Raw genomic sequence first — 56,719 nt, 5'->3', positions numbered from 1 at the left:
ATCGTGTCCAATTGGCCTGCGAGCTGGTCCAATTCCTCTTCGCTCACGGCAATACGCGCCAGTCGTGCAATGCCTGCGACCTCCTCACGGGAGATTCCTGAGGCTTCAGCCACGGTGCCCACCTTCTTAAAATCATTGGTATTAGTCTCGGTCGCCCTTATACTACGGCAGCACCCCAATTGAATTTCAACGAGACGAGATGTCATGTCCTACCTGATCCGTGTTGTCCTTCCAGACACCCCCGGCAGTCTTGGTGAGCTCGCCGAGGCTTTCGGAATGGTCGACGCCAATATCAAGTCCGTAGACATCGTGGAATCAGTTTTTGCCGGCGATGCCGCAATGGTGACCGACGACATTGTGGTGGAACTTCCCACCGGCGTCATGGTTGATTCCCTCATCACCGCCGCCGCATCCGTCAAGGGTGTTGAGGTGGATTCCATCCGCCCCTTCACTGGACGCGTTGATCGCCGCGAGCAGGTGCAAATGCTCGCTCGCGTGGCCCACCAGGTCCACGATCTGCCCGCCGCGATGGAGGAGCTCGTCTCCGTCATGCCCATGGCGTTGACGTCGTCCTGGGCTGTGGTCCTCCGCGAAACCGCCACCGGCAGCGAGCGTGTCGCCGCATCCCAGGCCGCGCCCGGTGATGATGGTTCCGCACCCCAGCTTATCGACGTCTCCCATGCCCGCATCCTCCGCGATGACACCGACACGTGGGTCCCCGATGCCTGGTGGCTCCTCGACTCCACCCTGACCATCACGCCCCTGGGTACCGCTGGCCTCTACATGGTGGTCGGCCGTACAGGCGGTCCGGACTTCCTCGCTTCCGAGGTCAGCCACATCGGCGACCTCGGCGCCATCGTGGGAGCCTTGGTCCGCTAAACAGCACCCTCCACCCCCTTTGACTCGTGCGCGCTTCGGCGCGCTTTTTCTCTTTCACGCTTGACAGATTGCCAGTGATTCCGTATTTCTAGAGTCATGCAACAGGAAATTTCCATTTCCCATGAAACCAATACAACGATCCTGGAGCGCCTGAAAGCTCTCGAGTCCCGCGTCGCTGCCCTCGAATCCTCCCCCACTTCATCGTCTTCGGGAGATTTCTGGGTCGTGGACCAGATCCAGTGCTCGAACTCTTCCGATCACGACCATCATGGATCCGTCGTCTTCGGAGGTGCCGTCACACTTGACGGCCGGGAGTACGCGTACCAATGGGAACGCAGCGCCGACTACCTCACCGGCCGCGAGTGGAACGAGTACATTCACCGCATCGCCGCGATCGCACATCCAGTCCGAGGCGCTATCCTCCGCCGACTCTTGGTGGCGCCCGCAACAGTCGCCGAGCTTGTCGACGAAGCCCTTGTTTCCTCCACCGGCACCGCCTATCACCACATTGGCGCCCTTCAGAGCGCCGGCTGGATTGCCAAACTCGACGGCCGCTACGAAGTCAGGTCTTCCCGTGTCATTCCCCTATTGACCATCATTGCCGCCGGAGAGGACCACTAATGCGCCAGCAATATATCCGCCGCATCGCCGTAGGCGTCCCCGCTGCTCTGGCCACTCTTTCATTACTGCTCTATTTCGGCCCTCGCCCCATCGATTCCGCTACAGACCACACTGGCGACGACACAATTACATCGGTGCTCGTCGCCCACGCCCCCAAGGGGTACCACCAACTCGCCGGATTCATCTACGACGGTGGCGAGGTCCGCTTCGGCGGCCTGGGAGCCGACCAACACACCGAGTTCGAGATCGGTTCCCTGACCAAGACTTTCAACGGCGAGCTGGCCCGCCAACAAATTGAAAATGGCTCCCTTCGCCTGGATACCCAAGTCCAAGACATTATCGATGCTGCAGGAACCCCAATTGCTGATGTCACCATCGAAGAACTACTCAATCACACCTCCGGCCTATCCCGGCTGGAAGGCGTGGGCTTTGCCAACCTAGTGCTGTCCCTGCTCCGCAATGGCGGCAATCCGTACAAGGATGCCACCCCGAACGACATTCTGGAAGCTGCCAAGCAAGCAGAACTCAAAAATCGTGGCGAAGAAAACTACTCCAATTACGGTCACGCCCTTCTCGGACAGCTCCTCGCTGTCAACGCTGACACTCCCTATGAAGAGCTGTTGCGCACCCGGATCTTCGAGCCAGCCGGAATGGCCTCGACTTTCCTCGCCATGCCGGGCACCGTCGACGGCCACCCACAGGGTCTCACTTTCAACGGCCGTAAAGCCGAGCGTTGGGATATGAACGGATGGGCTCCCGCAGGCGCCATCCGTTCCACTGCACACGACATTGCCAAGTATGTCGACTGGGTTGTCGCACACGGTGGCCCGGAGCTCGGCTGGGCGGATTTTGAGGAAGACGACACAACATATATCTTCCACAACGGCGGAACCGGCGGATACAGCACAATGCTCGTCTGGGACCCAGAATCACCACATCCTCGCGCCGCATTCGTCGCTAATTCGAGTGAAGCCGACGTCGACGACCTTGGAATTGAACTGGTAAAAGGTACGCGCCCATGATCAGCCTAATTGTCATTCTTGTCTTGCTCGGGTTATCGACGTTCAGCTTGATGCGCAAGAAGAAGCGATTCATTGGTTTCTTGGATGCAGTTGTCACATCCCTAGTAGTGGTTCTCATCGCCCGAGGGATGAGCTGGAATGAATCCATCCCCATCCTTGTCTGGTGGCTCTTCGCGGCTTGGGCAGCCATCCTCGTGGGCCTCCAATCAGCCCGACTGACAGCCCCTTCGAAACTTGCGAACTAAACCTCGCCGGTTTCCAGGAGCTGCTCAAACTGGGCTTCGTCCAAGATGGTGATGCCCAGGTCGCGTGCTTTCTGCTCCTTGGAACCGGCGTTCTCCCCCACCACCACGTAGTCAGTCTTCTTCGACACCGAACCCGATGCCTTGCCACCGCGGGACAGGATTGCCTCCTTGGCGCTGTCGCGGGAGAAGTTCTCCAACGTGCCGGTGACCACAATGGTCAACCCCTCAAGGGTTTGGGGTGCTGCGTCCTCGACGGAATCTTCCATGGTCACGCCGGCTGCCGCCCACCTATCGACGATCTCCACATGCCAGTCCACCTCAAACCACGCTTTGAAGGATTCGGCGATGATCGTGCCGACACCATCGGTCTCCGCGAGGTCTTCTACCGAGGCTTCCCGCAGAGCGTCCATGGACTTATAGCGCGTCGCAAAAGACCGCGCCGCCGTCGGACCAACATGGCGGATCGACAAGGCCACCAGCACGCGCCACAGGTCAGTGGTCTTTTTCTCCTGCAGGTTGCTCAGGAGCTTCGTGCCAGAGGCGTTAATCTGTCCGTCTTTCCTCGTGTACGTCGACGACTTCTTTAAGTCGTCGGGGGTTAAGGAGAAAAGAGTGGATTCGTCGATAAGCACACCCGATGCGATGAGATCATGCGCTCCCTTCTCTCCGAGGGCTTCGATGTCGAAGGCCCCGCGGGAACCGATGTATTCCAGGCGCGCGCCGAGCTGCGCCGGGCACGAGCGGGTGTTCGGGCAACGCCAATCCGCATCGCCTTCCTTCGCGGGCGCGAGCTCCGTGCCACACGCCGGGCAATCCTTGGGGAACACGAACTCGCGCTCAGTGCCGTCACGCAGACCGGCGACCGGGCCGAGGACCTCCGGAATAATCTCGCCGGCCTTACGTACCACCACCGTGTCACCGATGAGCACGCCCTTGCGTTTGACCTCCGTCTGGTTGTGCAACGTGGCCATCGCAACCGTGGACCCGGAGACGAACACCGGCTCCATCACGGCATACGGCGTAGCGCGACCCGTACGACCAATGGACACCTCAATATCCAGCAGCTTCGTGGTCACTTCCTCCGGCGGGTACTTGTACGCGATCGCCCACCGTGGCGCGCGCGATGTGAAACCGAGCTGCCGTTGTGTGGCTAGGTCATCGACCTTGATCACCACACCGTCCATCTCGTGGATGGCATCATGGCGGTGATCAGCCCAGTAAGTGACCGCGTCCTGGACCTCCTGCGCGGTCGAAGCCTTCTTGGTGTATTCGCTAACGGGCAGACCCCAGGACGCAAGCTTCTCGTACGCCTCATGCTGGGAGGTGAGCTCCACACCCTCGCGCGCGCCAATGCCGTGGCAGATCATGCGCAACTTACGCTTGCGCACCGCCTCCGGGTCCTTCTGGCGCAGGCCACCAGCTGCGGTGTTTCGCGGGTTGGCAAACGGCTTGCCGCCCTCCTTCTGGCGCAGTTCATTGAGCTCCGGGAAGTCCTCCGGGCGGATGAACACCTCACCACGGACTTCCACCAGTGCCGGTGCGTCGCCTTTAAGCTCGTGCGGGATGTCCTCAATAACCCGGGCGTTGGCGGTGATGTCCTCGCCCACGCGACCGTCCCCACGCGTGGCAGCGCGGACAAGCTTGCCGTTCTCGTAGACCAGGTCGATGGACACGCCGTCGATCTTCAGCTCCGTCAGGTAGGGTCCGGGGGTTTTGGCCAGCCATTCCGCGAGCTCCTCGGCTGAGAACACGTTGTCCAAACTGGTCATCGGCTCAAGGTGCTCAACATCCGCGAAGGCCGAGTCCGTCACCGCCGCACCGACTTCCTTCGTCGGCGAATCCGGCACCGCCAGCTCTGGGTGTTCTGCCTCCAGTTTCTGGAGGGCCCGGAACATCTCATCGAACTCCGCGTCCGTAATCACCGGGTCGCCGTTGTAGTACAGGTCTCGGTGGTGGCGGACCTCCTTGGCCAGTTCATCCCACTCGCGGAGGAGATCCTTATCGATGCTGCCGTTATTCTCAGTCACGCTGCCCCAGTGTAGATACGCAGAAACGGGAACCACCCAAGGACTCCCCTACTCACCACTCCGGATTGTTCACATCCACGCCCTCAGTCGCAGCATGCTTTTCGACGAGTTCCAACAGGTATTCCTGCGCCCCCTTGTACGCCTCGTGGAAGCGCTCATCACCGACATACATGCGCGCCAGGATGAGCTGACGGGACGGGGTGACCTCGTACCACTGCCCGATCATGTCCCGGTGGCGAGCGACGAGCGTGGCGGCTTCCTCCGAGCCCGCCGTCACGCCTGCATCGCGGGCAGCAACCAGGTCTGCTGCGAAGGCCTCCTGGTCGCGTTGTAGCTGGGCAAAGTCGTCTTCACCCATCTGCGCCAGTTTCTCTTGGGACTGCGCCCATTCGGCAGTATCACCCCAGCGTTCCTCGGCTTCCGCCTGGTATTCCAGCATTTTCTCCCCGAGGTATTTCTTCATTGCGTCCATGTTGATCTGTCCTTTCACAGTTTCATTAATAAGTTCATCCACCGCCTTGATCTGCTCGTTCACAGCAGCAAGCCGTTGAGCCAACTCGGCGCGGTGGTGGTTCAGGGCGGATCGGAGGGTGTGCGAGGGGGCGTCGATAAGCTCGGCGATGCTTTCCAGCGACATGCCCACGCCGCGGTAGAGCGCGATGGCTGCGCAGCGTTCCACGTCAGCATCTGAATACATCCGGTACCCGCTGTAGGTACGGGCTGGCTCCAACAAACCGCGCACCTCCCAATGCCTTAGCGCTTTAGTGCTCAGGCCGAGCATGTCGGCCATTTCTCCGATCGTGTAATCACCCATGGCACTAGTGTGAACGTTGACCTTGGGGCAAGGTCAAGATGTGGGTGTCGCGCCGCTCATTAGAATGAGCACCATGCCTACATTCGACGCGTCGCGGATGCTCTCCTTCGACCTTGAAACCACCTCGGCGAATCCGCTGGAGGCACGCATTGTTACCTCTGCACTCGTGCGTATCGACGGTCGCGAGGTCACCGCCACCGAACACCTCGCCGACCCTGGCGTGGAGATCCCTGAACAGGCCGCTGCGATCCATGGCATCTCTACGGAAAAGGCCCGCGCGGAAGGTCGCCCGCATAGTGAGGTATTGAAGGAGACCGTGGACACCATCAAGCAGGCCTGGGACGACGGTTTCACCCTGATCGTGTTCAATGCACCGTACGACCTGACGGTGCTGCGCGCGTTGACCGGCGATTTCACCGTGACTGGCCCGGTGTTTGATCCGCTGCTCATTGACCGCGCGATGGACCGCTACCGCAAGGGCGGCAAGCGCAATCTCGGCGCACTATCGGAGCACTATGGTGTGCAGCTAGAAAATGCTCACGAAGCCACCTCTGACGCGATGGCTGCTGCGCGCATCGCCTGGAAGCAGGTCAATTCTGTCTGGCCGGAGCTGGCCCAGAAGGACCTGGATGAGCTCATGGAATTCCAAGCTGTCAAGCATTTTGAAATTCAGACGGACTTCCGCAAATACATGGAATCCCGCGGCCGTGATACCTCCGGCATCAACACCGCGTGGCCCATGATCAGCTAGTCCCTTACTTCGGCGTGGCAGCAATCGCGTCTGCCATTTCCGCTGCGGCGCTATAGTTCGCCGCGGTAGCCAGCAGCGTCGGACCAGGTTCCGCGTAAACGTCGATTTTGGTTAATGCCGGATCGATCTGTAGCTGGTCGAAGATGTTGAACACATCGCGCGGTTTCATCACCGGTACCGCGATCCGCGCACCACGGTCGAACGCGCCGGCAAGAGCATCCCAGTCGAACTCCCCTGCTAGGTTCACGGTGAACCAGTCGGCCCCGTACAAAGGTTCCGGCGCGTTGAGGAGGTGCTCGCCGAAGGGCTCGTAGGCCTCCAAGAGACGCTCGTCGGGAACGGCAGGGATCTCCTCGTAGTCCGTCGTTCCTTTGACCGTTCCACCTCGCACGTTCTCGAGCGCCGGCTCGTCGAGCTGCAGGATGGTTGGCACGCCGAATCGCTTCTCCACATCTCTCCTATGCTCCGCCGCCGCATACACCAAGGCCTCTGCAATATCCCGTGTCGCCCCACGGTCCGTGATCATGCGGTGGCCATTGGCCATTTCGAGCTGTGCGGCGAGAGTCCACGGGCCTACGAGCTGGACTTTGAGTTCGGTGACCTTGCCAGCCCAGAGTTCCTCGAGCAGATCAAGGCCACATTCGAATTGATCGCGGGCACGCATGGTGGCGATCTGTGGGCGGCGTGTGACCCGCCAGGAGCGCGGGCCGATATCGAGGTTCAGTGGCAAAAGCGCGACCGTGCGACCAATGAGATCAGAGCCCACTCCACGGGCAGGTAGCTGCGGAAGGTGCGGTGTGGGTAATTCAGAGAGAACCACGTCCGCAGCCTGCGCAAGGTCGATACCGGGCAGTGGACCAAGCCCGAAAGCCGTCACGCGGACTCCGTTCCGCAGATCGTACCAGACCCCAGCACGATATCGCCCTGCCCGTCCGGGTCCGGCAGGTACAGTACAGCTGCCTGGCCGCGGGCAACGCCGGAAAGCGGCTCGGCGAGATCCAGTGTCATGGTGTCCGCGTCAAGGTCAACGTGCGCACGACACTTAACGACGCCACCGTGAGCACGGATCTGCACGAGGGCGGAGAGCGGATCTCCGCCCTCGGAAGTTTCGGACATCACGGGGTGAAGAACCTTGAGACGGTCAGCGTGGATCGTGGTCACCTCGAGAGCCGCACGCGGACCGACAGTGACGGTGCCGGTTTCAGTATCAATATCGGTAACGTAGCGTGGCTTGCCATCGGCAGCTGGCACGCGGATATTCAGGCCCTTGCGCTGACCAATCGTGTACTGGAAAGCACCGTCGTGCTCTTTGAGCTCCGCGCCATCCTGGTCCACGATCATGCCGGGACGCATGCCGATGGACTTGCCCAAAAACGCCTGGGTATTGCCATCTGGGATGAAGCAGATGTCATAAGAATCTGGCTTTGACGCGGTGGAAAAACCATAGGCAGCGGCTTCCTCGCGGATCTGTGGCTTCTCAGTGTCGCCAACTGGGAAGATGCAGCGGTCCAGCTCATCGCGCGTCATCACACCGAGGACGTAGGACTGATCTTTCAGGGCATCGGTGGAGCGGCGGAGGTTGCCAGAGGCGTCGATAATCGCGTAGTGGCCTGTTGCGATGGCGTCGAAGCCGAGAGCCATCGCGCGCTCGAGGAGTGCTGCGAACTTAATCTTCTCGTTGCAGCGCAGGCACGGGTTGGGGGTCTCCCCGCGGGCGTAGCTGTCCACGAAGTCATCGATGACTTCTTCTTTGAAGCGGTCGGAGAAATCCCACACGTAGAACGGAATGCCCAGCTTGTCGCACACGCGGCGCGCGTCGGCGGAGTCCTCGATCGAGCAGCAGCCACGCGCGGATTCGCGGGTTTGCTGCGCGTCCTTGCTCAGGGCGAGGTGAACGCCGACGACATCGTGTCCGGCATCGACGAGTCGCGCCGCCGCCACGGAGGAATCGACGCCGCCACTCATTGCTGCCAGAACTCGCACGTGGCGTGAGTGTAGTCGCGTCACCGCGGGACAGAAAATGCTCGACCCGCAAAGTGGTACCACGGTACGACGACAGTGATGCGCCCGGAAATTACGCTGGCAAAGCATGACCAATCATGTGGAGGTTGAGCTTATTCGACCCCGGGACGTACTTCTAGCGCTCGTGCTCGTGGCGTTTTGCCTCATCAGCCCGTTCGCGACAGGTTTCGGCTTGCTCGACGCAGCCCTTGTCGTATGCGCGGGTGCCGCGCCGTTCACGCGCCGTCGCTGGCCGTGGGTGACCATTGCGTCGTGCGTCGTGGTGCTCGCAGCCTGCTCTTGCACTGAAAACCTACCAACCGGGGTGATCGGTGTTGCGATGATCACCGCCTACATCATCGCGCGCCACCTTCCCGCACCCGTACGGTATGTCGTGGCCACCATGCTCCTTGCCGGCGACATCGCCGCGACGACGCTTATCGCCCCAGCTTTGGTGACGTTGCCATTGCCTGTGCGCGCCCCGTACATCGCATGGAGCGTCACGTTGCTCGTCATTGCCTTCCTTCTCGGTGAACTGCGGCACCGTGCGGAGGAAGCGGCAGCGAAGGAACTACAGATCCAGCTCGAGCGCCAGCGCGATGTATTCGAGCGTGTGGCAGCTGAACAGCGCGCGCATCTCGCCCGCGAAATCCACGACATTGTGACGCATTCTCTCACCGTCATCGTGGCGCAGGCCGACGGCGCACGCTACGGAGCCTCGTCCGACGACGCGCTGCGCACGATCAGCACGGTCGGCCGGGAATCGTTGCGCCAAATGCGCGGTGTCCTCAGCCTACTGCGTGGCGGGGAGCAGCGCCCTGTCGAGCCGCTCGTTCCCGCACTCGATATCGATGGTCTTGTCGCCACTACCCGCGCGGGCGGACTCGACATCGACTACAGCGTCGAAGGCACGCTGCCCCCACTCGACCCGGGCACGACGCTGACAATCCACCGCATCGTCCAAGAGGCACTTACCAATGCGATGAAGCACGGTGACGGCACTGCGCGGCTCACCGTTGCCTGGCATCCAACCGAGGCTGCAATCTGCCTCGAAAATGGGTTCACGCCCGGCGCCAAACACCAGCAGGGTCACGGTCTCCGCGGGATGCGCGAGCGAGCATCGCTTATCGACGGCTCCCTTACCTCCTCCCCCTCCCACAACAACACCTGGCTCACCGAAGCGCGCCTGCCTTTACAGCATGCAGATAGGGTCGAGCCATGACCCATTCCATCGGTCTCGTCGACGACCAGCTGCTCTTCCTCCACGGCATCCGCGCTGTGGTGGACTCCCAGCCGGACCTATCGGTGGGCTGGCTCGCCGGCAACGGTGAAGATGCCCTGGAGGCGATGGCCGCTAACCCGGTCGACATCGTGCTCATGGACATCCAGATGCCGGTCCTCGACGGCATCGCAGCCACACGCCAGTTCTCGCAGCGCTTCCCGGACGCGAAGGTGATCATTCTGACCACATTCGACGACGAAGGTTACGTGATGGGGGCATTGTCCGCGGGCGCGAGCGGATTCCTGCTCAAAGACGCGGAGCCAGACACGCTGTTGAGCGGTATCCGCACCACTGCGGCCGGGGATGCGGTGATCTCGCCGAGGGCGACGAAGCGGGTCGTCGATAAGCTCAGCTCTTCTTCTACTGAGGCCGATATGCCACTTGCTCCCGCCGATCGTCTTGCCTTGGACGAGTTGACTGCGCGCGAAACTGAGATCCTGGTCGCAGTCGGGCGTGGTTGGTCGAATGCGGAGATCGCCGAGCGGATGTTCATCTCCATGCCGACGGTGAAGACACATGTCGGACGTGTCCTGGCGAAAACAGGCTCACGCGACCGCGTCCACGCCGCGCTGTTCGCGTACCGGACCGGACTCGTTGCGCGCAAAGACTTGCTGGATTCCTAGAGCGCGTCATACCCGAGTAGGACAGCGAAGATCATGCCCCGCGCCGACGCGGAACCTGCTGGTGGTGCGGGAACCTTGAGTGCATGGAGACATCATCGATCATCAGGACAGAAAGTCTGACAAAGACGTACGGTGGCACAACCGTGGTCAACAACCTTGGCTTGGATGTTAAGTCCGGTACCGTGCACGGGCTGCTCGGTCCGAACGGGTCGGGCAAATCGACCACCATGAAAATGCTGCTCGGTTTGGTCTCACCCACCAGTGGCGAGATTGAGATGCTCGGGCGGCCCATGAACCGCGCGACCCGCCCCGAGGTGCTCGCCGGCGTGGGCGCGCTTATCGAGGCACCATCCGCATACCCGCATCTAACCGGCGGCGAGAACATGAAAATCGCATCGCGACTCTTCGGTGCCTCGGAAGCTAATGCGCAACGCGCGATCGACCTCGTGCGGCTGAGCAACCAGATGGACAAGCTGGTCAAGAACTACTCGCTGGGCATGAAACAACGCCTCGGCATCGCGATGGCTCTCACGCGCAACCCGCAGCTACTCATCCTCGACGAGCCCACCAATGGCCTCGACCCGGCGGGCATCGAGGAGATCCGCGCGCTCATCGTCAGCCTCGCCCGCGACGAAGGCCGCACTGTGCTGGTATCCAGCCACTTGCTCTCCGAGATCGAGAAAATGGCCTCGAATCTGACCATCATCAACCGTGGCACGCTTATCTTTCAGGGCTCGCAGCAGCAGCTTTACGACGCCCAACTGCCCGACATCTTCATCCAAACCCCCTCCGCGGATGTCGCCGCCTCACTTCTGGCAGCCCTGCACCCCGTGCAGGTTGCCGGCGGACTCGAGGTGAAGGGGCTCAGTGACACCCAAGTCGCCGATGCCTGCGCCCACCTGGTCAGACACGGTGTTCCACTCCACCAGGTCGTGCGCAAGCGCCGCAGCCTGGAGGAGATCTTCATCGGACTAACGGGACGGGAGGGTTTAAGCGCATGATCATCGAATTCGCTAAGCTGCGCCGCACCAAGGTCGTGCTGCTCGGGTTCCTCCTGTGCGCAGGCATTGTCCTGTTCGCCGGCATGAATCTCTTCGTCGAAGGCCGCCTGGACGACTTCCGCGCGGACCCCGAATCGTCCTGGGCCGCCCATCTTGTCGGATATTGCATGGCTCTGGCGTTCTTGTCGCCGGTGCAGTTGGCGGTCGTGGCCAGCCGCGTGGCGGACGCTGAGAACGTCAACGGCGGGTGGCGTCTCAACGCCATTGCCGGTGTGCCGCCAGGCACGTTGATCGTGCGCAAATTCGCAGTGGCGGCGGTGCTCGTGGCCGTGCTCAAACTCGTTGAATTCGCAGGCGTCTTTGTCATGCCTCTCCTCATGGGCGCCCCCGCCCCTGGCTCTGACATGCTGGAGGCCTGGTTACTCTTCGGCCTTGGCGCAATCGGAACCTCGCTGGCCTTGCTCGGCGTCATGCTGTGGTTAGCTGCGGTGACTGACTCCCAGATCGTCGTCCTCGCCATTGGTGTCGTCGGAGGCTTCCTCGGCGTTGCCGCGCTGCTCTCGCCAACGTGGCTGGCCACCATCAACCCCTTCGGATACTTCGCCATGCTCACCCCGTTCACCTTCGGCGAAACAAGCATCACACCAACTTCCCCGCACTGGTTCGCGTGGGGCACCTACATCATCACCGCCGCCGCTGTTGTCACCGTGGCAACCCGCATACTCGACCGGAAGGAGCTCTAGAAACATGAATTTGCTGCGCAACGACCTCACGAAATTTCGCCGGTCGCATATGTGGGCCGTCCTTACCCTTGTCCCGCTCATAGCAGTGGCAATCGGAGCCGGCAACTACGCCGGCAACCAAGGCCAACTCGATTCAGGATGGACGAGCTATCTGTCCCAGATCATGCTCTTCTACGGAATGATCTTCATGACAGTCGGAATCGCTATCATCGCCTCCGCCGCCTGGCGCGTGGAACACCGTGGCCACAACTGGCTTTCTCTGCTCACTTCCACCCGCTCCGCAAGCAGCCTGGCTGCCTCCAAGATCGCAGCGATCTCGCTCGTGGCGGTGGCGATGCAGGCAGCACTCGTCGTACTGGCCATCGTCGTCGGACTCGCCCTCGGCGTGCCCGGTACGCCGCCCGGAACATTCTTCGCGGTCGCGCTTCTCTCGTTGCTGCCCGCCACCGCGGTGTCCGCGTGGCAGTCTTTCCTGTCGATGGTGATTCGCAATTTTGCGGGTCCCGTCGCCATCGCATTGGTCGCAAGCATCTTCTCCTTCGGCGTCCTTGCTTCAGGCGCGACGTTCGCCCGCTTTGTCTTGCCGCCGGGACTGCTCAGCGACACCCTCTGGCTAGGAAGCAGCGCAGTGGCAGGAGCCAGCGCGATCAGCACGGCGACGGTCGCTCAAGTCGTGTTCGGATCATTCGCGCTCTCTGTGGCCGGATGGTTCGCCGCCACGGCCTATCTCCGGACAACGGATGTACGTCTGTAATCTCAGCGACTATGCCCCAGAAAAGCGAAACCTTCGAGATTGACACCGGTGTCGCGGAGATCATCCACGAACCGGATGGGTCGATGCTGTTGCTTGTGAACGGTGTGCCCAGCTCGCACATCGTGCCGGGTGAGCCGGAGCGGCTGGACTTTGAGTACATGCGGTGGATAGCGGCTGCCGTCGAAAATCATGCAGCGTCAGCTGCATGGGATAGACCTCGCCTGACGCATCTAGGTGGCGCGGGGTGCTCGCTGCCGCGTTACTTCGCGCACGTGTGGCCGCATTCGCGTAACACGGTCGTCGAATGGGACATGGATTTGGCGCAGCTCGCGCGGGAGAAGTTCGACATTCCGCGCGCGCCACTCGTGAAGATCCGGGTGGGCGACGCGCGCGATGTCACCGATGGGTTCGTCGAGGCGTCGCGCGATGTGATCATCCGCGATGTCTTCGAGTCAGCAACGACTCCGCGCAGCTTAACGACGCTCACCTTCTTCCACCACTGCCTCCGCTCCCTCTCCCCGACTGGTTTGTACGTGGCTAACTGTGGTTCGCGCGGTGACCTGAAAGAGGCGCGCGAGGAGCTGGCGGGCATGGCGGAAGTTTTCCCGCACCTAGCGGTGATCGCTGATCCACCGATGCTGAAAGGCCGACGGTATGGCAACATCATTTTGCTCGGCTCCCGAGCAGAGATACGCGAAAACCCCGAGCTGACCCGCAGGTTGCTCGGGGGTGGTGTGCCCGCTCACTTCAAAGGTGACAAGTGGGCCCGCGACATGGCTGCTTCCGCAACGCCGCGCGAGGACTAGCTCGTGGACTATTTGACTTCGTTCTGCTTATTCGCGTTGTCCAGGAGGATAAGCAGGTCGCCGACGGAGTAGTCGTCTCCGACCATCATCTTGTTCAGGTCGTCGATCGGCAGGGTGCCGGTTTCAATCTGGCGGCGGGCGGTGTCCGCGATGTTGTGCGCATCTCCAGAGTCAAAACCGAAGTTCTGTGCAGCATTTTCCACCTGCTCCGGTGCAAGGATGCCCGAGGCCAGGCCGAGGATCGCGGCCGCAAGAGCCGTGTTGGACTGCTCCAGAACCTGCAGTGAATCGGAGAAATCCCCTTCGATCGGCTGATCCTGCAGTGGCTCCAGGATGCCGCCGGTGGCGCCCAAATCACCAGCGGTGAAGCGTGCGAACTGGCCGTGGTTGCCGTTGAACAGGTTCAGGTCCACTGGGGTGTTGATGCCGGCCACGTTCCCGGACTCAGAGCGCTGCCAGATATCCACCTTGTCCCAGCCACCGACCGGTGCCGGCGCCTTGTTCTGGTAGGCAGCCAGCCACAGCGGGTAGTCGGAGAATTCCTCAGTGTTGCCCATCTGCTCCAGCCAGAAGTAACGGTAGGTGTACAGCATGGGGCGACGGCCAGTCTCGTTTTCTACCTCAGTGAGGAAGGTGCGGGTCCACTCCTTGAGATCGTCCGGGTTCAGGCCTTCATCAACCTCAATGTCGAGGACCGGTGGCAAGGACAGCCCCGGCACTGAGTTGTACGCGCGGGCCAGGTTCTGTGCCTGTGAGACCGGGTCCTTTGCCGGACGGGCGTAGTGGTAGGCACCCACTGCCATGCCGGAGTCGATGGCGCCCTGCGCGAATTTTGCGAAGGCGTTGTCCGTGTAATCCTGACCTTCGGTCGCCTTGATGATGGCGAACTTGTGGTTATCGTCGCGCACCTCATGCCACGCGATGGAGTCACCACCGGTGTCCTGATGGTGGGAAACATCCACACCATTGACCCAATTAGCAGGACTATCAGCGTGAACATTGCCGGCGGCCATGACGCCGGCAAGGAAGATTGCAGCGGATGCGAGCAGGGCGGCGGGGCGCATAAAACGAGTCATGTCTTGCACCGTAGTTCACTTAAGTCACACACGCATCATGCGACACGCAAAAAACTTAATTAAAGAGATCCCACGCTGCGCGCTTTCTCAATCACATCGGGGAGAACGGAGACGAGATGGTCGATGTCATCCTGCGTCGTCGTGCGACCAAGGGTGAAGCGCAAAGCGCCATCCGCATGATCATCGGGCAGGCCCATGGCCTCAAGAACATGGCTGCGCTGGTTCACACCGTTATTGCAAGCGGAACCTGTAGATGCCTCAATACCGTGGCTATCCAGGAGCATGATCATCGCGTCACCGTTGGCCCCTGGGAAGGTCAGATGCGCGTGCCCGGGGAGAACCTCTGTTGGCTGGTCTGCCCCAAGAACCGTCGCGTAGGAGCCGGGCACTGAGTGAGTGACGGTGGCGATGAGTTCGTCGCGAAGTTGTGAGAGGCGTTTATTCTCCGCGCCCATTTCGTCAACTGCTTCTTCGAGCGCAGCAGCGGTGGCGGCAGCTGCCGCGACGTCAACAGTTCCGGGGCGCAGGCCACGCTGCTGTCCCCCACCGGTGAGCACCGGGGCAGGAGTTGGGGAACGTCGGGCTAGCAAGATCCCGACGCCACGCGGCCCACCGAATTTGTGGGCGCTGGCGGCGAGTGTTGTTGTCCCGAGGGCGTTAAAGTCCACGGGGAGATGGCCCACCACCTGCACCGCATCCACATGGACGGGTGAGCCGACGGCGGTGGCACGGGAAACGATCTCGGTGACCGGCTGAATCGCGCCAGTCTCATTATTCGCCCACATACAGGTGACAACGGAGGCGGGCTGATCAAGGGCGTCGGTAAGCCGCACGAGCCCGTCCAGACCCACCGGCAGCAGATCAACGGATGCGCCGTGCTTGGCCAGGTCCGCGACGGTTTCCCGCACCGCCGGGTGCTCAATCGGGGTGGACACGATGCGCGCACCTGGTTCTGCAGCGAACCCGCGGATGGCCACGTTATCGGCTTCCGTGCCGGAGCCGGTGAAGATCACCTCTACGGGATCCGCGCCAAGGATGCCCGCGATGGTTTCCCGTGCTTGGGACAGCACGGCATTGGCCTCACGGCCGGAGCGGTATTGCCCACCGGGGTTGAGAAAGTGGGCGTGCTCCACCCACGTGTCAACCGCCACCTGACGCATCGGCGTGGTGGCGGCGTGATCGAAGTAGCTCACTGCTTGCGGGCCTGTAGTGCCTTGATCAACTCGGGCACGAATTCCTCCACATCGGCCACAACGCCGATGTCGGAGATAGCAAAGATCGGCTCATCGCGGTCTTGGTTCACGGCAACGATGGTGCCTGAGGTCTGCATACCGGAGGTGTGCTGGATCGCGCCCGAGATACCCAAAGCGATGTACAGGTCTGGGGACACAGTGGCACCGGTCTGCCCCACCTGGGTTTCCGGGTCGGCGTAGCCCAGGTCCACGATGTCGCGGGTGGAACCGACAGCGGCACCGAGCTCGTCCGCGAGGCCCTCCACGTAATCCCGGAACCCGTCCGCATCACCAATACCGCGCCCACCGGACACAACCGTGGCTGCCTGGGTGAGTTCAGGGCGGTCGCCGCGCACCTTCGGAGTGAAGGATGTCACGCGGACATCGCGCTCAGTGGCGGCAGGGAGAGGCATGGGTGCGAGCTGACCCGCGGCAGCTTCCGGAACGGCCTTCACGGAACCCGGGCGCAGAGTGTAAATCGGGGTCGAACCACCGGCGGCAGTAGTGGTCTTGTAGGCACCACCGAAGATCTCGTGGTGGGCAGTCCTATCTGCAGCGATGCCCACAACGTTGGTCAGTACACCGGCCCCCAGACGAGCGGCCAAACGGCCAGCGATCTCATTGCCGGTCGCGGTAGCCGCAATGACAATGGGTGCCGGGTTCGCCGCACCGAGAGCCTGCAGCGCATCCACCTCAGGGGTGATCAAGCGCGAGGTGTAATCCGCGGCAGACGCATCAATGACCTGCGCAGCACCAAGCTCAGCCAAGGACGGCGCCAGCGCAGCGGCCTCCCCGGGTGCACCAACAACCACAGCAGACACAACACCGAGCGGGCGCGCAGCTGTGATCAGTTCGCCGGTGATGGGACTCAAGGTCGCGCCTGTGTGTTCAACAAGTACGTAGACGTGCATGAATCAAGGCTCCTTAAATGAGGTTTTGTTCGGCCAGGCGGGCAACAACCTGCTCGGCAATGTCGTCGGCAGGGCCTTCCAGGATCTCACCACTGGTACGGGCAGGGATCTCAGTAGCGGCGACAACAGAGGTAGCGGAGTGAGCCAAGCCCACCTGCGCCGGATCCACACCAATATCAGCCAGGCTCAGGCGCGTGATCTCGTGGTTCTTCGCGGCCTTCATGCCCTTGAAGTTGGGGAACCGAGGCTTATCCGCCAGCTCCGTCACGGTGACCAGCGCCGGCAGCGTCGCTTCCAGCTCCCAGGTGCCGTGCTCATCCTCGCGGGTGGCAGCGATCGTGTCACCGGAGATGCGCAGCCCATGTACCTGCGTCAAGGCTGGCACCTGGCGGTACTCTGCCAAGAGACCAGGCACCGCTCCGGTTTCACCATCCGAGGACTGGTTACCCGCAACGACCACTACCACATCATCAAGTGTGTTCAGCACGTTGTGCAACGCCCAGGCGGTGCCGATGGCATCGGAGCCGGCCAAGGCGTCGTCGATAAGCGAAACTGCATCATCCGCGCCCATCGCGATGGCCTTGCGCAATGCTTCCTCGCAGCCTTCCGGCCCCATCGTGACAGCGACAACCTTGTAGTCACCAGCTTCACGCAGGCGCAGCGCGGCCTCAACGGCGTATTCGTTGATTTCATCGAGGACATTGTCAGCGCTCGCGCGGTCGAGTGTGTTGTCCGGCTCGAGGGTCTTCGCCGACCACGTGTCGGGCACGTTTTTCACCAGCACAGCAATGGTGGGCATGAAAAAGTCACCTTCCGTCAAGATTTTTGCAAAGCTCAAGCCTAGCGCACTCGCGCACCGCAGATGAAGGCCGTAGCACTGTCCCCCACCCGCGCGATGACAACAGCCATCGGGCGCGAGCCTTTCAGCTTCAGCTTGGTACGCAATTGATCAGGATTCACATCAACACCGCGCACGAGAATTTCCAACGCACCCGCGCCATGCGCTTGGAGTGCGGGCCGCAGTTTCTTCAGCGGGACCTGCTCAATGAAAGGAAACCCCGAGTAGCCGTCCGGCAGTGCATCTCCCGACAGGTATGCAATGTGCGGATCAAGCATGGTCAACCCGTGGCGTGCACCCCACTGTTGCACAAGGCCAGCGCGCACAATCGCGCCATCAGGATCGATGATGAAGCTTTTTGGCTTATCGACGCCCACCGTGCCCCCATCATCTGTCACCGTCTCCGTAAAGCCGTCCCGGATGACCACTGCTTCCCGGTGATGATCCGCGAAATCTGGTGTGTAGAGGCACGCTTCCTTCACTCCCCCGTCGACGCTGACCACACTGACTAGCCCGTGCCAGTCCGAGTAGTCAATGCCGGGCGCGCATTTGATGGCCAGTGCTGCGCCGGGATACGCATCCAACAGATCCGGCAGCGGCGGGATGAGCTTGGCTGGGTCCGTGATGCGCCGCCCATCAGCCCTGCGCGCGGGATCTGCCACGATGACGCGACCTGGGCCAGAGCCAGAGCATGCGCGGATGTGGGGGCCGGGGCAGCTGGCGGGTGTGGTCACGGGCGACAGCGCGTCGGCTTGGGCGACCCACGCCGTTCCGCTTGCACGGAACGACTGAGGCACGCGCACCCGCAGATTGTGCTGGGCCATGAGTAAGCGCGTGTAGTCCACGTCGGTGCCCAAGTAGTCCATCCCGGATTCTGTCATGGCGTGTGCTTCGGTACCGATGGAACACGTGACGTCATGGACGAAGGACGCCCCGGCGCGCGCGATGCGTTCGGCGCGAATCTGTGCAACGGCATGCGGGGTGGCTTGCTGCGCGGAATCACTATCGGCCAGCCAATGGGAGCTCGTCTCCTCCCCGATCTTGGGGGCGAGGGTCCGACGGGCTTGGATGAGCTCCATGACAGCTCGGGTGTGATCGCCGAAAAGGCCGTGCAGTTTCTTGTGGTCCGCGATGGCGCTCTTCTTGGTCAGCTCGACGTCCCCGGCGGCAGCCGCGATCTGGTCGCAGTGTTCGATGAGGAAGCGGACATCTTCTCGGCTAAAGCTCAAACTGCTTGCCTATCCGGTTCACGGGATTGGATTCGAAGAGTTCCCGGTAGCGAGGAATGTCCACGGGGTCCCCCACGACTGCGTCGATGGGCAGGCCTTTCACGTGCTCCATGATCTCGGCGACACTGTTGAACTCCGCAATGTCGTGCAGTTGCGCCCAGGTAGACGGTGCAAAACGGACAAGGCCTTGACGCCATCCATCCAACAGGAGGCTCGGTGGGAACCAATTCGCGTCACTGGCCTCTCCTGTGGCCACATCGGGCTCTTGGCCTTCCGGCAGCTCGGCGATGAAAGTGAAGGTGTCAAACCACACGCCTTTCTCCGACTGGCCCACCCAACGGCCCGAGGGCTTCAGCAAGGAGGCATCCACGTCCAGCCCGGTTTCCTCGAGTAACTCCGTAAACGAAAGCTCGTGGCTTTCCAGCCGCCTGCGGGCGCGGTGGAAGGGGCGGGCGTCGCGGAGGAGGGTCCCAGAGTCGTCGACAAGCAAAAGCGTGCCTGTTTCCTCGAAGAGTTCGCGCACGGCAGCGAACATGAGCGCGTGGGCCTGGCGTGGCTTGACGTCGAGCTGTTTAGCCAGGTCACTCACGGAACGGCCGGACCACAATTGCTTCGCCGAGTCCTTGTTCGGCGGGAAATCACGAATATCCACGCCACCCCCCGGAAAAACCGTCATACCCGGGTAATTAGCCATGGTGAGCACGCGTTCCTGCATCCACACCTCAAGACCGTTGGCTCCATCTCGCACAAGGATCACCGTGGCCGAAAGACGGCCATAGTTGATGCCTTTCATGTCTTCTTCATCGCGACGTGCCACGGCTCACCTCCTTCTAGCCCGCGGATCAGCCGTTCCTAATCGGCCCAATTATCGCACCTATCGGCGGTGTGCCCCTCCCCGTGTCTCCCTCCGCGCGAAGAAACGATTATCTTCCTTGGTGATCTTGATTGGCTGGTGATAAGCCTTGGTCAGATTCTCACTGGTCAACACATCGTCGATGAGCCCTTGCGCGACAACAGAACCCTCATCAAGCAGCAAAGCATGCGTAAACCCGTAAGGGATCTCCTCCACGTGATGCGTGATCATCACGATTGCGGGCGCATCCGGATCAAGCGCAAGTTCGCTGAGATACCCCACGAGATCCTCGCGGCCGCCAAGGTCCAAACCTGCACCCGGCTCATCCATGATGAGCAACTCCGGATTCACCATGATGGCGCGCGCGATAAGCACGCGCTTCTTTTCACCATCCGACAGGGTGCCCCAGCGGCGCCCCAACAAATGGAGGCCGCCAACCTGCTCAAGTGATTCGTAGACTTGCTCCACGTCCACGTTCTCATAGTGTTCACGCCAGCGGCCAACAACCCCATAGCCGCCGGAGATCACCACATCCTCCACGATTTCATCGTCCGGCACGCGGTCCCCCAAAGAGGTGGTGGTTAAACCGATCACTGCGCGCAAATCACGCATATCGGTTTTGCCCAGCTGCTCCCCTAACACGACAGCGGTTCCCTCCGACGGGAACTCTTGCGCCGAAGCGATCCGTATCAATGTGGATTTACCTGCACCGTTCGGGCCGATGACCACCCAGCGTTCATCCAGTTCCACCTGCCAATCAACGGGGCCCACCAGCGTGTGCCCACCACGGCGGAACTCCACCCCATGAAAATCAATGAGGAGGTCAGGGTTAGTCGGGGAAGGATCGAAGTCGTGTGTTGGTGCATTAGTCACGCACACCATTGTGGCGCATTTTTTCTACTTTCGGTGCCCCGACTCGGCGCGCCATCCTCCGCTAGGCTGGATGTGGACTATGCCCTGGCATGAAACAGCCGGTGGCGCGACGGCAACACCCGACCGGACGAGGTGACAGTAATGGCGATTGGCCGACTTGGAATCGATGACGTAAGGCCCCGCACCACCGACGGTGCCCTACCAACAAAAGCCGTGGTTGGGGAGGTTGTACCGATCTCCGCACTCATTTGGCGCGAGGGACATGATGCGATCTCCGCCACGGTCGTGGTCACATCCCCCGATGGTCGCACGATCACGCTTCCGATGACCGCGGAGGAGTACCGGCCGGACTACTGTCACGCCGTATTCACCCCGGATGCTCTAGGCCTATGGCACTTCCGTGTTGAGGCCTGGTCTGATCCCATTGCCACGTGGCGTAACGCTGTGACCAAAAAGTCTGCCGCCGGCCAAACCGCCGCCGAGATGAACAATGACTTGATTCACGGTGCGGAACTTCTGAACCGCGCTGCTAAAGGCTCAGCGGATAGTGCCCTGTTGCGTTCCGCGGCCGAGGCACTGGTGGCGGACGCTCCCCTGCGTGACCGTCTTGCCCCGGCGCTGTCCGGTGACGTTGCCACCGCTCTTGCTGCCCAGCCACTGCGCGAGTTGGTGACGGAGGGGCCGGAGTGCGCAGTGAACGTCGAAAGGCGAAAAGCGCTGTTTAGCTCCTGGTATGAGCTCTTCCCCCGCTCGACGGGCGGCTGGGATGCAAACGGTCACCCAGTTCACGGCACCTTTGCTACCACCGTTGAGGCCCTCCCACGCGTGGCAGCTATGGGCTTTGACACCGTCTATTTCCCGCCCATCCACCCGATTGGCACGCTCAACCGTAAAGGCCCGAACAACACGCTCGTAGCCGAAGAAAGCGACGTCGGCTCCCCGTGGGCCATTGGTTCCGCTGAGGGTGGACACGACGCGATTCACCCCGAATTAGGGACAGAGAAGGACCTCCGCGCACTCATCGACCGGGCCCAAGAGCTCGGCTTAGAAGTCGCTCTCGATCTCGCCCTACAGGCTGCCCCGGACCACCCCTGGGCGACAACGCACCCCGAATTCTTCACCGAACTTCCAGACGGCACCATCGCCTACGCCGAAAACCCACCGAAGAAATACCAAGACATCTACCCCATCAACTTTGATAACGCGCCGGGGAAGATCTACAACGAGATCTACCGCGTGGTCATGCACTGGATTGAGCTGGGCATCACCACTTTCCGCGTGGATAACCCGCACACCAAACCCGCGAATTTCTGGCACTGGCTCATCACCAAAGTTCACTCGACGCACCCGGAGATCATCTTCCTCGCCGAGGCCTTCACTCGTCCGGCACGCCTGCTGGGTCTAGCTAAGGCGGGATTCTCACAGTCCTACACCTATTTCCCCTGGAAAACCACGAAAGCGGAGATCACTGGCTTCGCCCTGGACTGCGTGCGTGAGGCGGACATCTGCCGGCCGTCATACTGGGTGAATACCCCAGATATCCTCCACGCATTCATCCAGACCGGCAACCGCGCAGCCTTTGCACTCCGCGCCACCCTCGCCGCCACACTCAGCCCACTGTGGGGCATGTACTCCGGCTTCGAACTCTACGAGCACGAGCCCGTTGCACCCGGCACTGAGGAATACCTCGACTCTGAGAAATATCAACTCCGCCCGCGCGACTATCAAGGCGCACTGGAAAGAGGCGATTCCCTTGAGCCATACATCACTTTGCTCAACCGTATTCGCCACGAGCACCCTGCCTTCCAGCAGCTACGCAACCTCACGTTCCACACCGTGGACAATGACCAGATCGTCGCCTACTCCAAATTCGACTCCGTGACCGGCGACAGCGTGCTCACCGTGGTCAATCTCGACCCCACCTATACGCAAGAAGCCACCATCACCCTCAACATGGACGCTCTAGGCCTCGGCCCTGCTGACTCTTTCACCGTCCACGACATGGTCACCGGCGCCGAATACGAATGGAGCATGCGCAATTACATCCGGTTGAGCCCCGTGGAAAATGTCGCGCACATCTTCCGCCTCCCGCTTATCGACGAACCATTGCGCACCCGCCTCGCCTTCCGCCACCTCGCCGACGAGGACTACCGCCCGTAGGATAAGCCACCACACGCGCCCGAAAGGAAACCCCCGACATGACTGACCATGATCCCGCTCTGCTCATCCCCGACGCCGACCGCGAGCGCCTGCTGCAATGCCAGCACCACGCCCCGCACGATTTTTACGGATGGCACGCAACACCGACGGGTTCCGTGATCCGCACCCGTATTCTCGGCGCAACGCACGTGGAAGTGCTCATTCACAACCAGGGCCTGCCCATGACCCCCATCGGGGACGATATCTGGGTCATCGGACTTGAGGATGAACTCACGCCCGATTACCGCTTCCAGGTCACCTACCCCGAAGGCGATCCAGTGGTCATCGCCGACCCCTACCACTTCTTGCCCACACTTAGCTCTTTCGACCTGCACCTCATCGGCGAAGGCCGCCACGAACGCCTCTGGGAAGTCCTCGGCGCTAACAGCCACACCTACTCCACCTCCATGGGGCAGGTCTCCGGCACCTCTTTCGCTGTGTGGGCACCCAACGCCAAGGGCGTTGCCGTTGTTGGTGAATTCTGCAATTGGAACCCCAACCAGTACCCCATGCGCACGCTCGGTGGGACCGGCGTGTGGGAAATCTTCATCCCTGGAATCGGCCCGGGGACGGAGTACAAGTTTAAGGTGCAGGGGGCGGATGGACGGGCCGTCGATAAGGCAGATCCGATGGCGAAGCAAACAAAGAACCCGCCAGAAACCGTCTCTGTGGTCGCCGGTGGCGAAGAATACTCCTGGTCCGACCATGAGTGGATGGTCGCGCGCCCAGGCATCGACGCCACGAATTCGCCCATGAGCATCTACGAAGTCCACATCGGCTCATGGCGCGTCGGCTATGGCTACCGTGAACTCGCAGAAGAACTCGTGCCGTACCTTGTAGAACACGGCTACACCCACGTCGAATTCCTCCCCGTGGCCGAGCACCCCTACGGTGGCTCCTGGGGCTACCAAGTCACCGGCTACTACGCACCCACCGCGCGCTGGGGCACCCCAGAGGACTTCAAATACCTCGTGGACACGCTGCACCAAGCAGGCATCGGCGTCATCGTCGACTGGGTGCCCGCCCACTTCCCCAAAGACGACTGGGCACTCGCGCGTTTCGACGGCACCGCCCTCTACGAACACCCCGACTGGCGCCGCGGCGAACAAAAAGACTGGGGCACCTACGTCTTCGACTTCGGACGCAATGAGGTGCGCAACTTCCTCGTAGCCAACGCCTTGTACTGGCTCGAGGAATACCACCTCGACGGTCTGCGCGTCGACGCGGTAGCCTCCATGCTCTACCTCGACTACTCGCGCCAACCCGGAGAATGGTTGCCCAACCAGTTTGGTGGGCGCGAAAACCTTGACGCCGTCCAATTCCTCCAAGAATTCAACGCGACCGTGCACCGCGAACACCCCGGTATCGTAACCATCGCCGAAGAATCCACCGCATGGCCCGGCGTCACCGCACTGACCTCTGCCGACGGCCTCGGATTCTCCCTCAAGTGGAATATGGGCTGGATGAATGACACCCTCCAGTACTTCTCCGAAGACCCCATCAACCGCTCCTACCACCACAACGAGATCACTTTCTCCCTGGTTTATGCCTTCTCAGAGAAGTACGTCCTGCCATTTAGCCACGACGAAGTCGTCCACGGCAAGGGCTCGCTGTGGACCCGCATGCCTGGCGACACCTGGAACAAAGCCGCCGGCGTACGCACCCTCTTCGCCTACATGTTCTCCCACCCCGGCAAGCAACTCATGTTCATGGGCTGCGAATTCGGCCAAACCACCGAATGGGCCGAAGCCGGCTCCATCAACTGGGACAACCTCGAGGGTTGGGACAGCGAATACCACCACGGCATCCGCACCCTCGTGCGGGACCTCAACCACTTCTACCGCGACACGCCTGCGCTCTACAGCCAGGACAACACCCCGATGGGCTTCCAGTGGATCAAGGGCGATGACTCGCAGAACAACATCCTCGCCTACATCCGTTGGGGCACGGATGGTACCCCGCTGCTCACAGTGATCAATCTCTCCGGCACTTCGCAGGTGGACTACCGCCTCGGTGTGCCGCGTGCTGGTGAGTGGGAGCTTGTGCTCAACACCGACGACGAGCGCTACCAGGGCGCCGCCAACCCATTAGCTGGTGTCGTGAGCACGGAGGACACCTCCTGGGACAGCTTCGAGCAGTCCGCGGTGTTCCACATCCCGGCGATGAGCGTGCAGTACTACTGCCTGCGTTAATTCCGCGGGGGCTGTCTCACCCCCGAAGCAACTCACCCGGGCGATACCCCTGGCTGTTTGGCATGGCTCTGGGTGGGTGATTGGTGCCACTGTTGGCCCTGCACCTGCATAGCTTTGTCCGGTGAACGTTCTCGCGCAGTGCTATGTTCCCGAAAAGTGTCCACTCTTGTGGACACTTTTCTGTTTACGGTCGTCTTTTGGGGCGCTAGCTTCCAAAGCATGAACACTTTTAGCAGCACCCCACCCCAGACGCGGGGACCAGACCCGTTCCACGCAATGTTGGAGGTGATGACTGGCTCCGCGCTCGATGTCTTAGCGCACTCGCACTCAGCTACGCCTCAAATTACTCAGCGCGGCCGTGCGCACACGCTCGACGTACCGAGCACTCATGGCGCTAGCGAAAAAGCTCATTCCGGCGAAGAAGAAACCACCGCAGATTGGGGTGTCTTTCAGCACCAGCCAAGAAGGAAACCGCACAGTGGCTATCACCGGTTCTGAGCGTGACATCACCGACTTGGAGTACGAGCTCAACCGCAATCTGGACGCTTCCAAACCAGCCGGGCCACAGCTCGTCCAAAGTTTCTTAAACCTCATGCGTGGTGGCGGCGGGGTCGCACGCGCTGTCCCGCGACCCCAGCTACTCATCCCGCTGCCCGAGTACGTTCGCATTATCGACGGCCACGGTGACGATGTCATCCTCGCCGACGGCACCACGATGACGGGTGCGGAGTACGTGAACCAATTCGTCGCTACGCACGAGAACCGGCTTGAAGCGGTACTGTTCCACCCCACGCATGGTGCGGTAAACCTCTACCGGGAGGCGCGCTTTGCCAACGACAAGCAGCGTGACCTAGTCCGGGCTACCATGCCGGTGTGCGCCGGCCCCGGTTGCCGGCGCGGTGCGGATAGCTGCGAGATTCACCACATCACAGCGTGGAAGAACGGTGGGGAAACGAACCTGAACAACCTCGCTCCCCTGTGCCGCTATCACAATCGTGTCAACGACGACGATGCGCATCGGGCCAGGCGCGGCCGTATCGAGATGCGCGTAGGAACCCCCACCTGGGTCTCACCCCGCGGACGATTACTACCACCGGGGGTGGATAACCCACACCGAAGATTCGGGGCCATGAACTCCCTTTACGGAACGGGGGTGGAGGTCTAGCGCGAGGCCCAGCAGTGACGGTACCAATGACGGCGATCATCAGCCCGTCCACCCGTGTCGCGGGGCCAGGCGACGATGTGTGCAACACCAGGCGGAATGTTCTGGTTGCAGCGCGGACAGATATAGAACTTCGTGGCAGAAGCTGACCCCATCTGACGCACGAGGTAGATCTCCCCATTAGCCCAACTAGGCCCCTCTTCTTCACGGGTGCCCCAGTATGCGCTGCCATCGCGTGGCAACGGGCGCGGCGCCCTAGCGGTGGCCCGGCGATTTCGGCGTGGCATGACGCTAGAACAGACGGAGTTCGTTCGATTCGATGCCGCGCAGCTCGTCATAGTCAAGCGTGACGCATTCAATACCACGGTCTTCTGCCAACGTGCGGGCCTGTGGCTTGATTTCTTGTGCCGCAAAAACGCCGCGCACGGGGCGTAGCAGCGCATCGCGGTTGAGCATCTCCACGTAACGCGTCAATTGCTCAACACCATCGATGCCTCCACGTCGCTTCACCTCCACGGCAACAGCAGCTCCGTTTTGATCGCGCGCCATGATGTCCACCGGGCCCAAGGGGGTCGGGTATTCGCGGCGGACGAGAGTGAAACCGCTACCAAGCGTTTCAATGTGGTCGGCGAGAAGCTCCTGCAGGTGTGCCTCCACGCCGTCTTTGATCAAGCCGGGATCTTCGCCAAGATCGTACGTGACGTCCGCGTGGACCTCCTCAATAGTCACGCGCAGCTGCTCCCCCTTGGGGTTTTCCACGACCCATAGGGACGCGCCAGTGTCCTCCCCGTCTACATCCACGATCGCCTCCTCTGTGATCGTGCATGGCGGTGTCATCCAATTCAACGGCTTATAGGCGCGATCATCCGCGTGAACAGACAAAGATCCATCGGCTTTAACCAAGATAAGACGATCCGCGAGCGGCAAATGGGCATCAAGCCGACCAACATAATCCACTGAGCACCGGGCGATAACAAGACGCATGGCCTCCACCCTAGCCGGGCTACTGGTGTGTGCGGAACGCGCGGTGGCGTAAGTCGTTCATATCAGTACGCACTTGACGACGATCCGGGGCCGACTCCAACCACGACACCAGAGCCATCGCCGTATGCCGGTCGCAAGCAAACTCATACTCGCGGCCATCCGCAGAAAAAACAATGACCACCTCGACCCCGGGCATAAACTCCCGTTCGATCTCGGTGGCCTGGCGTCTACCGGTGACGTGAATAGCGTTGCGGCTAAGCACTACGTCTGCACCAAAGGATAGGGAACGTAGCATGTAAAAGGTCATCCTAGAACCGCTGTACCGCACAATCCCATGACGCCACCCGTGCACATTCTCTGCCGGCAGTGCACGCATGAGCGCTTGGGTGCCGGTCTTACGCACTGCAACGAACCGCCACACGCCCGCCGCGAAAAATACTACCGCGACAAGTCCAAGGGCGATCCAGAGCAGCTTCATAGGGGAACAGTCTACCCAGCCAATGATCAGAGTTTGAACCGCCAAAAGTTGGGGATTTTTACGTCGATAAGCAAAAAAGAACCCCCGTCCTCCCAGGAAGGGACGACGGGGTTAAGAAAATGCCGGAGAACTTAAGCGCTGCCCTTACGACGCAGGGCCGCCTGCTCGGCTTCGTGGCGAGCCTTCGCAGTCGGATCATCCTCATCGAAAGCTTCGTTAGCGTCCACCTCGTCGGCGAAGATAGCGAAGTCAGCGAGAATAGTGACCTTGTTGCCCGTCACAGAGACGAACCCGCCCTGAACAGCAGCAACAATTTTATCGCCGCTGGTCGGGGTGATGGTCACGACACCGTTATCCTTGAGCTGGCCCAAGAACGGCTCGTGGCCAGGCAGCACGCCGATCTCACCTTCGGTGGTCTGAGCGGTGACAATAGATGCTCCGCCCTTCCACAGCATGCGGTCAACCGATACCAGTTGCGCGGTGATTTCAGCCATGAGCTACTCCTACTTCTCTTGCAGCTTCTTGTACGCAGCCTCGACGTCATCCAGACCGCCGAGGTTGTTGAAGGCCTGCTCCGGGTAGTGGTCAAACTCACCGGTAGCGAGCTTGTCGAAGGCGTCAATGGTCTCCTCGAGCGGAACGTAAGAACCTTCGTCACCGGTGAACTTCTTAGCCACGAAGAAGTTCTGGCCGAGGAAGCGCTGGATCTTACGAGCACGCATAACGGTGATCTTGTCGTCTTCAGAGAGCTCGTCCATACCGAGGATGGCAATGATGTCCTGCAGCTCCTTGTTCTTCTGCAGAATGTTAATCACCTTCTGAGCAACCTCGTAGTGGCGCTCGCCGACAATACCCGGCTCCAGAATGCGGGAGGTCGAGGTCAGCGGGTCCACAGCCGGGTAAATACCCTTTGAGGCGATGGAACGAGAAAGCTCGGTGGTTGCATCCAGGTGAGCAAACGTGGTCGCCGGAGCCGGGTCGGTGTAGTCATCTGCCGGCACGTAAACAGCCTGCAGGGACGTAATCGAACGGCCCTTGGTCGAGGTAATGCGCTCCTGGAGAACGCCCATTTCATCAGCCAGGGTCGGCTGGTAACCCACAGCGGACGGCATACGGCCGAGCAGCGTGGACACCTCAGAACCTGCCTGAGTGAAACGGAAGATGTTATCGATGAACAGCAGCACGTCCTGGTTCTGGACATCGCGGAAGTACTCCGCCATGGTCAGGCCGGACAGGGCGACGCGCATACGCACCCCTGGCGGCTCATCCATCTGACCGAAGACAAGAGCGGTATCCGGCAGGACACCCATGTCATCCATCTCGAGGAAGAGGTCCGTACCCTCACGCGTACGCTCACCGACGCCGGCGAAGACCGACGTACCTGAGAACTCGCGTGCAATACGGGTAATCATCTCCTGAATAAGAACGGTCTTGCCCACGCCTGCACCGCCGAAGAGGCCAATCTTGCCGCCCTTCACGTACGGGGTAAGCAGGTCGATGACCTTAATACCGGTTTCGAGGATCTCGGTCTTGCCCTCGAGGTCCTTGAAGGCCGGCGGCTCGCGGTGGATGCCCCAACGCTCGCCGTCCTTGCCCACAGACGGATCATCAAGGCAGTCGCCGAGCGCGTTGAACACGTGGCCCTTGACCTGGTCGCCGACCGGCACCGAAATCGGGTTACCGGTGTCGACAACCTTGGCGCCGCGGACGAGGCCGTCGGTCGGGGCCATGGCGATGGTGCGCACGAGGCCGTCGCTCAGGAACTGAGCAACCTCGAGCGTCACGGTCTTTGCAACTGCCTCGAGCTCGACCTCGACGTGCAGCGCATTGTAAAGTTCCGGCAGTTCGCCGCGGGGGAATTCCACGTCGACGACTGCGCCGATGACGCGAACGACACGGCCGTTGTCCGAACCCTGCGGCTTCTGACCTTCGCCAGCGCCGGAGTTCGCGACGGTACCGGAGGCTGCGACGTTGTCCTCAGCCCCGGTCGGCTCGTCGTTACGCTCATCAAAAGATTGAGCTGTAGTCATGATTTAGTCACTTTCTCCGCTACCGGACAACGCGCCAGCGCCGCCGATAATCTCGGTGATTTCCTGGGTGATTTTTGCCTGACGCAACTGGTTGGCTTCACGGGACAGTTCGCCAGCCAGCTCGGTGGCGTTGTCCGTTGCGTTCTTCATGGCCGTACGGCGCGACGCAGATTCCGCTGCGGACGCTTCCAAGAAGATCGAGTAGAGCGACCTGGAAACGTACGCGGGAAGCAGCTGCTCCATCAGGGTCTCTGCATCCGGTTCAAAGTCCATGTCCGGCTGCACATTGCCCGAAGTGGTGAGCAAATCTTCCTGCTCGAACTCGACGTCTTCAAAGACAGGCTCGATCGGAAGCAGCTGGTGGACAGTGGCTTCCTGCGAAAGCATAGACACGAACTTCGTGTACACAACATGCACCTGGTCAAAACCGATGACCGATTGACCTTCCGGTGCACGCAGGCCTTCACGCCACGGTGCTTCGCCTTCGGAGCTTGCTTGGAAGCCGCGGATCATGTGGTGCCGCACATCGTGGGTTGCCTCCCACGACGGGTCCTGGGACCACCCGGTCCACGCGCCCGCGATCTCCTGATCACGGAAGTCGTAGTGGGTGACGCCCTTGCCACCGGTGACGTAGCGGACTACGTCATAGCCGGATTCAATGAGCATCTTCTCCAGTTCGGCAGCCTTCTTAAGAACGTTGTGGTTATAGCCACCGGCCATGCCACGGTCAGACGTGACCACGAGCATCGCGGCGACCTTGCCGTTCTCACGTTCATGAAGCATCGGGTGGTCCAGGGATGTTGCAGCGGCAAGCCGCTCCATGACGTCCTGCATCTCGTTGGCGTACGGCTGTGCCGCAGCAACGCGCTGCTGGGCCTTGGTGATGCGCGAAGTCGCAATCAGCTCCTGGGCCTTGGTGATCTTCTTCGTTGAGTTGACTGACCGGATTCGGTCACGCAATTCGCGAAGTGTTGCCATGGTGTGTGCTCCTCCCTTCTCTTAAGTCGTTTCTTTTCAAAGTGTCAACTTCCGTGTTAACCGGTTTGTGCCCGGTTAAGCACGCTTCTGCGACTTGCGAGAAATGGTGAGCTGGTTCTTGGACACCTCATCGGACTCCAAAGCCTCAGCTTCCGGCTCGCGCACGATGTGCTCATCGTCAGAGGTCTGGAAGGAAGCAGCGAAGCGCTCGTTGACGCGACGCAGGGTCTCCTGGGACTCGTCGGAAAGCGCTGCACCACCGTCGATCTGTGCATAGACTTCGGGGGCCTCGGCACGGATGAACTCGTGGAGCTCTGCCTCGTAACGGCGAACGTCCGCGACGGGAACGGAGTCGAAGACGCCCTCGTTAGCGAGGAAGATGGAGATGATCTGGAACTCCACCGGCTGCGGCGAGTTTTCAGACTGCTTCAGCAGCTCGACAAGGCGCTGGCCACGCTCAAGCTGACGCTTGGACGCATCATCCAGGTCAGAGGCGAACGCTGCGAAGGACTCGAGGTCGCGGTATGCGGCCAGATCCAGACGCAGGTTACCTGCGACCTTCTTCATGCCCTTCGTCTGCGCGGCGCCACCAACACGGGACACGGAGATACCCACGTCAATAGCAGGGCGCACACCCTGATTGAAGAGATCCGACTGGAGGAAGCACTGACCGTCCGTAATCGAGATGACGTTGGTCGGAATGAAAGCACCGACGTCATTCGCCTTGGTCTCGATGATCGGGAGCGCGGTCAGAGAGCCTGCACCCAGCTCGTCGTTCAGCTTCGCTGCACGCTCCAGCAGACGGGAGTGCAGGTAGAAGACGTCACCCGGGTAAGCCTCGCGGCCCGGCGGGCGACGCAGCAGCAGCGAGATGGCGCGGTATGCCTCAGCCTGCTTGGTCAGGTCATCGTAGATGACCAGGACGTGGTTGCCCTGGTACATCCAGTGCTGGCCCAGAGCTGCACCGGCGAACGGTGCAAGCCACTTGAAGCCTGCGGAATCGGAGGCCGGAGCAGCCACGATGGTGGTGTACTCCAGGGCTCCATTTTCCTCGAGGGTGCGGCGCACACCTGCGATGGTCGAGCCCTTCTGGCCGATGGCGACGTAAATACAACGGACCTGCCTGGTCTTGTCGCCGGTCTCCCAGAAAGCCTTCTGGTTAAGGATGGTGTCAATGCAGACCGCGGTCTTACCCGTCTTACGGTCACCAATGATCAGCTGGCGCTGGCCACGGCCGATCGGGGTCATTGCGTCGATAGCCTTAATGCCAGTCTGCATTGGTTCTTCGACCGGCTGACGGTCAAGCACGCCTGCGGCCTGAAGCTCCAGCACACGCTCTTCGTCGGACTCGATCGGGCCCAAGCCGTCGATCGGCTGACCCAGGGGGTTGATCACGCGGCCGAGGAAGTTATCCCCAACCGGGATGGACAGGACCTCGCCGGTCCTCACAACTTTGTCGCCCTCGGAAATCGTCTCAAAATTACCCAGGACCACGACACCAATGGAGTCGGTCTCAAGGTTCTGAGCGACGCCGATGACGCCATTCTGGAACTCAAGCAGCTCGTTGGTCATGCAGCCCGGCAGCCCTGAAACCTGGGCAATACCATCTGCAGCCGACGTCACCGCGCCGACCTCCTCACGGGAGGCCTCCGCGGAGTAGCTCGAGGTGTAGTTCGCTATCGCGCTACGGATCTCATCGGAGGAGATCGTCAGCTCCGCCATGTTCTTCCTGCTCTCGGTAGTTTCTTCCAGCATATTTTTGTTCTAGTAAGCCGTGTTGGCAGCCATGTCGGCACGCAGGCGGGCAAGCTTGCCTCGCGTGGAGCCGTCAATCTGCTCGTCGCCAACGCGGATGGTCACACCGCCGAGGAGGCTGGGGTCAACCTCAGTGTGGATAGCCATCTCGCGGCCGTAAATCTTGCCTAGCTTTTCTGCCAATGCGTCGCGCTGAGAAGCGGAAAGCTCCGTAGCAGAAGTCACCTCTGCGACAGTCTTGCCGGTCAACTCGGCCGATTCGCGGGAGATGCCCGCAATATCGTCAACCGGGTTCTTCTCGGGACGTCCCACCACCTGAAGTGCCAGGGCTTCGGTGTACATGGACACCTTGCCGTAGAGCACGTTGGCCAGAAGGGATCGCTTCTGGTCTGCGGTGGCGGTGCGGTCGGACAGCAGCTGGGTGAGTTCGCTTTCGCGCTCGAGGAGGCGGGAAAGTGCGAAGAGTTCTCCTTCGACAGTTTCCAACTTGCCTTCGCTCTCTGCGCCGCGCAGAAGTGCGCGACGGCCCAGGTGCACGAGTCCTGCACGGAACTCGCGTGGCGTGGACCATACCTGTGCTGCTGCTTCACGCAGGATGTTCAGGGTTGGCTCGGCGACTTTACCGCCGAAAACCTCACTGATGATCCCGGTGCGCTGCTCTTCTGCGAGGGAAGAATCAGCAACGGCAACGCGCAGAGTGCGGTCCTTTTCAAGCTGGTCCACGACAAGGAACAGCTCGGTGCCGATCTGGGCTGCTACGGAAACGGTGTCAGCGCTGTCGGTGTCGCGGATGAACGCGTCCAGCTTCTGCGCAACATTCGACAGTGCTTCGCGGCTCGCTGCTCTCATCGACGCCCTCACTTCCGGGTGGCCGAGCGTGCGGACACGGTGTCCAGCTGGCTCAGGAAGTTGTCGATGGTGTTGGAGCGGCGGGTGGAATCCGACAACTCAGCGCCGAGGAGTTCCTCAGCGAGGTTGATGGAGTTCTGGCCCAGCTCATTGCGAAGCTCTGCGACGACCTGCTCACGCGAGGCCAGCAGCTGCTTCTCACCGGATTCGACAATGCGACGGGACTCTTCTTCAGCCTTGACGCGAGCCTCTGCTTCGATTTCCTTGCCTTTTTGACGGGCAGCTTCGCGGATCTCAGCAGCTTCGGCGCGTGCCTCAGCGAGTTGAGCGTTGTTCTTTTCCAGAGCAGCCTTGGCCTGTGCTTGTGCGGTCTCAGCCCGCTCGATACCGCCCTTGATCTTGTCTTCGCGCTCCGCGAGCACCTCCTGGAACTTCGGAAGCACAAACTTCCAGAAGAGCAGGAAGATGACGAGGAAGACGACGAGAGACCAGACGATGTCGTAAGCCTTCGGCAGCAGGATGGAGTTTCCGCCCTCAAGCGGCAACTGCTCTGCCCCCTCGGCTGCAAGTAGGTAGATGACGTTCGTCATGCGGTGCTCCTGATCTAAATGGTTTTATGAAACTTCTGGGTTAAGGAGTTTCTTTAGAACAGGAAGCCGGCGACCAGGCCGATGAGGGCCAGTGCCTCGACGAAGGCGATACCCAGGAACATGGTGGTACGCAGCTGGCCAGCCATCTCCGGCTGACGTGCCATGCCCTCGACGGTCTTGCCGACGAGGATGCCGATGCCGAGGCCCGGGCCGATGGTTGCGATGCCGTAGCCGATGGTGCCGAGGCCGGTGTACTTGGTAGCTTCTGCTGCCTGGGCGAGGATGATCTCGTTCATGGAAAGTCGTTCCCTTTCTTGGTGCCCGGCCCTTGAGGTCAAGGCCCGAGCGGTGACGAAGTGTATGTGGGGTTATTCAGTTGGCCAGTGTCAGTCAGTTCGCGCCTGACTAGTGCGAATCTGCGTGCAACGACAGCTCGATGTACACCGCGACCAGGAGGGCGAAGATGTACGCCTGCAGGAAGATAACAATCAACTCGTACAGGGTGAACAGGATCGCTGCGATGAGGGTCATGCCACTCAGTGCCGTCCAGGCGTTCAGCTGCCAGAAGAAGAAGTTCGTGGCAGAGTACAGCAGGACGAGAATGATGTGGCCAGCCAGGAAGTTCGCCATAAGACGAAGAGCCAGGGTGACCGGTCGCAAAATGAATGTCGAGAAAAACTCGATCGGCACCACCAGGAGGTGGAGCGCCGGAGGCAAGTTAGGAATCACGAGTGAGTGCTTCACGTATTTGCCGAAGCCGTGACGGGCAGCGCCCGCATAGATCATGGTGAAGTACCCGACCACTGCCAGCACGATCGGAAGACCGATACGGGAGCTAGGCGAAATGTTCAGGCCCGGAATGATCGTGGCCACGTTCATGAAGAGCACTGTGAAGAAGATCGTGGCGATAACCGGAAGGAATCGACGACCCTCCTTCTTGCCCAAGATGTCCTCAGCGATGTGCAGGCGGACGAAGTCCACTGCGACCTCACCAAGGTTTTGCAGGCCGGAAGGAACCAACTTGGGGTTCCGGAAGGCGATTGCAAAAAGAACCACAAGGATGAGCGCCATGATGAGACGCACGATCATGATGCGGTCCAGCGCGAACCAACCGCCGAGGAAGTCCTCCCCCAGCATTTGGCCGTAGTATTGCCCCGGGAAAAATTCTGGGTCCAGTTCGGGTGCGTGGAAGCTACCCTTCATGGCCAAAGTTACAACGCTCAGCGTTCTCTCCCGTTCTCGGGCCGCACAGTTTTCATGTGCGGTGCGATGGACGTCTTCAAAATCTGCCTTCCGCGGCGGACTCCGTCGCACATCAGCTACCGCGGTGCAGGGGATGATCTAGAAGAAGCGGGCGGATAACCCCAAAAGGTGTAGCTCTCTCCTTCTAACCCGCGATTAGCCTATCAGTCGTTCGACATAATCGGGCATGTTGGGGGGAGCTTGTCGCACCCGAAAGTGGGCATCCTCTCATTGTTGCCTGTTAAGGCAGGTTATAGGGGTTTGTTAGCTCAGTCACAGGACTCAAACAGGGGGATAGTAGATGGGGCGTGCCCCCTACCCCACGTAGGTGGCCCGCGTGGTCATTATCCCCCACACTTCGGACCCCAAAACCACGATGAGCGCGAGGATCACCGTGACACCTAACGCGGCAGTGTCGTAGAAGTCCATGCCGCGCAGCACAAAAAGCACCACGATCAAAACGATGAGCTTGAGCATCCAGCTCCCAAGCACAACAGCCATCGTGGCGCTTGGCGACGTATTCGCTGTGGCCAACACCGAAATCACGGTAAGTAGGACGAATCCTCCACCGATTGCGGCACCAATAAGAACACCCCAGATACCGGGGAGGTCGCGCATTCCTCCCCAGATAGCCAGGGAGACAATGGTGAGCAACACAAGTGCCCAACCACCGAGTTTAAGGGCTCGCTTGAGGGGGGCCTGAGGGTCATCAAACTCGGCGGGTTCGGATGTGGGGGTGGTTGCGGAAGTCACGGGCACAGATTCTACTCATTTGTGCTGACGGGACCGATCTTGCCCTGAATTACCGGAACGGCCGTGGCTGCTGCTGCGAGCAGAACCGCCACCATGAGCAACAACACAGCGTAGCGAGCAGGGACGATGGAGAAACTCACGGTGCCAAAGCCGATGGCAGAGACCCACATGTACAACACGAGGACGGTTCGACGGTGAGTATGCCCGAGCGCGAGCAGCCGGTGGTGAATGTGCTGACGGTCAGCGGAAAATGGGCTCTTACCTTTGGATACACGACGGACCACCGCCATGACGAGATCAGCCACTGGCAGTGCAATAGCCGCCATGACGACAATGAAGGGGCTGATCAACGCCACAAAGTCGGCAGTACCGTAGAGGGCCATGTTGATCTTGCCGGAAGCCGAGATGGAGGCAGCGGACAACAGCAAGCCAATGAGCATGGCGCCGGTATCACCCATGAATATTCGGGCCGGTTCAAAGTTGTGCGGCAGGATACCGGCGCACATGCCCACCATGCCCGCGCAGATGATGGCTGGCGGGTACGCGGACACTGCCCCACCTTGGTCATGCAGCAACGTCAGGGAGAACAGCAAGATCGCGCCACCGGCGATGAGTCCGAGGCCGGCGCAGAGCCCGTCTATGCCGTCGACAAAGTTGAAAGCATTCACCAAGGTCACTGTGATGAGCGTAGACAGAATGATGCCTTGGGTGCGGTCGAGGATGAGGGTAGTGCCGCCGTCGATAGGCAAAAAGATGATGTTGTAGGACAGGCCCATCACGGAGACGGTGAGGGCTGCTAAAACCTGCCCGGCGAATTTGGCCAGGGCGCCGAGCTCATAGAGGTCGTCAATAATACCCACGACGACGATGAGAAAAGCCCCCACGACCACCGCAGTCATTTCCGGCGTGACGGGCGCGAATCCGCGGGTGAGCGCGGGCAGCTGCATCGCCAGAAAGACGGCTGACAAAAAGCCAGTGAACATAGCCACGCCACCCATACTGGGGGTGGGTTGCGTGTGTACGTCGCGCGCGCGGATCTCTGCAACCCGGCCGGTGCGCACGAGGTACGAGCGCACGGGGCCGGTAGTTAGGTAAGTGATCACGGCCGCAACCAGAATGACCAAACCCAGCTCGCGCAGGGGGACGCCGGTTCCCGTCATGGGTTAGCGGTCCTTCCGCCGCAGATCCTCCGGGTCAACACCCAGCACTTCACTGATGCGCTGCGGGGAAATGGCGCCTTCACGCAAAATCACCGGTCGTGGCCCGGAGATGTCAATGATGGTGGAGGGCTCCCCCACCTCGGCTTGGCCGCCATCAAGGTAGGTTTGCACGGCTTCACCGAACTGATTGCGCGCACCCACTGCGGTGACAGCGGGTGGTTGGCCGGAGATGTTTGCGCTCGACACAGCCATCGGGCCGACTTCACGCAGCAGCTCGATAGCAACCGGCTGAAGCGGCATGCGTAGAAGGACGGTGCCGCGGGTGTCGCCCAAGTTCCATGGCAACGACGGCGCTTCCGGCACGACGATGGACAGGCCACCAGGCCAAAACGCCTCGACGAGTGTTTTCGCGGTGTCCGTGAACTCACGCACCAAACCCTGAATCGTCGTCCAAGAACCAACGAGAACGGGAATCGGCATATCAGGGCCACGGCGCTTCGTGGCTAGCAACTTGGCGCAAGCATCCGGGTTGAATGCGTCCGCGCCAATTCCATACACGGTATCGGTGGGCATCACCACGCATTGACCAGCCTTAACGGCGGTTGCTGCGGCTTCAATCCCTTCCTTGCGGCCCTGTGGGTCCAGGCAGTCATACACTCTGCTCGGCATCGGCGGTGTTCCTCCTTTTAGGGTTGTACCTTACTCGCAGTGACAAACCTGTCCCGTCCAGTGAGGTCTTTCACGTTGCGGACGTGTTCAAAGCAGCCCTGCTTTACGACGAGTTCCCGCGTCACCGCCGCCGTCGAATCATCATGCTCAATCCCTAGCAACCCACCAGGCATGAGCAGACGTGCCGCAACCGGAATGAGGCCGCGAATCGCATCCATACCGTCTGCGCCAGAGAACACCGCGGTCTCCGGATCATGGTAAATCTCCGCAGGAAGCAAGCCCTCCTCCGGAGGGACATAAGGCACATAAGGTGGGTTGGACACGACCATGGCCACGCGCCCGGAGTACTCGCTCAGCAGGTCCGGATCCGTCATATCGCCCTCGATGATGCGCACAGCAGCGCCATGCTCGTTTGCATTCTTTTGCGCAGCAGCGACGGCGACAGGGGAAAGATCTACGCCGATCACCTCATCGGCCTGCACACGCTGGTCAATGTAGATAGCCAACGCACCAGAACCCGTACCCAAATCCACGATGATGGATTCAAACGCCTGGTTCTCGTCGGTCACCCTGAGCTTCTCAAACTCCGTCACCGCCCATTCGGCGAGCACTTCCGTTTCCGGGCGCGGAATGAACACCCCAGGGCCAACGGTGAGGTCCAAGATGCCAAAGGGTGCAGAACCTACGATGTGCTGCAGTGGCTCACGCTTCTCACGTCGTTCCACGGCTTCGTAAAACTCAGCCGGGAAGGAATCTGGAATCTGGTCCGGGGAATAAAAACGCAAGGCCAAATGGGAGGACTCCCCCAAAAGCGCTGCGGCAATCAAGGTCGCGTCAACGTCGGGGGAGGCGATGCCGGAGTGGATGAAGCGGCGCCGGGCATCGTCGATAAGCGATGCGAGCTCGGGTGAGTTCCAGCGCACAGGATTAGTGCTCCGCCTCGAGTCGCTCCTGGCGCTCATGCGTCTGCAGAGCTGTGATCAGGTCATCCATGTTGCCATCGAGCACGGAGTCAAGGTTGTTGGCTTTAAAACCAATGCGGTGATCCGAGATGCGGTTCTCGGGCCAATTGTAGGTACGGATGCGCTCCGAACGGTCCATGTTGCGCACCTGCGAAGCACGACCTTCAGCTGCTTCCGCCTCGGCCTTCTCACGCTCGATCTGTTCGAGGCGAGCCTGCAGAACCTGCATCGCGCGCGCACGGTTTTGAATCTGCGAACGCTCCTTTTGACAGGTCACCACAATGCCCGTGGGCAGGTGGGTAATACGCACAGCGGAGTCCGTCGTGTTCACGCCCTGGCCACCCTTACCGGAGGAACGGTAAACATCGACGCGAAGATCCTTCTCATCGATCTGAACATCACCGACCTCTTCGGTCTCCGGGAAGACATAGACGCCAGCTGCAGACGTTTGAATGCGGCCCTGAGATTCCGTCACGGGGATGCGCTGCACTCGGTGCACGCCACCTTCGAACTTCAGCATGGACCACGCGCCATCGCGCGAAGGATTCTTCATGGACACAGACACCGTCATGTCTTTCACCCCACCGAGATCAGATTCGGCGACATCCAGGACATCCCAGCTCAAGCCGTGCTTCTCGGCATACTTCTGGTACATGCGGGCAAGGTCAGCTGCGAACAGTGCTGCCTCTTCCCCACCGGCGCCAGCTTTGATCTCCATGATCACGTCATCCGGATCATGCTCATCGCGTGGAGCAAGCAGATCCGCCAACTCCTCCTCCAGGCGGACAATCTCACCTTCAAGGCGGGTAGCCTCCTCGGCGAACTCCTTGTCCTCAGAGGCCATTTCCTCAGCGGCCTCATGGTCCTCGCGGGCCTGGTTGAGCTCATTGTTCACGTTGATAATCGGCTGCAGCTGCGCATAACGCTTAGACAGCTTGCGGAACAAGTCTTGGTCGCCGACAACCTCTGGGTCCGACATCTGGGCTTGGATGCCCTGATACTCAGACACATAGTCATCAACGAGTGATACGTGTGATCCGGCCATTTACTGGTACTCCTCCGTGTCCACATCAGCGGCCATGGGCGCAGACTGCGCAACACCAACGAGGAACTCACCGTTGTTCTTGGTCTTCTTCAACTGTTTGATCAGCAGATCAATCGCGGCCTGTGGGTCCAGCGCAGAGAGGATGCGGCGCAGCTTGTGCATAACGCGAGCCTCCTCCGGGGCGAGCAGCAACTCATCCTTGCGGGTGCCGGACGGGTTAACGTCCACGGCTGGGAACACGCGACGCTCAGCGATCTTGCGGTCGAGCTTGAGCTCAGCGTTACCGGTGCCCTTGAACTCCTCGAAGATCACGGTGTCACCAGCGGAACCGGTCTCCACCATGGCCGTAGCGATGATGGTCAGCGAGCCGCCGTCCTCGATGTTGCGGGCTGCACCCAAGAAACGCTTCGGCGGGTACAGCGCATTGGAGTCCACACCGCCGGACAGGATGCGGCCGGATGCGGGCGAGGAGTTGTTGTATGCACGCCCCAGGCGGGTGATGGAATCCAACAGAACCACAACGTCCTGCCCCATCTCCACCAAACGCTTCGCACGCTCAATAGCCAGCTCCGCAACGGCGGTGTGCTCGCTCGGCGGGCGGTCGAAGGTAGAAGCAATGACCTCACCCTTGACAGAGCGCTGCATGTCGGTGACTTCCTCCGGGCGCTCATCCACAAGCACAACCATGAGATAGCACTCCGGGTTATTCTGCGCAATCGCATTAGCAATATTTTGCAGAATCGTGGTCTTACCAGCCTTCGGCGGGGAAACGATGAGCGCACGCTGGCCCTTACCAATCGGCATGACCAAGTCGATCACGCGCGTAGTCAGGATGTTCGGTTCCGTTTCCAAACGCAGGCGCTGGTTTGGGTACAGCGGTGTGAGCTTGTGGAATTCGGGGCGCTGCTTCGCCTCCTCCACGGTCATTCCGTTAATGGAATCCACACGCACCAGCTGGTTGTAGCGCTGGCGGTTACGGCCGTTTCCGTGGGAGTGGCCCTGGCCGTTTGCACGAACCTGACCAATCACCGCGTCACCGGCGCGCAGGCCACAGCGGCGCACCAGGTTGTTATTGATAAACACGTCGGCCTGATTAGCCCGGTAACCGGTGGTGCGAACAAACGCTGCATTGTTATCCACGATGTCCACGATGCCGGCGACTTCCTGCAGATCCTCCGGATCAAAGTCCTGGCCATTGTTGTGGTTGTTGTTGCCACCGCTGTGGTTGTCACGGTTGCGGCGGTTACGGCGTCCTCGGCGGCCCCGGCGACCATTGCCGTCACCATCGCGGTTGTCACGGTTGTCACGATTATTCCGACCACCACGGTTATCACGGTTGTCACGGCCTTCGCGATGATCACCATGGTCGTCGTTGTTTTCGCGGTCGTCGCGGTCCGAGCGATCGTCGTTACGCGAAAAGCTCTCGGAGTTGTCTCCTTGCTCCTGCTCTGCATGCTTCGCGCGATTACGGCGGGCGCGGCGGGCAGCGGAGCGTGACTCATAGCGCTGGTCGTCCTTCTCCTGGACCTGATCCTTTTGATCCTTCTGATCTGGCTGCTCAGTCTGGTCCTGAGATTTCTTCGCGTGGCTGTCCTTGGCCGGCGTGTTCTCAGCGGCGGCCTGCTCACTGGCGCGCTGACGTGCACGCTGTGGCACAGAGCCGGTGGTGATGGCCTGAATCAGTTCACCTTTGCGCAGGGCTGAGGTCCCCCTAAGGCCTTTTTCGGCTGCGATCTTGCGCAGCTCTGGCAGCTTCAGCGATGCGAGGTCTTGGCTCGCGGCATTACCCGTATCGGTCACGGATGTCCTTTCATCATGTCGTCCGTCGCGTGTATTTTCGCGCGGCGTGAACGTCCCCTACCCTCCCGACTGATCGTGGACAACGCCTAGCGCGACGGCCCAGCGTCAAAGAAGGTGATGCACGTTAGATCGGACTCGCACAAACGCATCGCCGTGAATGAACACGGTACGGTTTTAAAAAGTTTGGTGGATGCGGCGCGGCGCAGACAAATCGGAAAACGCCCCTGACCGTGTGTAGATCCACCACGGTCGCGATCTAATGGCACATTGTAGACCACGAAACCACGGTGCGGTGGAATGCCCCGCGCAAAAAGGTCACGCTAGAGTTGTGGGCATGCTCGCCACCATGCAGGAAGTGCCTTTTTCCGTCGGCCGAATTTTAAGTTATGGCTCCACAGTGCACTCCACTACGAAGGTGACCACGTGGCGCACGGGCACCGCGGAGGAAACCACTTTTGGGGCTATCGGGTCCCGCGCCGCCGCGTTTGCTCATGCTTTGAACGACACTCTAGGCATTAATGCTGATCAGCGCGTGGGTTCGCTCATGTATAACTGTGCGGAGCATTTGGAAGTGATGTTCTCCGTCGCCGCGAAAGGGTCGGTTTTCGTCCCGCTGAATATGCAGCTACTGGAGGACCAGATCACCTACATCATCAACCACTCCGAGATGGAGGTTCTGGTTGCGGATCCGCGCCTCACACCGAAGCTCGCGCGTATTCTGCCGAAGTGCCCGAAGGTACGGGTGGTCTGTTTCACCGGGACAAAACCAGTCGCACCGCTTGCGGAGGAGCTGCCGGATTCAGTGTCTGTACGGAGCTACGAAGCGCTTCTCGACGGCCGTTCCACCCTCTACGATTGGCCCGAACTGCCAGAAAACACTGCGGCGGCAATCTGCTATTCGACAGCTACGACGGGCGCCCCCAAAGGCGTGGCCTACTCCCACCGCTCTGTCTGGCTGACTGCTATGAGCTTGAGGGCAACTGACTCCCTGGCCATTACTCACGGTGAGTCCTTCTTGTGCTGCATCCCGATCTATCACGTGCTCAGCTGGGGTGTGCCGTTCACCGCCTTTTTGGCGGGCACCCCGCTGGTCTTGCCGGATTCCGATGTGTCTGCACCCACTTTGGCCAAGCTCATCGCCGGCACTCACCCGCGCGTGGCCCACGGTGTGCCTACCTTGTGGATTCAGCTCATGGTCTACTACCTGCACAATCCACCCGAGCGCATGTCGCTCACGGAGATTTACGTGGGCGGCTCCCCTGCCCCACCAGCCCTCATCAAAGTGTGGGAGGAACGCTACGGTGTGGACGTAGTGCACGTCTGGGGCATGACAGAAACGTCCACCGTGGGCACCGTTGCCCGCCCACCTTCAGGTGCCGGCGGCGAGCGCCGCTGGGCTTACCGCGTGTCCCAGGGCCGTTTTGCTCCCTGGTTGGATTACCGCGTGGTCAATGACGGGCAGATCGTCTCCGGCTCTGACCGGAGTGATGGTGAGATCCAGGTTCGCGGCAACATGGTTGCCGGCTCCTACTACCACCCCACAAATGCTGAAACTCAGGAGTACGCCTCGGTGTTCCGCGGCAAGGAAGTCACAGAAGACGATGAGTTCTTCACCGCCGACGGCTGGCTCCGCACTGGTGATGTGGGCACGGTGACCTCCGACGGGTTTATGACGTTGTATGACCGCTCCCGCGACGTCATCCGTTCTGGCGGCGAGTGGATCTACTCCGCCCAGCTGGAAAACCTCATCATGGAGGCCGACGAGGTGGTTGAGTGCGCCGTCATCGGCTACCCCGACAAGAAGTGGGGCGAACGCCCCCTCGCTGTCACCGTGTTGCACGCCGATGTGCCACCATCCATCGAGCTGGCTAAGAAGCTCCGCTCAGACCTTCAGCAGGAGCTGCCCACCTGGATGGCGCCGGAGTACTGGACGTTTGTCTCCTCCATCGACAAAACCTCTGTGGGCAAGTTTGACAAGATCGACCTGCGCGAGCATCTGGCCAAAGATGAATTCGACATCATCGCCCTCCCCGGTCCCGGTACCCGCCCAGACAATGAAACCGCGCCCGCAGCCGAAGCAGCGGACGCAGACGACGCCGGCGAGGACACCATTCCGGTCCTCGACCCGGACGCGGACGAGGATTAGATAAACATCACCGCTGCCGTTAGCGGCGTGGCATCTGGTTCTTCTTGTTCCTATTCAGCAGGAACAGCAGCACGCCGAGCAGCACAACCAAGAGGATGCCCGCACCGATCATGGCTGGCACCACCCAACCTGCCGAGGATGAATCCTCGGCCACTTGCGCATCCTCCGCGGAATCTTCCTTCGAGGTTTCTTTCGGCACATTCGCACTGTCAAATTGAATTGGCGTATCCGATGGTTCCGGCCCATCCTCATAAGTGGGCTGCCAATCCGGACCACCATCACCTGGTTCGCCGTCAAGGGCTACTGCGAACTCGTAGGGCTGCTCCACACCGGTGATCTGGCTCCCGCCTTTCGAGCCCATACCAACCCACGCGAAGTAATAACCTTGCGGTGGACTCTTAGGCGCGAACCATGCAACATCGGACGGCATTACCGGATCAGACTCATCAGCCTTTTGCCCAGTCATACTCACGCTTCCACTCCCTGCCTCACTACGCAAAGGATCGTGGAAACCAAACCCAATGCCATCGTGGTCTGAGGTTTCTGATTCTGGAGTCTTCAACTTGATCACAGGACGCTGACCCCAAGAGACGGGGATCTTGTAGAAACGGAATTCACCCGGAACAATCTTGTCGGAATAGGAACCTTCCGTAATTTCCACCGCGTCATTGAAACCCGAACCACCGGTGATCTCCTGCGAATTCGTGATCGAAATATCACCACTGAATTTGCTCTGCGAGGAGATCTTCTGGTTCTTCCACTTCTCTGCTTGACCTGCTTCTGGAATCGGCTCGTAAAAGACATTCACTTCGAGGTTGACGTCCTCAGTGATCTCTTCCCCGGTTTGGTACACCTGCATGCCGATGAGCCATGTACTCATATCACAGTTGTCGTCCTGGCCATCACGGCGAAGCGCGATCTCGTAGGGGTCAATGCCGAACATCGCGTTTCCAAAGATCGAGCTATTTCCTAATGTCTTTGACACGTCACCACAAGACGAATCCACTTCATTTGTAATGTCGCTCGTGTCCAGGAACAGGTCAGCGTGGCGAACATTGCCATTGGATTGCCACACCGGTGTGATACTGATCAGAGCGTTGTGCTTTTCCGGAACAGACACACGGAAATAGCGGTCCTTCTTAGTGTTCGTGTCTGGCTTCACCTTGGTCTGGTACTGGCCCTCACCCAACCACTTGGCGTCCTCAGGGTTGTCGGCGAACTCAAACCTCGTGCCCTTGAGCTTGTACTTGCCCACATCACGCTGGGACAGGAACTTCAGGGTTTCAGCTAGGGAGCCAGCATCATCAGCCTCATGGAACTCACCGTTGCCGGCTTCTGCAATGCACTGCAGCTCCTCACGTGCAGCATCATCCACCTTGAAGCCAACGGTATGAATAGCCAAGTCAACGCCATCAGCAGCAAGCTCCTTAGCCACCTCACACACTGGTGGCGGGGCGCAACTATCAATACCGTCAGACACCAAGATGATGGACCGCTGTCCCTCATCCCCCAGTTCCTTCGCCGCAGCACGCAGTGAATTGCCCATCGGGGTGTAGCCCTTCGGGGTCAGGCCATTGATCGCTTTGGTGAACTTGCCTTTGTCCACCTTGCCCACAGGCACAAGCGTCTCAATATCCTTACAGCCCGCATCGCGGTTATCCGGCGCATCCGATTCGTTGGCACCGTAGACCATCAACCCCATATTTGCGGTCGCTGGAAGTGATTCAACCAAGTCATTGGCGGCCTGCTTCGCCGCGTCGATACGCGAACCGTCCGCATCCTCCGCCAGCATGGACGAAGAAGCATCCAGAATCAACATTGCCTTGCTGTCCGCTGCCTCATCCTGGCCGAACACCACCGGTGCCCACGCCACGCTAAAAACTGCTGCCAGAACAAGAGCACAAGCAGCTCTCATTCGTGCCGGGATAGAAAACGTTTTCATCTTCCCGTTCCTTCATTGTGATGTGTCCAAAATCACTTTCCACATTAAAGGAACAAGGGGCACCTCGCAGTGCGAGGGCAGAAGTCGCCAGGAAAACTTAAGCGCGCAGCAGTTCCGTCGTCGCGGGACCAGCGATGTCCAGCTCGAGGACACGCAGGCCGTCCTCACGCGCAGACTCGAGGATCTTCGGCTCGATCGGCTCAGTGGATAGCACCATCGCGGTGGGGCCGGCGCCGGACAAGAACGCGGCGTAGCCACGGTTGCGCAGGCGGTTGACCCACTCAGCGGTGACGGGCAGAACGTCAGCGCGATATGGCTGGTGCAGGCGGTCGCGGGTGCCCTCCCAGAGGAATTCCGGGTGGGTCTGGATCGCCACTGTCATCACGGCGGTGCGGGAGACGTTAAAGCGCGCATCCGTATGCGTCACATGCGAAGGCAAGACCTTGCGCACGGCGTTCGTGGACGCATGGAAGTCAGGCACCAGAGCAGTGGCCTTGATGTCCGGGTGCACGGTCAGGGGCACAGCGCGGTAAACCGGCTGGGACACACCATCGACGGGGATGTCCGTCCAGGACACCACTGCCCCACCAACGACGCTGGCGGCAGCGTTATCCGGGTGGCCCTCAAATGCGGAACTGAGCTGAATCACGTCATCGGTGCTCAATGGGCTCCCGGCGAGGGTATTGCCGGCGATGACACCGGCAACAGCGGCGGAGGCGGAAGACCCCAAGCCACGGGACTGCGGGATGTTGTTGGTGCACGTCACTTTCAATCCCGGTGCGTGAGCATCGGCGGCATGCAGGGCTGAGTTGATCGCCTTGACCACGAGGTGGGAGGAATCGCGTGGAAGTTCATTGGCGCCCTCACCGAAGATCTCCACTTCGAGGCCGGAGTCCGTGACTTCTACTTCCACGGTGTCGTAGATGCCCACGGCGAGACCAAGGGTGTCAAAACCGGGGCCCAAGTTGGCGGTACTGCCCGGCACCGTCACGCGGGCGCGCAGGCCCACTTCAAGATCAATGCTCACGAAAAGTCCTTCCGGTTGACGTGACTTAGGCGTCGAGGCGGATCACAGAGTTGATCGCCTTGACCTCGTCAATCTCACGCAGTTCATCCACGATCCCGGCGAGCTTGCGCTCCAGCGAGGAGTGGGTGACCACGATGAGGCGGGAATCATCGCCAGATTCCTCCTGGCGCACAGCGGAGATGGAGATGTTCTGTGCAGCAAAGCGGCGAGAGATCTCCGCGAGCACGCCCGGGCGGTCCGCCACAGACATGTCGATGTGGTAACGCGTGGGCACATCACCGAAATCAGCCACCGGGTAGTTCGCGTACGGGTTCTCAGCCGGTGCGCGGCCGCCGTGGATCTTGTTGCGGGCTGCTCCCACCAGGTCGCCGAGCACAGCGGATGCGGTCGGAGCGCCACCAGCGCCATTACCGTAGAACATCAGGCGGCCAGCGGCTTCCGCTTCCACGAAGACAGCGTTGTAAGACTTGTCGACGGTTGCAAGCGGATGCTCATTCGGCACCAGCGTCGGGTGGACGCGGGCGGAGACGGAGGTGACCCCTGCGTCGTCAACAAGCCTCTCGCAAATAGCGAGCAGCTTGATGGTGAAGCCGGCGGCCTTTGCTGCCTCGATGTCCTCGGCGGTGATGTTGGTGATGCCCTCGGCGTGCACATCGTCGTAGGTCACGCGAGTGTGGAAGCCCATGGAAGCCAAAATCGCGGCCTTGGATGCAGCATCGTGGCCCTCCACATCCGCGGTCGGATCAGCTTCTGCGTAGCCCAGGCGCGTTGCTTCAGCTAGAGCCTCGTCGTAGCCCATACCGGTGGAAGCCATGGCGTCAAGGATGAAGTTGGTCGTACCGTTGACAATGCCGGAGATGCGTTGCACCTGGTCACCGGCCAGGGAGCGGCGCAGCATACCCACGACGGGGATCGCGGCGGCAACGGCTGCCTCGTAATAGAGGTCAACGCCAGCCTCATTAGCGGCGTCCGAAAGCTCATCCGCATGCGCGGCGATGAGAGCCTTGTTCGCCGTCACCACGGACTTGCCTGCCTTGAGCGCGGCGAGGACTAACTCACGCGGGTAATCAATACCGCCGATGACCTCAACCACCACATCAACGTCGTCACGGTCAATGAGCTCGCGAGCATTGTCCGTGACCGCAATGTCCGGGAAGTTGTCCAGCACGGGGCGTTTCTTGCTCAGGTCAGACACTGCCACGCCACGGACAGCAATCGGGCCGCCGATGCGGTTCTCCAGGTTTGAGGAGAAATCATTAATCAGACGCAAGACCTCTGTACCCACGGTTCCCATGCCGAGCAGAGCAACGCCAACTGGTTGCCCAATGCCTTTGCCTGGGTAATTTCCGTTCCTGCCTTCGGCGCTCAGCGCAGTCATGGTTCTCCTGTGTCGTTGAAACGATGGACGGGTGGACAGCAATGCCCTACGATTCTACAAAGATTCCCTAGCGAGTATGTCTTCCACTGTCTCTCGGCGCACCATGGGTGTTACAGTGCCTTCCTTCACACTGACCACAGCGGGACGGCCAAAGCAGTTGTAGTTGGACGCCATGGAGTAGCAGTAGGCACCGGTCGCTGCCAGGGCGATGAGATCCCCCGGCACAATATCGTCTGGCCAGAGGGCATTATTGATCAAGATGTCGCCGGATTCGCAGTGGGAGCCAACCAGGCGCGTCGGATGCGGAACACCCTCAGTGAGGCGGTTGACCACTCGCGCGTCATACTCCGCGCCATACAAAGCGGTACGAATATTATCGCTCATCCCACCATCCACAGCGATGTAACGGCGGGTAGCGTCATCTGTCACATGGACATCCTTGACGGTGCCCACCGAGTACACGGTGACAGCGGCTGGGCCGGCAATCGCGCGGCCAGGCTCCACGATGACGGTTGGCGGAGTGATACCCAACTCCCCTGCTGCCTCATCAACGGCACGCAACAAATCCTGTGCCACAGCGGAAACGTCAAGCGGCTGCTCGTCCACGGTATATGCGATGCCGTAGCCGCCACCGAGGTCCAGGTAGTCCAGCTGCAGGCCCAGCTCACGGTAGATCTTGGCGTACAGGCCCAGCACGCGGGATGCGGCCAATTTGAAGCCCTCCGCGTCGAAAACCTGGGAGCCCACGTGGCAGTGCAGGCCAGTGAGCGCCAGGTTCTTCGCATGGTGGGCCGTCTGGACAGCGCGGAAAGCAGAACCAGATACGAGGGACAAACCGAACTTCTGGTCCTCATGGCTCGTAGCAATGAATTCGTGCGTATGCGCCTCCACACCGGGCTTCACACGGATGAATACGTCCTGGGTGGCACCCTCCTCACCGGCGATGCGGTCTAAGTTGTCCAGTTCCTGGTGGGAATCCACCACCACGTGCCCCACGCCTCGGGTAACGCAGGTACGCAGGAAGGACTCAGACTTGTTGTTCCCGTGCACGGTGATGCGCTCCGCCGGGAAGTCCGCAGCCAGGGCGATAAGAAGCTCATTCTCACTAGCCACGTCGAGGGAGAGACCTTCCTCCTCCACCCAGCGAGCAATGCGCGTGGTCAAAAACGCCTTCGACGCATAATGGACGTTCTTCGGCTCTCGGTAGGCCTGCGCCATGTCGCGGCAGCGGGAGCGGAAGTCCTCTTCGTCCACCACCATCACGGGCGTGCCGTATTCCGCAGCGATGTCTGAAAGCTTGACACCCGCGATGGACACCGAGCCGTCGTCCTCGCGCTTGGCGTTGCGCGGCCACACGTGAGCGGGCAGGTCATTGAAGCAGCCAGCCTCTTGGTGGCGCATACGCAGCAGGTCATCGCGCGAAAGATTCGCGGTGTTCAAAACGGGATCGAGCATGGCTTACATCCTTTCGGGTGCAGTGATACCAAGCAACCCGAGGGCGTTAGCAAGGACCTGGCGCGATGCAGCTGCCAGAGCAAGGCGTGCAGAGTGAATCGGCTCCGGGTTCTCACCTACCTTAGGCAGGATCTGGCAGGCATCGTAGAACTTGTGGAAGACACTGGCCAGCTCCTCTGCGTACCGCGCGATGCGGTGTGGCTCACGCAGTTCAGCAGCAGCCTTCACCACAGCCGGGAACTCGCCAAGGGTACGGATGAGGTCGCCTTCCTTCTCATGGGTCAGCAGCGCCAGATCCGCACCTTCCGCGGACACATTGGCCTCCGCCGCCTTGCGCCGAATCGATGCCAGACGGGTGTGCCCGTACTGCACGTAGTACACCGGGTTGTCGTTGGACTGCTTCTCCCACAGGTCCAGGTCAATGTCCAGCGTCGAGTCCACCGAGGAACGCACGAGCGAGTAGCGTGCCGCGTCGCGGCCGATGAGATCCACCAGATCGTCGAGAGTAATCACCGTGCCAGCACGCTTGGACATCTTCACCGGCTTGCCGTCGCGCACGAGGTTGACCATCTGGCCGATGAGTACTTCCACGGCCTCCGGGTCGTAGCCCAGTGCCTGAGCCGCCGCGCGGAGACGCGCGATGTAGCCGTGGTGATCCGCACCCAGCATGTAAATCGCCAGCGTGTGCCCACGGTCAAACTTGTCTGCCACATAGGCAATATCACCAGCGATGTATGCAGCATCGCCGTCAGACTTGATCACCACACGGTCCTTGTCATCCCCAAAGTCCGTGGAACGCAGCCACCACGCACCGTCAGACTCGTAGAGGTTGCCGTTGTCTTTCAAGGTCTGGATCGCGCGCTCTACAGCACCAGACTCGAACAGGGAGTTCTCGTGGAAGAACACATCAAAATCCGTGCCAAACTCGTGCAGCGAGGACTTGATCTGCTCAAACATCTTCTCTACACCCTCAGCACGGAAGGTTTCCTGCACAGTGTCAGCATCGCCTGCCAAAGCATCAGGATGCTTATCGACGATCTCTTGTGCAATCTCCTGAATATATTCCCCGCCGTAGCCATCCTCAGGCGTCGGTTCACCCTTGGCCGCTGCCACGAGGGAACGTGCAAAGCGGTCGATCTGGCCACCGTGATCGTTGAAATAGTACTCGCGGGTCACCTCAGCACCAGAAAATTCCAGCACGCGACCTAGCGAATCACCAACGGCTGCCCAGCGGGTCCCACCCAGATGGATGGGTCCCGTCGGGTTCGCGGAGACGAATTCAAGGTTGACCTTCTCACCGCTGTACAGCTCAGAGGAACCGAAGCGCTCCCCCTGTTCCAGGATGTTGGTCACGATGCCACCGGTGGCTGCAGCGCCCAGACGCAGATTGATAAATCCCGGGCCAGCGATCTCGGCGGAGTCGATAGCGGGGTTGTCCACAAGGCCGCTAACAAGCAATTGCGCGAGCTCACGGGGATTCATGCCAGCCTTCTTAGCCACCTGCAAAGCCACGTTCGTGGCGTAATCACCGTGTTCCGGATTACGTGGACGTTCCACGGTCACGGTTGCGGGAACGATCGATTCTGGAGTGGCGCCATCCGGCAGGTCACGCCCGTCGAGAGCTTCGAGGGTGACAGTACGAACGGTAGTGGCAAGGTCAGCTGGGGTCATGGAGGCCAAGTTTAAAGGAGCTTGCCGGCACGATACCAAGCGGGGCCGTCCGCATTGCGCGCATCCGCGCGGGATGAGGAGTAGCGTCGCGTTTATGGGACGGTTGCCTGATTCCGTCTCGGCGCAGCTGGGAACAGCTGGCCAGAAGCGACCCAGAAAGGAGCCAGCGGTGCGTGTAGCGCTTTTTAGTACGTGCATCGGGGATGCGCTGTTCCCTGATGCGCACAAGGCAGCGGCTTTAGTGTTGTCCCGTCTTGGATGTGAGGTGGTGTTTCCGCCAGAGCAAACCTGCTGTGGGCAGATGCACATCAACACCGGTTACCAGCGAGAAACGGTACCGATCATTGAGAACTACGTGGATGCTTTCGCGGACGATTCCATTGATTACGTAGTCACCCCATCCGGTTCCTGCACGGGTGCCGTGCGCGAGCAGCACACGCGTATCGCGGAGCGGTACGGCACTCCTGCACTCGTGGATGGGACGAAGAAAACCACGAAGAAGACGCTTGATCTTTCAGAGTTCATCGTCGATGTCATGGGCACCACGGACGTGGGGGCATTCTTCCCTCACCGCGTGACGTACCACTCCACGTGCCATTCCCGGCGCTTCATTAAAGTCGGCGACCGCCCAACTGATCTGTTGAAAGCCGTCGACGGTCTGGAGCTGGTCGATCTGGAAAACGTCGAAGAGTGCTGCGGTTTTGGTGGCACCTTTGCGCTGAAAAATTCCGATGTATCGGCTGCGATGGTTTCCGACAAAGTACGCCACATCAAGGACACGCAAGCGGAATACGTCACCGCGGGTGACTCCTCCTGCCTGATGAATATTGGTGGCGCTATGTCGCGCCAGCACACCGGCATCCGCGCCATCCACATCGCGGAGATCCTCGCATCCACTCGCGAGCACCCCTGGACACCAGAATCCGCTGCGTACACGAAGGAGAAGATGCTGTGAAGGTCGGATTAGGCACCCCCACGATGCCACCGCACGCACCGCGTGATCTGGGGCATTTTCGCGAGCATGACAAATTTCCCAAGAATGCCAAGACGGAGCTGAACAACTCCACTCAGCGCCACAATCTCAACTACGCCACCACCCAGATTCGTCTCAAGCGCCAGGGTGTTGTGAACGAACTCGACGACTGGCAAGCATTGCGCGAGGCTGGTTCCACCATCAAGCGCGATACCCTCGCCCGCTTGCCGGAGCTGCTCGAGCAGTTCGAGGAGAACGTGACCAAGCGTGGCGGCCATGTCCACTGGGCACGCGACGCCAAAGAGGCCTCCCAGATTGTCACGGACTTGATCAAGCAGACCGGTGAAACCGATGTTGTGAAGATCAAGTCCATGGCCACCCAGGAGATCGCACTTAATGACGTCCTGGAGGCCAACGGCATCCACGCCCGCGAGACTGACCTGGCGGAGCTTATCGTGCAGCTTGGTGATGACTTTCCCTCCCACATCGTCGTCCCCGCCATCCACCGCAACCGGGCCGAGATCCGCGATATCTTCACCGCAAACATGCCCGGTGCGCCAGCGGATCTCACCTCCGAACCCGCTGATCTGGCGGAGGCTTCCCGTACCTTCCTGCGCGAGCAGTTCATGAAGGCCAAGGTGGCTATCTCCGGCTGCAACTTCGGTATCGCAGAGACCGGTTCCGTCTCCATCGTGGAATCCGAAGGCAATGGCCGTATGTGTCTGACGCTTCCAGAAACTCTTATTACTGTCATGGGTATTGAGAAGATCTTGCCCAAGTACGAGGATCTCGGGGTGTTTATGCAGTTGCTCCCGCGATCCTCCACAGGCGAGCGCATGAACCCGTACACCTCCATCTGGTCCGGCGTGACTGAAAATGACGGCCCACAGGACTTCCACATTGTGCTCGTGGACAACGGTCGCACCGCTGCCCTGTCCAACGAGATCGGCCGTGAAGCACTCAAGTGCATCCGCTGCTCCGCCTGCCTCAACGTCTGCCCGGTCTACGAGCGCGCCGGCGGCCACGCTTATGGTTCGGTCTACCCGGGCCCGATCGGTGCGATCCTCACCCCGCAACTCGCCGGAATGGACTCCGCCGACGACGTCACCGCTTCCCTGCCCTACGCATCCTCTTTGTGTGGACGTTGCGATGAAGTCTGCCCCGTCAAAATCCCCATCACTGACGTCCTGCTGGAGATGCGCCACCAGAAGGTGGAAAACCACCGCCCACTGGTGGAAGGTGCCATGTTTGCCACCATTGCCCAGGTGTGGGGCCACAGCGCGCTTTGGGACAAGGCCGTGCGCATGGTCGCCCTGGGCCGAGTGCTCGGCGGATTCAACGGTGTCATCGACAAAATGCCCCCACCTGTCTCCGCCTGGACCAATTACCGCGACGTGGCCGTGCCACCCAAGAAGTCCTTCCGCCAGTGGTTCGCTTCCGACCAAGCACAGCAGTTGCTTGCGAATGCCCGCGCCGAAGGCATCCCCTCACACAAGGAGGAGCAGAACTAATGGCTACCGCTAAAGAGGAGATCCTCACCCGCATCCGCAACGCCCACCAGCTGTCTCATTCCCCCACCAGCGTTGAGCCGATCCGCGAATACCGCACTGAGTCACCGCTCAACCGTGATGAGCTGCGCAAGATGCTCGTGGGCCGCCTTGTGGACTACAAAGCCACCGTCAAAGAGGTCAGCTCTGCCGATCTTGCTGAGGCGATCGCTTCTGTCCTTCAAGAACACAACGCCCACGAGGTCCGCTACGCCCAAGGTTTGGACAGCGCCCTCTTTGCGCCTTTCGACGGCAACGCCCAACCCGACGACGTCACTGTTGATCCGCGAACGCTCAATGATGCGGACGCCGTTGTCACCAGCTCCGTAGTCACGTCTGCTCAGACCGGCACCATCTGCCTGCAATCTGAGGCCGGTGCCGGCAAGTGCGGCCGCCGCGCTCTAAGCCTGGTCCCCGACCGTCACCTGTGCATCGTGCCCATGGACTCCGTGGTCTACGGCGTTCCAGAAATGTTTGCCAAACTTAACCCGGAGTTACCCACCACGCTTATATCCGGGCCATCGGCCACCTCTGATATCGAGCTCGTCCGTGTCGAAGGCGTCCACGGCCCGCGTGATCTGATCGTGTTCGTGGTGGACTAAGCTCCGCTACGCCCCCGTGACCAACTTTAGAATGTTGATCGCAACACAAATCGGCCCACATCTTCCGTTTGGAGGGATGCGGGCCGATCTGCTGTCATTTTCCCGTGCCGCGCTTCTCACGCGCGCACCTTTAAGTATGGGGCATTAACCATGTAGAGCAATGATGAACAGATGCTTGTTCCATCAATTTTTTCTCCATGTTTCCTGAGAACAGCAAATCTCCGCGGACACTACACTCAGCACAATGAGCACACCTCTCGCCACAGACCTTGCACGAACCGATCCCCTGAGCATTCGCCCGCAACTCAAAGACATGCTCGTAGGCATCGCCGCGATGCTGGCCGTCTACCTTCTACTCATCGGTTCCGCGTTGGTACTCAAGGACGTGGGTGGCGGCAGCATCAGAGTCCTCATGCCTGTGCTGATCGTGCTCGCGCTCGTCATCCCCGCCATCGCTTTAGTCAGCTACCTCAAGCGCCGTGGCATTCCCCTCGGGTTCCGCCCGCTTGGCGTACGGGGATGGCACCTGGTGTGGCAGGTTCCCGTAGCGATTGTGGGTGCGACGGTGTGCACGTCGATCGTCGGCACGCTTCTTGGCATGGACCCGGGAGGCCGGTCAGACACATACGGCGAGGGCAGCGCGCTCGTTCTGTTCACACTGGGTACGTATCTGCTCATCGGCCCATTCCTGGAAGAAGTTGTCTTCCGCCGCCTCATCATGGGCTACTTGGACCGTCTCATGCCCGCGGCCGCCAGCGTGCTGCTCTCATCGCTCGTGTTTGGGCTCGCGCATATCGCACCGGCTGCGATTCTCTACACGTTCTTCGCTGGGGTCTCCTTCGCCCTGGTCACCCGGTGGCACCGCTCACTGTGGGCTGGATTCATCCTGCACATGTGCAACAACGTGTTGGTCCAAGTCTTGGTGCTGGTGGGACTCTAGCTCTGTTCCTTCTTGGTCAAAGCGATAAGGAAGGCAATGGCCACAACGATGAGCCCCAACGGGATCAAGAAAATGAAGAGGTTAATGATCGGCAGCGCCTGACCCGCCTGTACTTCTTCCCACGAAGCAAGCGCCGTCGAACCGAACCCGATAAACAGCATTGCACTGCCCACCAATGCCGTAACCAAAACACCTGTCCCCACCGGCTCCCTTCGTGAGACCACGAAAAGGTACGAGTCCAAGAAACCAACCCACACGGTGGCCAACATCGCGCCCACCGCCATCACAAGCGCGTCCATCACCGACCAGTACTCAGGGTCAGTAATGAGAAAGTTCAGCAGCACCGTCAGCACTGGAATGCCTATCGCGCCGGCGAGCAAGGTTCCAAGAATCGCGTGAGGTTTCATGAGCAAAAGCCTAGCTGCATCCTTCCGTGCGCTCGTTTAGATAACGAGACACAGCTCACATTCCCCATTACCCTCGTTGCCAAAGCGAAACTCTGGAGAGAATCATGAAACCAGCTTCCATTGCAGCCAAGATCACCGTTCTTTTCACCTCCGCCGCCCTGCTGAGCTCATGCACCCTCGGGGCTTCCGACGATGCCGATAGCCTCGCCGAACCAGGTAGCACCCATGCTTCGAAGGAGTCCTCCGAACCCGAAAGCACAGGCACACAACGCGCTCAAGAGGGCCGCATCTCCGTCGAACTACCCGAGGGGTGGAGAGAGAACCCTAACTTCAAGCCCACCATGAATGGATTCACCACATCGTGGGCCAATGACCTAGACGAACCCACGGACATCGCCCGCATGAGCTCCAACCAAGGGCAAGGCCCCACCGCCACTGCAACCATGGGCTACTTCGAGGCGAACGCCCTGTTCAGCACCACACACGGTACGGACTTCGAACTCGGCTCATCCCGCGACCTCGAAATCAAAAACGCCGACGAAGCCAAATTGACCACCTGGACAACCAACGGCTCCAAAGGCGAGACCGTTAAAGTCGCCTGAGTCTTCGTTTCCGCTGGCGCGAACGGTGCCGCCGGCCTCGAGATCGCGGCCACCACATTGTCCGATAAAGAGATTGAGAAGATCATCGACTCAATCGAATTCGCCCCGGACGAATAAGTCCGCCCCAGAACACGACCGGCACCTTGGAAAAACCAGAACAAAACCAGCCGGTTTGTCCACCGTGTTGGGGCTACCGACAGATCAGTGATCAGGCGATAGACTATTCGGGCCCAGTGGCGTTATATCACCGATACAATCGTTGAGGACCGCCCCTGTTATCGATCTTGGAGGACCGCCCATGAAAACCATTTACAAAACAAACCAGTGGAAAGGTCACGGCAAGCAAAATTACTACTGGAATGAATATCGGTTTGATGGCGATACCGTCTACAAGATCAAGTGCAACCGCTTCAAGTACTTCGATGGCGATGAGAGCGTCTGGGAGTCAGAAGAAAAAGAAGTGGAATCATGGGCAAAGGATGATCCAAATTTGCCTGATTGGTTGCACGACTACCTCTAATTGCGCCGAAAGGCCTCCTCGACATGCCGGTTTCGAGGAGGCTCATTTCTATGGAGCATTAGCCTGACTAAGTATCCTTT

Annotated in this window: 56 protein-coding genes (1 of these 56 cut by a window edge); 21 read left to right on the top strand and 35 right to left on the bottom strand. The window is 60.3% G+C overall.

The genetic code is table 11. The features are described from left to right. Positions 1-113: the start of an Asp-tRNA(Asn)/Glu-tRNA(Gln) amidotransferase subunit GatC gene (gene gatC, locus HMPREF2129_RS05565; RefSeq protein WP_034664170.1), read on the bottom strand. The gene continues 196 nt to the left of window position 1, outside the view; the window shows 113 of its 309 coding nt (coding positions 1-113); it begins with the start codon at positions 111-113; its stop codon lies beyond the left edge, outside the window. A 91-nt stretch (positions 114-204) separates the two neighbouring features. Between gatC and HMPREF2129_RS05560 the strand changes: the two genes are divergently transcribed. The 4 genes from HMPREF2129_RS05560 to HMPREF2129_RS05545 all read left to right on the top strand — a co-directional run bounded on the left by HMPREF2129_RS05560 (position 205) and on the right by HMPREF2129_RS05545 (position 2,767). Next, positions 205-879 (top strand): ACT domain-containing protein, encoded by a 675-nt coding sequence (locus HMPREF2129_RS05560; RefSeq protein WP_034664132.1) that lies wholly within the window; start codon positions 205-207, stop codon positions 877-879. A gap of 96 nt (positions 880-975) precedes the next feature. Continuing rightward, positions 976-1,500, top strand: a complete 525-nt coding sequence (locus tag HMPREF2129_RS05555) for an ArsR/SmtB family transcription factor (protein WP_052092835.1) — start codon at positions 976-978, stop codon at positions 1,498-1,500. After that, on the top strand, positions 1,500-2,522 hold the full coding sequence (locus tag HMPREF2129_RS05550) for a serine hydrolase domain-containing protein (protein ID WP_232218107.1): 1,023 nt from the start codon (positions 1,500-1,502) through the stop codon (positions 2,520-2,522). Before HMPREF2129_RS05555 ends, HMPREF2129_RS05550 begins: the two co-directional genes overlap by 1 nt. After that, the gene (locus HMPREF2129_RS05545) at positions 2,519-2,767 is read left to right on the top strand and encodes a hypothetical protein (protein WP_034664130.1); all 249 of its coding nucleotides are present in this window, start codon (positions 2,519-2,521) and stop codon (positions 2,765-2,767) included. The genes HMPREF2129_RS05550 and HMPREF2129_RS05545 overlap by 4 nt, the downstream gene beginning before the upstream one ends. On the opposite strand, the gene ligA is transcribed toward HMPREF2129_RS05545, so the two are convergent. Together ligA and HMPREF2129_RS05535 are read right to left on the bottom strand one after the other, a co-directional pair. Then, a complete protein-coding gene (gene ligA / locus HMPREF2129_RS05540; protein ID WP_034664128.1) occupies positions 2,764-4,794 on the bottom strand; it encodes an NAD-dependent DNA ligase LigA in 2,031 nt (676 codons plus the stop codon). The two genes, HMPREF2129_RS05545 and ligA, sit on opposite strands and share 4 nt — an antisense overlap. Before the next feature lie 52 nt (positions 4,795-4,846). Then, positions 4,847-5,608: a MerR family transcriptional regulator gene (locus HMPREF2129_RS05535; protein WP_034664126.1), complete on the bottom strand. Its 762-nt coding sequence runs from the start codon at positions 5,606-5,608 to the stop codon at positions 4,847-4,849. 73 nt (positions 5,609-5,681) lie between these two features. On the opposite strand from HMPREF2129_RS05535, the gene HMPREF2129_RS05530 reads away from it, so the two are divergent. Further along, positions 5,682-6,359, top strand: coding sequence for a 3'-5' exonuclease (locus HMPREF2129_RS05530; protein WP_034664165.1), 678 nt, complete (start codon positions 5,682-5,684; stop codon positions 6,357-6,359). A 4-nt stretch (positions 6,360-6,363) separates the two neighbouring features. On the opposite strand, the gene HMPREF2129_RS05525 is transcribed toward HMPREF2129_RS05530, so the two are convergent. Continuing rightward, positions 6,364-7,236 carry a uroporphyrinogen decarboxylase/cobalamine-independent methonine synthase family protein gene (locus HMPREF2129_RS05525; RefSeq protein WP_034664124.1) on the bottom strand — a complete coding sequence of 291 codons (873 nt, stop codon included), beginning with the start codon at positions 7,234-7,236 and terminating at the stop codon, positions 6,364-6,366. Further along, positions 7,233-8,342: a tRNA 2-thiouridine(34) synthase MnmA gene (gene mnmA, locus HMPREF2129_RS05520; protein WP_034664122.1), complete on the bottom strand. Its 1,110-nt coding sequence runs from the start codon at positions 8,340-8,342 to the stop codon at positions 7,233-7,235. Before mnmA ends, HMPREF2129_RS05525 begins: the two co-directional genes overlap by 4 nt. A 106-nt stretch (positions 8,343-8,448) precedes the next feature. Here mnmA and HMPREF2129_RS05515 point away from each other — a divergent pair, with 106 nt between their 5' ends. The 6 genes from HMPREF2129_RS05515 to HMPREF2129_RS05490 all read left to right on the top strand — a co-directional run bounded on the left by HMPREF2129_RS05515 (position 8,449) and on the right by HMPREF2129_RS05490 (position 13,569). Continuing rightward, entirely contained in the window at positions 8,449-9,582 is a 1,134-nt protein-coding gene (locus HMPREF2129_RS05515; RefSeq protein WP_052092832.1) for a sensor histidine kinase, read from the top strand. Beyond that, the gene (locus HMPREF2129_RS05510; RefSeq protein ID WP_034664120.1) at positions 9,579-10,265 is read left to right on the top strand and encodes a response regulator; all 687 of its coding nucleotides are present in this window, start codon (positions 9,579-9,581) and stop codon (positions 10,263-10,265) included. The genes HMPREF2129_RS05515 and HMPREF2129_RS05510 overlap by 4 nt, the downstream gene beginning before the upstream one ends. A gap of 83 nt (positions 10,266-10,348) precedes the next feature. Further along, positions 10,349-11,266: an ABC transporter ATP-binding protein gene (locus HMPREF2129_RS05505; RefSeq protein WP_034664119.1), complete on the top strand. Its 918-nt coding sequence runs from the start codon at positions 10,349-10,351 to the stop codon at positions 11,264-11,266. Beyond that, positions 11,263-12,009: an ABC transporter permease gene (locus HMPREF2129_RS05500; protein ID WP_052092829.1), complete on the top strand. Its 747-nt coding sequence runs from the start codon at positions 11,263-11,265 to the stop codon at positions 12,007-12,009. The genes HMPREF2129_RS05505 and HMPREF2129_RS05500 overlap by 4 nt, the downstream gene beginning before the upstream one ends. Before the next feature lie 4 nt (positions 12,010-12,013). Then, complete coding sequence (locus HMPREF2129_RS05495; RefSeq protein ID WP_034664117.1) at positions 12,014-12,763, top strand: ABC transporter permease; 750 nt, start codon at positions 12,014-12,016, stop codon at positions 12,761-12,763. Positions 12,764-12,774: 11 nt separating this feature from the next. Next, positions 12,775-13,569 carry a spermidine synthase gene (locus HMPREF2129_RS05490; protein ID WP_034664115.1) on the top strand — a complete coding sequence of 265 codons (795 nt, stop codon included), beginning with the start codon at positions 12,775-12,777 and terminating at the stop codon, positions 13,567-13,569. Between the two features lie 8 nt (positions 13,570-13,577). On the opposite strand, the gene HMPREF2129_RS05485 is transcribed toward HMPREF2129_RS05490, so the two are convergent. The 7 genes from HMPREF2129_RS05485 to HMPREF2129_RS05455 are packed head-to-tail and all read right to left on the bottom strand — an operon-like array spanning position 13,578 to position 20,590. After that, a complete protein-coding gene (locus HMPREF2129_RS05485; RefSeq protein ID WP_034664113.1) occupies positions 13,578-14,645 on the bottom strand; it encodes a glycoside hydrolase family 25 protein in 1,068 nt (355 codons plus the stop codon). Positions 14,646-14,704: 59 nt separating this feature from the next. Next, positions 14,705-15,838, bottom strand: coding sequence for a cysteine desulfurase family protein (locus HMPREF2129_RS05480; protein WP_034664111.1), 1,134 nt, complete (start codon positions 15,836-15,838; stop codon positions 14,705-14,707). Next, positions 15,835-16,788, bottom strand: coding sequence for an electron transfer flavoprotein subunit alpha/FixB family protein (locus tag HMPREF2129_RS05475; RefSeq protein WP_034664110.1), 954 nt, complete (start codon positions 16,786-16,788; stop codon positions 15,835-15,837). Before HMPREF2129_RS05475 ends, HMPREF2129_RS05480 begins: the two co-directional genes overlap by 4 nt. Before the next feature lie 13 nt (positions 16,789-16,801). Further along, positions 16,802-17,587 (bottom strand): electron transfer flavoprotein subunit beta/FixA family protein, encoded by a 786-nt coding sequence (locus tag HMPREF2129_RS05470; protein ID WP_034664161.1) that lies wholly within the window; start codon positions 17,585-17,587, stop codon positions 16,802-16,804. 41 nt (positions 17,588-17,628) lie between these two features. Continuing rightward, on the bottom strand, positions 17,629-18,855 hold the full coding sequence (locus HMPREF2129_RS05465; RefSeq protein WP_034664108.1) for a THUMP-like domain-containing protein: 1,227 nt from the start codon (positions 18,853-18,855) through the stop codon (positions 17,629-17,631). After that, positions 18,845-19,672 (bottom strand): NUDIX hydrolase, encoded by an 828-nt coding sequence (locus tag HMPREF2129_RS05460; protein ID WP_034664106.1) that lies wholly within the window; start codon positions 19,670-19,672, stop codon positions 18,845-18,847. The genes HMPREF2129_RS05465 and HMPREF2129_RS05460 overlap by 11 nt, the downstream gene beginning before the upstream one ends. Positions 19,673-19,729: 57 nt before the next feature. Further along, the gene (locus HMPREF2129_RS05455; protein ID WP_034664104.1) at positions 19,730-20,590 is read right to left on the bottom strand and encodes an ABC transporter ATP-binding protein; all 861 of its coding nucleotides are present in this window, start codon (positions 20,588-20,590) and stop codon (positions 19,730-19,732) included. A 132-nt stretch (positions 20,591-20,722) separates the two neighbouring features. Between HMPREF2129_RS05455 and HMPREF2129_RS05450 the strand changes: the two genes are divergently transcribed. The 3 genes from HMPREF2129_RS05450 (at position 20,723) to HMPREF2129_RS10610 (ending at position 26,137) form a co-directional block, all read left to right on the top strand. After that, on the top strand, positions 20,723-22,741 hold the full coding sequence (locus HMPREF2129_RS05450; protein ID WP_034664102.1) for a maltotransferase domain-containing protein: 2,019 nt from the start codon (positions 20,723-20,725) through the stop codon (positions 22,739-22,741). 38 nt (positions 22,742-22,779) lie between these two features. Beyond that, the gene (gene glgB, locus HMPREF2129_RS05445; protein ID WP_034664100.1) at positions 22,780-24,972 is read left to right on the top strand and encodes a 1,4-alpha-glucan branching protein GlgB; all 2,193 of its coding nucleotides are present in this window, start codon (positions 22,780-22,782) and stop codon (positions 24,970-24,972) included. Positions 24,973-25,330: 358 nt separating this feature from the next. Then, a complete protein-coding gene (locus HMPREF2129_RS10610) occupies positions 25,331-26,137 on the top strand; it encodes an HNH endonuclease signature motif containing protein (protein ID WP_156959241.1) in 807 nt (268 codons plus the stop codon). Here the strand turns inward: HMPREF2129_RS10610 and HMPREF2129_RS11235 are convergent. The 17 genes from HMPREF2129_RS11235 to rho all read right to left on the bottom strand — a co-directional run bounded on the left by HMPREF2129_RS11235 (position 26,134) and on the right by rho (position 41,429). Further along, positions 26,134-26,421 carry a hypothetical protein gene (locus HMPREF2129_RS11235; RefSeq protein ID WP_084576583.1) on the bottom strand — a complete coding sequence of 96 codons (288 nt, stop codon included), beginning with the start codon at positions 26,419-26,421 and terminating at the stop codon, positions 26,134-26,136. The genes HMPREF2129_RS10610 and HMPREF2129_RS11235 overlap by 4 nt on opposite strands. Positions 26,422-26,425: 4 nt before the next feature. Beyond that, positions 26,426-27,118: an endonuclease NucS gene (gene nucS, locus HMPREF2129_RS05435; protein ID WP_034664098.1), complete on the bottom strand. Its 693-nt coding sequence runs from the start codon at positions 27,116-27,118 to the stop codon at positions 26,426-26,428. Between the two features lie 19 nt (positions 27,119-27,137). Next, positions 27,138-27,596, bottom strand: a complete 459-nt coding sequence (locus tag HMPREF2129_RS05430; protein ID WP_034664096.1) for a DUF2550 domain-containing protein — start codon at positions 27,594-27,596, stop codon at positions 27,138-27,140. 131 nt (positions 27,597-27,727) lie between these two features. After that, a complete protein-coding gene (locus HMPREF2129_RS05425) occupies positions 27,728-28,090 on the bottom strand; it encodes a F0F1 ATP synthase subunit epsilon (protein ID WP_034664094.1) in 363 nt (120 codons plus the stop codon). Between the two features lie 9 nt (positions 28,091-28,099). After that, entirely contained in the window at positions 28,100-29,626 is a 1,527-nt protein-coding gene (atpD, locus tag HMPREF2129_RS05420) for a F0F1 ATP synthase subunit beta (RefSeq protein WP_034664091.1), read from the bottom strand. Positions 29,627-29,629: 3 nt separating this feature from the next. Continuing rightward, positions 29,630-30,604, bottom strand: a complete 975-nt coding sequence (locus HMPREF2129_RS05415; RefSeq protein WP_034664089.1) for a F0F1 ATP synthase subunit gamma — start codon at positions 30,602-30,604, stop codon at positions 29,630-29,632. A 75-nt stretch (positions 30,605-30,679) separates the two neighbouring features. After that, a complete protein-coding gene (gene atpA, locus HMPREF2129_RS05410) occupies positions 30,680-32,359 on the bottom strand; it encodes a F0F1 ATP synthase subunit alpha (RefSeq protein ID WP_034664087.1) in 1,680 nt (559 codons plus the stop codon). A 9-nt stretch (positions 32,360-32,368) separates the two neighbouring features. Then, positions 32,369-33,208: a F0F1 ATP synthase subunit delta gene (locus HMPREF2129_RS05405; protein WP_034664085.1), complete on the bottom strand. Its 840-nt coding sequence runs from the start codon at positions 33,206-33,208 to the stop codon at positions 32,369-32,371. 8 nt (positions 33,209-33,216) lie between these two features. Continuing rightward, positions 33,217-33,798, bottom strand: a complete 582-nt coding sequence (locus HMPREF2129_RS05400) for a F0F1 ATP synthase subunit B (protein ID WP_034664083.1) — start codon at positions 33,796-33,798, stop codon at positions 33,217-33,219. A 53-nt stretch (positions 33,799-33,851) separates the two neighbouring features. Further along, positions 33,852-34,094 carry an ATP synthase F0 subunit C gene (locus HMPREF2129_RS05395; protein ID WP_034664082.1) on the bottom strand — a complete coding sequence of 81 codons (243 nt, stop codon included), beginning with the start codon at positions 34,092-34,094 and terminating at the stop codon, positions 33,852-33,854. A gap of 109 nt (positions 34,095-34,203) precedes the next feature. Beyond that, a complete protein-coding gene (gene atpB, locus HMPREF2129_RS05390) occupies positions 34,204-35,001 on the bottom strand; it encodes a F0F1 ATP synthase subunit A (protein WP_034664080.1) in 798 nt (265 codons plus the stop codon). Positions 35,002-35,355: 354 nt separating this feature from the next. After that, on the bottom strand, positions 35,356-35,793 hold the full coding sequence (locus HMPREF2129_RS05385) for a hypothetical protein (protein ID WP_034664158.1): 438 nt from the start codon (positions 35,791-35,793) through the stop codon (positions 35,356-35,358). An 11-nt stretch (positions 35,794-35,804) separates the two neighbouring features. Further along, complete coding sequence (locus HMPREF2129_RS05380; protein WP_034664079.1) at positions 35,805-36,953, bottom strand: glycosyltransferase family 4 protein; 1,149 nt, start codon at positions 36,951-36,953, stop codon at positions 35,805-35,807. A 3-nt stretch (positions 36,954-36,956) separates the two neighbouring features. Further along, positions 36,957-37,622: an L-threonylcarbamoyladenylate synthase gene (locus tag HMPREF2129_RS05375; RefSeq protein ID WP_034664077.1), complete on the bottom strand. Its 666-nt coding sequence runs from the start codon at positions 37,620-37,622 to the stop codon at positions 36,957-36,959. A 17-nt stretch (positions 37,623-37,639) separates the two neighbouring features. After that, positions 37,640-38,584: a peptide chain release factor N(5)-glutamine methyltransferase gene (gene prmC, locus HMPREF2129_RS05370; RefSeq protein ID WP_084576581.1), complete on the bottom strand. Its 945-nt coding sequence runs from the start codon at positions 38,582-38,584 to the stop codon at positions 37,640-37,642. Then, positions 38,550-39,629 carry a peptide chain release factor 1 gene (gene prfA, locus HMPREF2129_RS05365; RefSeq protein WP_034664076.1) on the bottom strand — a complete coding sequence of 360 codons (1,080 nt, stop codon included), beginning with the start codon at positions 39,627-39,629 and terminating at the stop codon, positions 38,550-38,552. The genes prmC and prfA overlap by 35 nt, the downstream gene beginning before the upstream one ends. Further along, positions 39,630-41,429 carry a transcription termination factor Rho gene (gene rho, locus HMPREF2129_RS05360; protein ID WP_034664074.1) on the bottom strand — a complete coding sequence of 600 codons (1,800 nt, stop codon included), beginning with the start codon at positions 41,427-41,429 and terminating at the stop codon, positions 39,630-39,632. It abuts the gene before it with no gap. A 334-nt stretch (positions 41,430-41,763) separates the two neighbouring features. Between rho and HMPREF2129_RS05355 the strand changes: the two genes are divergently transcribed. After that, positions 41,764-43,575, top strand: coding sequence for a long-chain fatty-acid--CoA ligase (locus HMPREF2129_RS05355; RefSeq protein WP_052092826.1), 1,812 nt, complete (start codon positions 41,764-41,766; stop codon positions 43,573-43,575). Positions 43,576-43,594: 19 nt separating this feature from the next. On the opposite strand, the gene HMPREF2129_RS05350 is transcribed toward HMPREF2129_RS05355, so the two are convergent. The 5 genes from HMPREF2129_RS05350 to argS form a co-directional block, all read right to left on the bottom strand. Next, complete coding sequence (locus HMPREF2129_RS05350; protein WP_084576579.1) at positions 43,595-45,517, bottom strand: vWA domain-containing protein; 1,923 nt, start codon at positions 45,515-45,517, stop codon at positions 43,595-43,597. A 97-nt stretch (positions 45,518-45,614) separates the two neighbouring features. Next, complete coding sequence (gene thrB / locus HMPREF2129_RS05345; RefSeq protein ID WP_034664073.1) at positions 45,615-46,544, bottom strand: homoserine kinase; 930 nt, start codon at positions 46,542-46,544, stop codon at positions 45,615-45,617. A gap of 25 nt (positions 46,545-46,569) precedes the next feature. Continuing rightward, positions 46,570-47,922, bottom strand: a complete 1,353-nt coding sequence (locus tag HMPREF2129_RS05340) for a homoserine dehydrogenase (RefSeq protein WP_198021525.1) — start codon at positions 47,920-47,922, stop codon at positions 46,570-46,572. Between the two features lie 54 nt (positions 47,923-47,976). Continuing rightward, entirely contained in the window at positions 47,977-49,323 is a 1,347-nt protein-coding gene (gene lysA / locus HMPREF2129_RS05335) for a diaminopimelate decarboxylase (RefSeq protein WP_052092842.1), read from the bottom strand. Positions 49,324-49,380: 57 nt separating this feature from the next. Next, complete coding sequence (gene argS, locus HMPREF2129_RS05330) at positions 49,381-51,048, bottom strand: arginine--tRNA ligase (protein WP_034664072.1); 1,668 nt, start codon at positions 51,046-51,048, stop codon at positions 49,381-49,383. 169 nt (positions 51,049-51,217) lie between these two features. On the opposite strand from argS, the gene HMPREF2129_RS05325 reads away from it, so the two are divergent. The 4 genes from HMPREF2129_RS05325 (at position 51,218) to HMPREF2129_RS05310 (ending at position 55,110) form a co-directional block, all read left to right on the top strand. Beyond that, positions 51,218-52,003: a (Fe-S)-binding protein gene (locus HMPREF2129_RS05325; RefSeq protein ID WP_034664070.1), complete on the top strand. Its 786-nt coding sequence runs from the start codon at positions 51,218-51,220 to the stop codon at positions 52,001-52,003. Positions 52,004-52,026: 23 nt separating this feature from the next. Next, complete coding sequence (locus tag HMPREF2129_RS05320) at positions 52,027-53,532, top strand: LutB/LldF family L-lactate oxidation iron-sulfur protein (protein ID WP_084576589.1); 1,506 nt, start codon at positions 52,027-52,029, stop codon at positions 53,530-53,532. After that, complete coding sequence (locus HMPREF2129_RS05315; protein WP_034664067.1) at positions 53,532-54,170, top strand: LutC/YkgG family protein; 639 nt, start codon at positions 53,532-53,534, stop codon at positions 54,168-54,170. The genes HMPREF2129_RS05320 and HMPREF2129_RS05315 overlap by 1 nt, the downstream gene beginning before the upstream one ends. Before the next feature lie 244 nt (positions 54,171-54,414). Further along, positions 54,415-55,110, top strand: coding sequence for a CPBP family intramembrane glutamic endopeptidase (locus tag HMPREF2129_RS05310; RefSeq protein ID WP_084576577.1), 696 nt, complete (start codon positions 54,415-54,417; stop codon positions 55,108-55,110). On the opposite strand, the gene HMPREF2129_RS05305 is transcribed toward HMPREF2129_RS05310, so the two are convergent. Then, positions 55,107-55,517: a hypothetical protein gene (locus tag HMPREF2129_RS05305; protein ID WP_034664064.1), complete on the bottom strand. Its 411-nt coding sequence runs from the start codon at positions 55,515-55,517 to the stop codon at positions 55,107-55,109. The genes HMPREF2129_RS05310 and HMPREF2129_RS05305 overlap by 4 nt on opposite strands. A gap of 104 nt (positions 55,518-55,621) precedes the next feature. Here HMPREF2129_RS05305 and HMPREF2129_RS05300 point away from each other — a divergent pair, with 104 nt between their 5' ends. Beyond that, positions 55,622-56,119, top strand: a complete 498-nt coding sequence (locus tag HMPREF2129_RS05300) for a hypothetical protein (protein WP_232218105.1) — start codon at positions 55,622-55,624, stop codon at positions 56,117-56,119. 298 nt (positions 56,120-56,417) lie between these two features. Beyond that, positions 56,418-56,639 (top strand): hypothetical protein, encoded by a 222-nt coding sequence (locus HMPREF2129_RS05295; RefSeq protein ID WP_034664063.1) that lies wholly within the window; start codon positions 56,418-56,420, stop codon positions 56,637-56,639. The last annotated feature ends 80 nt before the right edge of the window (positions 56,640-56,719 follow it).

The organism is Corynebacterium tuscaniense DNF00037 (genome assembly GCF_000759055.1).
GTDB lineage: Bacteria > Actinomycetota > Actinomycetes > Mycobacteriales > Mycobacteriaceae > Corynebacterium > Corynebacterium tuscaniense.
Note: the sequence above shows the minus strand (reverse complement) of the source record. Positions and strands in the feature narration are given on the sequence as shown.

Coding starts and splice junctions, on each gene's coding strand:
- HMPREF2129_RS05560 (WP_034664132.1), top strand. CDS start 205: ATGTCCTACCTGATCCGTGTTGTCCTTCCAGACACCCCCGGCAGTCTT.
- HMPREF2129_RS05555 (WP_052092835.1), top strand. CDS start 976: ATGCAACAGGAAATTTCCATTTCCCATGAAACCAATACAACGATCCTG.
- HMPREF2129_RS05550 (WP_232218107.1), top strand. CDS start 1,500: ATGCGCCAGCAATATATCCGCCGCATCGCCGTAGGCGTCCCCGCTGCT.
- HMPREF2129_RS05545 (WP_034664130.1), top strand. CDS start 2,519: ATGATCAGCCTAATTGTCATTCTTGTCTTGCTCGGGTTATCGACGTTC.
- HMPREF2129_RS05535 (WP_034664126.1), bottom strand. CDS start 5,608: ATGGGTGATTACACGATCGGAGAAATGGCCGACATGCTCGGCCTGAGC.
- HMPREF2129_RS05530 (WP_034664165.1), top strand. CDS start 5,682: ATGCCTACATTCGACGCGTCGCGGATGCTCTCCTTCGACCTTGAAACC.
- HMPREF2129_RS05515 (WP_052092832.1), top strand. CDS start 8,449: ATGACCAATCATGTGGAGGTTGAGCTTATTCGACCCCGGGACGTACTT.
- HMPREF2129_RS05510 (WP_034664120.1), top strand. CDS start 9,579: ATGACCCATTCCATCGGTCTCGTCGACGACCAGCTGCTCTTCCTCCAC.
- HMPREF2129_RS05505 (WP_034664119.1), top strand. CDS start 10,349: ATGGAGACATCATCGATCATCAGGACAGAAAGTCTGACAAAGACGTAC.
- HMPREF2129_RS05500 (WP_052092829.1), top strand. CDS start 11,263: ATGATCATCGAATTCGCTAAGCTGCGCCGCACCAAGGTCGTGCTGCTC.
- HMPREF2129_RS05495 (WP_034664117.1), top strand. CDS start 12,014: ATGAATTTGCTGCGCAACGACCTCACGAAATTTCGCCGGTCGCATATG.
- HMPREF2129_RS05490 (WP_034664115.1), top strand. CDS start 12,775: ATGCCCCAGAAAAGCGAAACCTTCGAGATTGACACCGGTGTCGCGGAG.
- HMPREF2129_RS05485 (WP_034664113.1), bottom strand. CDS start 14,645: ATGACTCGTTTTATGCGCCCCGCCGCCCTGCTCGCATCCGCTGCAATC.
- HMPREF2129_RS05475 (WP_034664110.1), bottom strand. CDS start 16,788: ATGCACGTCTACGTACTTGTTGAACACACAGGCGCGACCTTGAGTCCC.
- HMPREF2129_RS05470 (WP_034664161.1), bottom strand. CDS start 17,587: ATGCCCACCATTGCTGTGCTGGTGAAAAACGTGCCCGACACGTGGTCG.
- HMPREF2129_RS05455 (WP_034664104.1), bottom strand. CDS start 20,590: ATGGTGTGCGTGACTAATGCACCAACACACGACTTCGATCCTTCCCCG.
- HMPREF2129_RS05450 (WP_034664102.1), top strand. CDS start 20,723: ATGGCGATTGGCCGACTTGGAATCGATGACGTAAGGCCCCGCACCACC.
- glgB (WP_034664100.1), top strand. CDS start 22,780: ATGACTGACCATGATCCCGCTCTGCTCATCCCCGACGCCGACCGCGAG.
- HMPREF2129_RS11235 (WP_084576583.1), bottom strand. CDS start 26,421: ATGCCACGCCGAAATCGCCGGGCCACCGCTAGGGCGCCGCGCCCGTTG.
- nucS (WP_034664098.1), bottom strand. CDS start 27,118: ATGCGTCTTGTTATCGCCCGGTGCTCAGTGGATTATGTTGGTCGGCTT.
- HMPREF2129_RS05430 (WP_034664096.1), bottom strand. CDS start 27,596: ATGAAGCTGCTCTGGATCGCCCTTGGACTTGTCGCGGTAGTATTTTTC.
- HMPREF2129_RS05425 (WP_034664094.1), bottom strand. CDS start 28,090: ATGGCTGAAATCACCGCGCAACTGGTATCGGTTGACCGCATGCTGTGG.
- atpD (WP_034664091.1), bottom strand. CDS start 29,626: ATGACTACAGCTCAATCTTTTGATGAGCGTAACGACGAGCCGACCGGG.
- HMPREF2129_RS05415 (WP_034664089.1), bottom strand. CDS start 30,604: ATGGCAACACTTCGCGAATTGCGTGACCGAATCCGGTCAGTCAACTCA.
- atpA (WP_034664087.1), bottom strand. CDS start 32,359: ATGCTGGAAGAAACTACCGAGAGCAGGAAGAACATGGCGGAGCTGACG.
- HMPREF2129_RS05405 (WP_034664085.1), bottom strand. CDS start 33,208: ATGAGAGCAGCGAGCCGCGAAGCACTGTCGAATGTTGCGCAGAAGCTG.
- HMPREF2129_RS05400 (WP_034664083.1), bottom strand. CDS start 33,798: ATGACGAACGTCATCTACCTACTTGCAGCCGAGGGGGCAGAGCAGTTG.
- HMPREF2129_RS05395 (WP_034664082.1), bottom strand. CDS start 34,094: ATGAACGAGATCATCCTCGCCCAGGCAGCAGAAGCTACCAAGTACACC.
- atpB (WP_034664080.1), bottom strand. CDS start 35,001: ATGAAGGGTAGCTTCCACGCACCCGAACTGGACCCAGAATTTTTCCCG.
- HMPREF2129_RS05380 (WP_034664079.1), bottom strand. CDS start 36,953: ATGACGGGAACCGGCGTCCCCCTGCGCGAGCTGGGTTTGGTCATTCTG.
- HMPREF2129_RS05375 (WP_034664077.1), bottom strand. CDS start 37,622: ATGCCGAGCAGAGTGTATGACTGCCTGGACCCACAGGGCCGCAAGGAA.
- prmC (WP_084576581.1), bottom strand. CDS start 38,584: ATGAGCGCCAGGAGCGACTCGAGGCGGAGCACTAATCCTGTGCGCTGG.
- prfA (WP_034664076.1), bottom strand. CDS start 39,629: ATGGCCGGATCACACGTATCACTCGTTGATGACTATGTGTCTGAGTAT.
- HMPREF2129_RS05355 (WP_052092826.1), top strand. CDS start 41,764: ATGCTCGCCACCATGCAGGAAGTGCCTTTTTCCGTCGGCCGAATTTTA.
- HMPREF2129_RS05350 (WP_084576579.1), bottom strand. CDS start 45,517: ATGAAAACGTTTTCTATCCCGGCACGAATGAGAGCTGCTTGTGCTCTT.
- HMPREF2129_RS05340 (WP_198021525.1), bottom strand. CDS start 47,922: ATGACTGCGCTGAGCGCCGAAGGCAGGAACGGAAATTACCCAGGCAAA.
- lysA (WP_052092842.1), bottom strand. CDS start 49,323: ATGCGCCACCAAGAGGCTGGCTGCTTCAATGACCTGCCCGCTCACGTG.
- argS (WP_034664072.1), bottom strand. CDS start 51,048: ATGACCCCAGCTGACCTTGCCACTACCGTTCGTACTGTCACCCTCGAA.
- HMPREF2129_RS05320 (WP_084576589.1), top strand. CDS start 52,027: ATGCCACCGCACGCACCGCGTGATCTGGGGCATTTTCGCGAGCATGAC.
- HMPREF2129_RS05315 (WP_034664067.1), top strand. CDS start 53,532: ATGGCTACCGCTAAAGAGGAGATCCTCACCCGCATCCGCAACGCCCAC.
- HMPREF2129_RS05310 (WP_084576577.1), top strand. CDS start 54,415: ATGAGCACACCTCTCGCCACAGACCTTGCACGAACCGATCCCCTGAGC.
- HMPREF2129_RS05305 (WP_034664064.1), bottom strand. CDS start 55,517: ATGAAACCTCACGCGATTCTTGGAACCTTGCTCGCCGGCGCGATAGGC.
- HMPREF2129_RS05300 (WP_232218105.1), top strand. CDS start 55,622: ATGAAACCAGCTTCCATTGCAGCCAAGATCACCGTTCTTTTCACCTCC.
- HMPREF2129_RS05295 (WP_034664063.1), top strand. CDS start 56,418: ATGAAAACCATTTACAAAACAAACCAGTGGAAAGGTCACGGCAAGCAA.